The organism is Mycobacterium alsense (assembly GCF_002086635.1).
Classification (GTDB): Bacteria; Actinomycetota; Actinomycetes; order Mycobacteriales; family Mycobacteriaceae; genus Mycobacterium; species Mycobacterium alsense.
On the sequence record NZ_MVHD01000041.1, the window covers coordinates 1 to 53,738 of the forward strand.

Sequence of the window (53,738 nt, forward strand, 5' to 3'; positions counted from 1 at the left end):
CCCATGCCGGTGCCCACGACGATCACATCCCACACCACGCGCTCGGCCTCGCGCGCGCTCAGTTCGCCGTCAGCCAACCGAGTTCCTCAGCGAATGATGGTCCGATGCTTGCCGCCGGTTTCGATGATTCGGGATCGTCATGATTCGCCAACATACTCAATGTGTTGAACAGGTGTGTGATAACGGCTCGACCCGAAGTGCACGTCCTCTTTTCATGCGTGTGCGAGCGCGCGGTCGGCCAGCGCGCCAATTACCGGTGCCAGCTGTCGGGAGTATTCGAGCGTCAGGTGATTCGAATCGAGGTAGACCAGCGTATTGCCGACGATGACCGGGCAACGGCCGGTTGTGCAGAACAGTTCGGTCAGGTCGGCGTATTGTCCGTCACCGGCTTTCGTGGCGGCGGTTTCGGCTGCGATGCCGGTTTCGTTGACCGCCGTCGATCGTGATGGCGAGCAGGCCGTTGCGGCGTCGAGGTGGTTGGAGAGGCAAATCGGCACCACCGAGTGTGGATCCGGGGTCGGTCCCAGCACCAGCACCTGCGCGCCGGTACCTCGCAGTCGCTGCACGAGGCGGGTCAGGCCTGTGATCCACGCCGGGTCGTATGACGTCAAACCCGTGCCGGCGCCGTAGTCGTGCGCGATGCTGAGCACGACCAGCCGCGGGTGTTCGGCCTGTAAGCGGGCGGCGATTTGGCCGCGCCACTGCTCGCATTCGGTGTACTCCCGACGTAGTAGTGGGTTGAAGATGGGCAGATCCAGCAACGGGCAGGCCCCTTTGTTCAGCATTTCCAGCCGCCAATGTCGGGGTGTGGCGATTTGCTGGAATGCGGGGTTCCACATCGCGGCATGTGAATCGCCGACCACGGCCACCGTCGTGGTTGAGACGACATCGCCCGACGCGCACTCAGGCTGTGCAACCTCGAAAAGATTGCGCGCGCAGGCGTCGCGGCCCATGGTTTTCGCTTCGGCTTCCGCAGCGGCAAGGGGCGGGGCAAGGTTCGAGGGCACGGCCGTCAGCTCGGCGGATGCGGCGACCGCGGTCTGCACCTGGGCGACTGCATGCTGTACCGCCGCGTCGTAAGCATCCATGCTGGAGCCTGCGGGCGGTGTCGTCACAGTGACAGTTAGCGCCGTGGCCGGCGCGCCGCGCCCGCTAGGGGCGGGCACCCATACCAGCAACGCCACGCCCACACAGACCGCAACCGCCGTGGCGGCACCGCCGAGTGCGAGACTGCGGGCGGCCGACCCGCGTATCGAAGGGGCGAATCGCAGCGGGTTCTCGATGAAGCGCAGTGTCAGCACGGCCAGCCCGCCGGAAATGACGACCGTCGCCAGCCTGCCGCCCAGCCCCAGCGGGTGGCCCAGCAACGGCGCTGCGAGTACGAGTACCGGCCAGTGCCAGAGATACCACGAGTACGACACCCGCCCGACCGCGCGAATCGGCCACGACCCCAGAACGCGCCCGACTCCCCGAGCGGGCGCGGCGCAGCCGGCGCCGATCACCAGGGCCGTTCCGAGCACGGGCAGCGACGCAGCGGTACCGGGGTAGGGCGTGGTTGTGCCCAACCGCGTGCAGGTCAGCAGGATCACGCCCAGACCTGCCCATCCCGCGGTCGCGGTGAGCGGCGCCGGTAGTCGACGCCATTGGCTTGCCGTCAGGGCCACCACACCGCCCGCCGCCAACTGCCAGGCCCGAGTGGGCATGAGGAAGAAGGCGGCAGGCGGCCACACAAAGGTGAGTGCCAGGGAGATCGCAAACGACACCGCCGCGACCAAACACAGGATCGCGAGGTATGGCCGTACCGACGACCTCGGATGGGCCCGGGTGCGCCGACGCGCGGCCCGGATGAGCCACGCGGTGCCGATGATGATGGGTGGCCATACCAGGTAGAACTGCTCCTCGACCCCCAAAGACCAGTAGTGCTGGAACGCCGACGGGGTCTCCGGATGTGAAAAGTAATCGGCGTTCTGCAAAACGAACCACATGTTGCCGACGTACATCGCGCTGGCGATGCCGTCGTAAATCACGGTCCGGACTTGCAACGGCGATAGCAGCACCGCGGCGGCGATCATGGTGACGACCCCCACCGTGGCCGATGCCGGCAGCAGGCGGCGTGCCCGCGCCCCGTAGAAGCGGCGCAGCCCGACGGTTCCGGAGCTGCTCACCTCACGCCAGAGCAGACCCGTGATCAGAAAGCCCGAGATGACAAAGAACACGTCCACCCCGACGAACCCGCCGCCCACGCCCGGCACCTCTGCGTGAAACAGCACTACTGCCAGTACTGCGACAGCGCGCAACCCCTCGATGTCCCCGCGAAATCGCGTCGTTGCCGAGCGCCGACCCTGCAACCCTTCGGTAGGACTAACGCGGTCGCCCTGGAGCACTGTTGCCTACCTAGGTAAAGGACGCGTTCTTCGAGTTGACGCATTATCACACATGTGTTCAATGCGGATGGGGGAGTTGCGTCACGCGATTACGCTGGCAAAACCGCCAATTTGCGGTGATTCCATGACCGTCGCGGCCTAGGTGCGCGCGCCGCGCCGATCATCGCCGAGCCGGCTTCAGCGGGGCGATCTCGGGCGGGAGCGGACCATCGGTGAGCCAGCCGTCGACGGTGGACGCAAAGAGGTCCGGATGGTGCATAGGCCACGCATGGGACATGCCGATCGCGACCCTGTCGACTCCGTTGGGCATTTGGTGTGCGAGCGCCGCGGCCCAGCGTCGCATGATCGGCAGCTCCTTGCCGCCGGTGACGAACAATGTCGGCGGAGGGGATTTGTCGAGGCCCTCGGGGATCGTGAACCCGGCAGCCGCCATGGTCACATCGGCCAGCTGTCCGCTGGTGATGAGACGCACGTCCTCGTGATACTCCTCGATACGGGCCGCTGAGACCTTCGCCCGCCAGGCATTCCGGTACTGGCGAACGATCCAGCGATAGATCGAGCTCCGGGCCGGCAGTGCCGACAGGCGCCGGGTCAACCTCACGAACGGCAGCGTGTTGATGAACGTCCCGCACAGCACCGCCCGATCGACGTACTTCGGCTCGGCCGCCAGCAACTGCAGCCCCACCTGGGCCCCCAACGACCAGCCCACGACGTGCGCCCGGCCGGTGTCGACCCGGGAACGGATGAGTTCCGCCGCCGCAGCGGCGGCCCGGCCCACCTCGAACGGTCCCAGCGCGAAGCTCTTGCCGAAGTGGGGCAGATCGGGGACAAGGCAGCGATAGTTCTGCATGCGTTCGACCACCGGCTCCCAGGACCAGCCGCTCGTATACGCGCCATGAAGGAAGACGACGGCAGGCGCCCTCGCCGGACCGTATTCGCGCACGAACAGGTCCACGTCAGGGAACCTATCAGCCGCCCGCGCAGATCTTGCCTTTCTGCCGCGCGGGCGTGAACGAGTGGCATCGGTGCGCTCAGCCGAAACTCCGGGTTCTGGTGCCTATTGCACGGGTGTTGGATTAGACTCCGGACGGGTTAGCGGGGGCGGGAGGTCGCCGCTGTCAATACACAACGCGTACGGGGGACCGAAGGGCTGGGTTCCGCGATGGCTGAAGGCGTGTTCGGGCGCAGCGACGCTGAGATCGACCTCCTGGTGCGTGGCATGCGGTCGGGCATCGCGGTGGTGGGCTTCGGCTACATCGGCACCGTGATCGGCGCCGTGCTGGCCGACCGCGGTTGGCCCGTGACGGGGATCGACGTGCGACAAAGCGTCGTCGACGAGATCAACCTGGGCAAGACCACGGTGCCCGAGCCCGGGCTAGGTGAACTGGTCGCCAACAGCGCGCGAGTCGGTCGGCTTCGCGCCACGACCGACTTTGGTGCGCTCGCCGACAACGATTTCGTCATCGTCACCGTGGGAACGCCGCTGGGCCCGGACTTCGAGCCCATCGTCGACGACATCAAGGGGGCGGCGAAGGCCGTGGGGACGCACCTGCGTGCCGGCCACCTCGTCATCCTCAAGAGCACGGTGCCGCCCGACACCACCGAAAACCTCGTCCGGCCGATCCTCGAAGAGACCTCGGGGCTGCGGGCCGGCATCGACTTCGGGTTGGCGTTCTGCCCCGAGCGGCTGGCCGAGGGGCAAGCCATTCGCGAGCTGACGTCGATCCCCGTCGTGGTCGGTGCCGTCGATGAGCGCAGCGCCCGCGCCTGCTCCACACTCTGGCGACACGCCCTGGGAGTGGACTCGGTCGTCGTCGACGATCCGCGGACCGCCGAGATGGTCAAGCTGGCCGACAACCTCTGGGTCGACCTCAACGTCGCGCTGGCGAACGAGCTGGCCAAGGTGTGCGACCGGCTCGGAATGGACGCCCTTCAAGTCATCGAGGCGGCCAACACCATGCCCAAGGGCGGCCGCGACGCGAACATCTTGCGGCCGAGCATGGGCGTCGGCGGCTATTGCCTGACGAAGGATCCGTGGTTCGTCAACCATCTGGGGGAGTCCGTCGGGTTGGAGCTGGCGATCCCGCGGACGTCGAGGACCGTCAACGACACGATGCCGGCCTACACCTACGGGTTGCTCACCCAGCTTTTAGCCGAGCAGGGCAAGACGCTCGAGACCAGCAAGATCGCGGTGCTGGGCATCGCGTTCAAGAACAACACCGGCGACTGCCGGCTCACGCCTACCAAGTACGTCGTCGCGATGCTCGAGGAATCCGGCTGCCAGCTGTCGATCCACGATCCATGGGTGCCGGACGAGGAGGCCCACACGGTCACGAAGATCCCCTTGACCGCTGACATCGAGTCGGCGGTCAAGGATGCCGATGCCCTGGTGGTTCTTGCCGGGCACCGGGAGTTCCACCAGGTTCCGCTGGTGCGGCTCGCGGAACTGACGGCGGCCGGGTGTGTGTTCCTGGATGGGCGGAATAGCTTTGACCCGGCGGCGGTGCGCGCGGCAGGCTTCGTCTACAAGGGGATCGGCCGATAACGGTCGGCAGGCGAACGAAAACCCGCTACACGGAAACGAAAGAGCAAACATGTCCAATGTCGTCGTGACGGGCGGCTACGGCTTCATCGGATCACACTTGGTCTCGGCACTGCTGAACCGCGGCGACTCGGTCACGGTGTTCGACTTCGCCAAGAACACCCGCGACACCAGCATCGACTTCGACCGGCACCCCAATTTCCGCTTCGTGCGGGGAGACGTCACCGACATCGACGCCCTCGGGCGGGCTCTGACGCCGGAGGTCGACACGGTCTTCCACCTGGCCGCGGTCGTCGGCGTCAAGAACTATATGAAGGACCCGTTGCGGGTGCTCGACGTCAACGTCACCGGCACCCGCAACGTGCTGGAGCTTTCGCGGCGACACGGCACGCGCGTGCTGTTCTCCAGTACGTCGGAGGTGTTCGGGAAGAACCCCAACCCGCCGTTCGCGGAGGACGACGATCGCGTCGTCGGTTCGACGCGCACCGCGCGGTGGAGCTACAGCACCAGCAAGGCGATGGCCGAGCATCTGGTCTTCGCGATGCACAGCGCCTACGGGCTGCCGGCGACCGTGGTGCGCTACTTCAATGTGTACGGCCCGCGGCAGAACCCGATCTTCGTGATTTCGCAGAGCATCCACCGGATCCTCAACGGCCGCAAGCCGCTGCTGTTCGATTCGGGCGACCAGAGCCGGTGTTTCACCTTCGTCGACGACGCGATCGCCGGCACCTTGCTCGCGGCCGGCAGCGACGCGGCGATCGGCGAGGCCTACAACATCGGCAGCATGACCGAGACGACCGTCGGTGAGGCGATCGACCTGGCGATCAAGATCGCCGGCGTCGACGCGGTGTCGGGCGCCGAAACCGTGGACACCGCGGCGCGCTACGGGGGCCGCTACGAGGACATTCCCCGTCGTATCCCGGACTCGACCAAGGCGCAGCGGGAGTTGGGGTGGCGCCTTCGGGTCGACGTTGAGGAGGGGATCCGGCGCACGATCGAGTGGGCGCGGGCCAACCCGTGGTACCTCAGCGAGCCCGCTGGGGATGAGGCGTAAAGGCGTCCCACGCACCGCGGCGGGTCAACCACCGGCGAGTGCCCGGTCGGCAAGTATTCCCAGCACCGGTGCCAACTGCCGGGAGTATGCGGGCGTCAGGTGACTCTCATCGACGTAGACAAGGGCGTTGCCCACCATGACCGGGCAGCGGTCAGCCGTGCAGAACAGCTCAGTGAGGTCGGAGTATTGTCCGCCGCCGGTTTTGGTGGCGGCGGTTTCGGCGGCGATGCCGGTTCGGTTCACCGCCTTCGAGGTCGGTGGAGAGCAGGCCGTCGCGTCGTCGAGGTGGCCAGCGAGGCAGTCCGGCACTATCAACAACGGATTCGGAACCGGCCCGAGCACCCACACGTGTGCGCCGGTGCCGCGCAGCTGCTTTACCAGGCGGTTCAGGGCGTCGACCCACGCCGGGTCGTATGTCGTGATACCCGCTTGCGAATACGACCGCATCATGCTGAACACGACGAGCCGCGGGCGTTCGGCCTGCAGCCGGCTGGTGATCTGATTGCGCCACTGGTCGCATTCGGTGTAGGCCCGGTCGGCCGCGCGGTTGATGGTGGGCAGGTCAAGCATTGGGCAGGCGGCCTTGGTCATTGTCTCCAGCCGCCAGTGCCGCTGGGCAGCGATTTGTTCAAACGCCGGATACCACATCGCGGCATGCGAGTCACCGACCAGAGCCACGGTCGTGGTCGAGGTGGTATCGCCCGACGCGCACTCAGGCTGTCCGACCTCGAAAAAATTGCGAAGGCAGCCGTGCAAGTACAGGGATTTGAGTTCGGTGGTGATGCTGCCAAGCGGCGGGGTCAGGTTGGAAGGGACGGCTTTGAGCCCGACGGATGCCGCGACTGCTCCCTGCACCTGCGCGACCGCGTCCCGCACCGCCGCGTCGTAGGCGTCCATGCTCGAACCGGTGCCCAAGGACGCCGCAGTGACGGTCAGCGCCGGAGCCGCCGGACCACGACCGACCGGGACGGGGATCCATAGCAGCAGCGCCACGCCGACGCCGGCAGCGACCGCGGTGGCGGCACCGCCAACCGCGAGACTGCGGTTGGCCGACCGGCGCAGGGGAGCGGCGAAGCGCAGCGGGTTCTCGATGAAACGCAGGGTCAGGAAGGCCAGCCCGAGTGAGACCACGACCGCCGTCAGCCGTTGCCCCAGGGACTGGCCGGTCGTTGACGCGGGAACCACCAGAAGCAACGGCCAGTGCCACAGATACCACGAGTACGACACCCGGCCGATCGCGCGCATCGGCCGCACTGCCAGGACTCGCCCGACTCCCCGAGCGGGCGCGGCGCAGCCCGCCCCGATCACCAGCGCCGCGCCCAACACGGGCAACAGCGCGGCGGTACCCGGATAGGGCGTGGCGGGTCCCAATCGGATGCAAGCCAGGACGATCATCCCCAGTCCCGCGCATCCCGCGATCGCCGCGGCCAGTGCCGGGAGCCGCCGCCAGTGACCGGCGGTGAGGGCCACCAGGCCCCCGACGGCCAACTCCCAGGCCCGGGTGGGCAGGGAAAAAAACGCCACGGGGGGCATCGCGTGGGTGAACACGAGTGAGAGCGCGAACGATACCGCCGCGACCAGCGCCAGGACGACCAGATACGGGCGCTCCGAGGAGGCGGCCCGGGGTTTGTCGCCCCGCCGCGAATGCTTGATCAGCCACGCCGTCCCGATGATCAAGGCGGGCCACACCAAGTAGAACTGCTCCTCGACACCCAACGACCAGTAGTGCAGGAATGGCGACGGCAGCGCGTCGGCGAGGTAGTTGATGCCCTGGAGCATGAACCGGTAGTTGCTGACGTACAGCGCGCTGGCGATGCCGTCGTCGAAGACGCTCCGCAACCGCAAGACAGGTGACATGGCGGCCGCGCCGATCATGATGACGACACCGACCGTGGCCGACGCCGGTAACAGTCGGCGCGCCCGCGCCCCGTAGAACCGGCGCAGCCCGACGGTTCCGGTGCTGCTCACCTCGCGCCAGAGCAGCCCCGTGATCAGAAAGCCCGAGATGATGAAGAACACGTCCACGCCGACGAGCCCACCGCTCATGCCGGGCACGTGGGCGTGAAACAGCACAACGGCCACCACCGCGACGGCACGCAAGCCCTCGATGTCGGGACGAAATTCTTTGTTTGGCGGGCGCCGCGGCTGTACCTCTTCGGTAGGGGTAACGCTCTCGGCCTGGCGCACGGTCACCTACCTAACGAGAGGAAGCGTTCTTCAAGTCGAGGCATTATCACACACCTGTTCAATACTTCTCGGCCGAATCCTCAACTACTTGCACACCGTCGAGCCAGCGCATAAGACGCGTGCCAGGTGCGGTTGCCGATAATGCGGCGGTGAGGGCCTGCTGGCCCAGACTTTCCGGCTTACGGTTCGACGGCGCCGGTAGCGGGTTATGCTGCTGGGCGGCCGAGCCGGCTGCGAGGCGGCCGCTTCCCATTCCAGCGCGCGCACGCGAAGTGAAAGGCTAGGATCTCGCCGATGAAATTTGTGCTGGCAAACTGGGGAACTCGCGGCGAAGTCGAGCCCTACGTCACCGTCGGTCGTGAGTTGGTGCGCCGCGGTCACGAGGTGCACATGGCCGTCGCCCCCGAAATGGTCAGCTTCACGGAGGCGGCCGGGCCCAAGGCGGTCGCCTACGGCCCGGCTTTGAAGGCCATCCTCGACCCACACCGCGATTTCTGGGCGGGCCTGTTCACCACCCCCTGGAGGATCCGGGAGCTAGGCAGGTTGCTGGGCGAATATTCGGAGCCTCTCACCCAGTGTCGCGAGGAGGTCGGCGCGACGCTGGCGTCGTTGGCGGACGGCGCCGATCTGCTGCTCACCGGCATGAATTACGAGGACGACGCGGTCAATGTCGCCGAGCACTACGACATCCCGCTGGCCACCTTGCATATCTTCCCGCTGCGAATCAACGGCCAACTCGTGTCGTTCCTGCCGGCGCCGTTGGCCCGCTCCGCGATGACGGCGCTCGACTGGCTGGCTTGGCGCGGTGGGAAGAAGGTGGAGGACACGCAGCGCCGTGGACTCGGGTTGCCGTCGGCAACCCGCCCCTGGCCGCGTCGGATCACCGAACGCGGATCGCTGGAAATCCAGGCCTACGACGAGGTGTGCTACCCCGGGCTGGCAGCCGAATGGGCGAAATGGAATGCACAACGGCCACCCAGGAGGCCGTTCGTCGGCGCGCTGACGATGGAACTGCCGACGGATGCCGACGAGGAGGTCGCGTCGTGGATCGCCGCGGGAAAACCGCCGATCTGCTTCGGCTTTGGCAGCGTGGGCGTCGAATCTGCCGCCGACACGCTGGCCATGATCAGCTCCGCCTGCGCCCAGCTGGGCGAGCGGGCCTTGATCTGTGCCGCCGGATCCGATTACGGCAATGTGCCGCACTCCGACCACGTCAAGGTGGTCGGCGTGATGAACTACGCGGCGGCCTTGCCGGGCTGCCGCGCGTTCGTGCACCACGGCGGTGCGGGCACGACGAACGCGGGCCTGCGCGCGGGACTGCCGACGCTGATTCTGTGGACGTTGCCCGATCAGGGGCTCTGGTCAGCGCGGGTCAAACGATTGAAAGTCGGTACCGGGCGGCGCTTTTCGGCAACCACCGAGAAATCGTTGGTCGCGGACCTTCGCACCGTTCTGGACCCGCAATGCCTGACCCGGGCCCGCGAGCTGGCCGCTCAAATGACCAAAGCCTCCGACAGCGTCGCGACCGCCGCCGACCTGGTGGAAGATTTCGCCCGCCTGGGCCGGGTGGGCTAAGCGGTTCTACTGCAGCACCGCTCTCATCTGGGTGTGTTCGCTTGGTTTGACGGGTGATTCGGGTCGCTCGTCGATCCAGTCGAGCAGGGCGCGCAGACCGTCCCCGAGAGCCCATTTCGGGCGCCAGTCGAGTGCGTTCTTTGCCGGCCCGATGTCGCAGCTGGCGGCGCGCACGTCACCGTCGCGGAATTTCGCCACGACGACCGGTTCGGGGGCACCGCAGATGGCTGCGATCTTCAGGGCCAGCTCGTGAATCGTTGTCGGAACCCCCGACCCGATGTCGAGGCAGCGTGGCTGCGCCGCGGGTTTTTCTATCGCGGCGAACAGGGCATCGACGACATCGTCGATATAGACGAAGTCGCGCACGATGTGTCCGTCTTCGTAGACCTCCAGCGGGCGTTGCTCGCGTGCCAGTCGTGCGAAAAGAGCGACGATTCCGGTGTAGGAATTCGTCAGCGATTGTCCCGGTCCGTAGACGTTCTGCAGTCGCAGCACGCTGAGACGGGTGTCATGGGCGGCGGTCCAGGCGCCCAGGATGTGTTCCTGGGCGAGTTTGGTCGCGGCGTAGATGTTGGTGGGCCGGGGCTCGGTTCGGCCGGCGCGGCTCGGCAGCGGGACCGCGGGCTCGTCGGTGGGGCCTTGCGGATCCCAGAGTCCCGCCAGCAGTCGAGCGTGGTTGCGGGGCTCCGGGTAGAAGATCTGAGAGCCGCATCGCCACGCGCCCTCGCCGTAGACGGCCCGCGACGACGCCACGACGAGCTGGTCGGGCACGTGTGCGGAGCGGCTCAGGGCGTCCAGGAGTTGGGTGGTGCCCACCACGTTCACGGAGCCGTGGCGCGTCGCCTCCGACAGCGACTGCGCCGTCCCCGTCTCGGCCGCCAGGTGGACGACTTGGGACGGTCGGCACAACCGCAGCACGGCATCCCAGTCGGGGGCATGGGTGACATCGCCGGTGCACAGCCGCACCGACGGTGGCAGGTCGATCGCTGTGCCTTTGCCATGCACCTGCGGGTGCAAGACGTCCATCACCGCGACGTCGTAGCCGGCTTTGGCGAGCCGGCGCGCGAGCGTGGACCCGATGAATCCCGCCCCGCCGGTGATCAGCACCGACGTCGACACGGTCCGATGCCTTTCATGTCATGCATTGGCGAGCGCCCGCTCGACGACGGCGGCGATAACCGGCGCCAATAGCCGGCTGTATTCGGAAGTTACGTGCATCTCATCGCGGTATATCAGCGTGTTTTCGACGATTACCGGGCAGCGGTCCGCGGTGCAGAACAGGTCGGTGAGGTCGGCGTACTGTCCTCCGCCGGCTTTGGTGGCGGCCGCTTCGGCCGCGATACCGGCTTGGTTCACCGCCTTCGACGTGGGCGGTGAACAGGCGCTCGCGTCATCGAGGTGGAGCGACAGGCAGATGGGCACCACCGACTGCGGATCCGGGATCGCTCCGAGCACCAGCACCTGGGTGCCGATTTCGCGCAGCTGTTGTACCTGACGGGTCAGGCTGCCGATCCATGCCGGATCGTATGACGTGATACCTGGCTGCCTATACCGCCGCATCATGTCGAGCACGACCAGCCGAGGCTGTTCGGCCCGTAACCGGTCAAGGATGTGACCGCGCCACTGAGTGCACTCGGTGAATTCCCGGTGGAAAAGGGCGATCGTGACGGGTAGGTCTAGCCCGGGGCAGTAGCCTTTTGTCAGGGTTTCGAGCCGCCAGTGCCGCTGCGCGGCGACCTTCTCCAACGCCGGTGCCCACATCGCGGCATTCGAATCGCCGATCAGGGCCACCGTCGTCGACGACGCGGTGTCGCCCGAAGCGCACTGGGGATGATCAATTTGGAGGATGTCGCGCAGGCAGTCTTTGGGGCCGAGGGGTACTTTCATCGCGTCGGCGAGCGGCGGGGTCAGGTTCGCGGGGACGGCTTTGAGGTCGGCCGACGCCGCGACCAGGGCCTGCACCTGCGCGAACGCGTGCTTCATCGCGGTGTCATACGCGCCGGCGTCGGAGCCCGTCGGGGGAGGCGTCGCGGTGATGGTCAGCGCGGGTGCCGCCGGGCCATGCCCGACCGGTGAGGGCACCGCCACCAGCAGCGCGACGCCCACACAGACCGCTATGGCGGTTGCGGCACCGCCGACCCCGAGACTGCGGGCGGCCGACCGGCGCACGGGACCGGCAAACCGCAGCGGGTTCTCGACGAAACGCAGGGTGAGCGCGGCCAGCCCGAGGGAAAACAAGATGGCCACAGTTCCCAGCCCCAGCGGGTGCTTCGACCATGCCGGCGTAGACATCGCCACCAGCACCACCGGCCAGTGCCACAGGTACCACGAGTAGGACACCCGGCCGATCGCCCGCATCGGCCGCACCGCCAGGACGCGTCCGACTCCCCGGCGGGACAGGGCGCAGCCCGCGCCGATGACCAGCGCCGCACCCAGCACGGGCACCAGCGCGGCGGTGCCCGGATAGGGCGTGCTCCGGCTTAAGCGAAGGCAGGCCAACAGGATTAGCGCCAGACCCCCCCATCCGGCGATTGCGGCTGCCAGCGGCGGGAGCCGACGCCATTGTCCGGCGGTGAGAGCCACCAGGCCGCCGACGGCCAGCTCCCAGGCCCGGGTGGGCAGCGAAAAGAACGCCACCGGTGGCGCGAGGCGGGTGACCACCAGCGACAGCGCAAACGACACCGCCGCGACCAGCGCCAGGACGACCAGGTACGGACGCTCCGAAGAGGATGAGGCGGTCCCGGGGCGCCGCCGTGCGCGTCGGATCAGCCAGGCCGTCGCGATGATCAAGGCCGGCCACACCAGGTAGAACTGCTCTTCGACGCCCAACGACCAGTAGTGCTCGAATGGCGACGGCGGCAGGTTGGTGGCGAGGTATTCGACGCCTTGGAGCACGAACCGGTAGTTGCTGACGTACAGCGCGCTGGCTATGCCGTCACCGATGATCGGCCGGGACTGCAACGCGGGTAACAAGGCAGCCGAGCCAAGCATGATCACCAGGCCGACCGTGGCGGACGCCGGCAGCAGCCGGCGGGCCCGCGCCCCGTAGAAGCGCGCGAGCCGCACGGTGCCGGAGACGCTCGCCTCCCTCCACAGCAGCCCGGTGATCAGGAAGCCCGAGATGACGAAGAAGACGTCCACGCCGACGAATCCGCCACCCACGACGGGCATGTCCGCATGAAACAGGACAACCGCCACCACCGCGATGGCGCGCAGCCCCTCGATGTCGGGGCGAAATCCCGGTTTTTCCGAGCGCCGACTCGGTATCGCCTGGGTAGGGCTAACGCTGTCAACCGGGTGCAAGGTCACCTACCTGGGAAGAGGACGAGTCCGTCGGGTCGAGGCATTATCACACACATGCCAAACAGGGCTGGATCGATTGCACGATGTCAACCGTGGGCGAGCGCACGATCGGCCAGCGCCCCGATCACCGGCGCCAACGCTCGGGCGTATTCGAGTGTCATGTGATTGCCGTCGAAGTACACGAGCGTGTTGCCGACGATGGCCGGGCAGCGCTTGGTGCAGAACAGCTCGGTGAGGTCGGCGTAGTGCCCGCCGGCGGCCTGGGTGGCCGCGGACTCGGCGGCGATGCCGGATTCGTTGACCGCCGTCGATCTTGGCGATGAACAGGCGCTCGCTTCGTCGAGGTGCGAGGACAAGCAGATTGGCGCCGCCACGCGCAGGTTCGGGATCGGACCCAATACCAGCACCTGCGCGCCGGCCCGGCGAAGCTGCTGCACCAGGCGGGCCAGGCCGTCGTTCCACACCGGGTCGTAGGAGGTGAAGCCCGGCGTGTAGCCGTGCCCGAAGCCATACCCCCGGTACATGCTGACCACGACCAGCCGCGGGTGCTCGGCCTGCAACCGGTCGAGGACCTGAGCGCGCCACTGCTGGCACAAGGCGTTGGACACCGCGCGGCGGATGGTGTCGGTGATAGGCAAGTCCATCGGTGTGCAGGCGCCCTTTCCCAGGGTCTCCACCCGCCAGTGCCGCTGCGCGGCGATCTGCTGGAACGCCGGGCTCCACATCGTGGCATGCGAGTCGCCGAGCAGGGCCACGGTCGTCGTGGAGGTGGTATCGCCGGTTGCGCACTCGGGCTGTCCGGCTTCGAAAAGATTGCGCAGGCACCCATTCTGAAACACCGCCGCATGTTCGGCCGCCGCGTTCGCGAGCGGCGGGCTCAGGTTCGACGGGACGGCTTCGAGACCAACCGAAGCCGTGACCGCCGCCTGCACCTGCGCGAACGCCTGCTGAACCGCCGCGTCGAAGGCGTTGATGGTGGACCCGGCGGAAGGCGGCGTTGCGGTGATGGTCAGGGCCGCGGCCGCGGGGCCACGCCCCACCGGCACGGGAATCGATGCCAGCAGCGCCACACCCACGGCGACCGCCATCGCGGTGGCGGCGCCGCCGAGCGCGAGGCTGGCAAGGGCGGAGCGGCGTATCGGGGCGGCGAACCGCAGCGGGTTTTCGATGAAACGCAGGGTGAGCGCCGCCAGCCCACCGGAGACGAGGACCGCCGCCAACCTGCCGGCCAGCCCAAGGGGGTGGCCCAGCAACGGCGCCGCGAGCACGACCACCGGCCAGTGCCACAGATACCACGAGTACGACACCCGGCCCATCGCCCGCATCGGCCGCACCGCGAGCGCGCGGCCGCATCCCTGCGACGGCGCGGCGCAGCCGGCGCCGATCACCAGGGCCGCGCCCAGCACGGGCAACAGCGCGGCCAGACCCGGATACGGAGTGGCCGGGCCCAGCTGGGTGCAGGCCAGCAGGATCAGGATGAGCCCGGCCCATCCGGTCAGCGCGGCAGTCCTCGGGGTCAGTCGGCGCCACCGGCCGGCGGTCAGGGCCACCAGGCCGCCGGCGCCCAGCTGCCAGGCGCGGGTGGGCAGCGAAAAGAACGCCACGAAAGGCGCCACGAAGGTGATCGCCAGCGACAGCGCGAAGGACACGCCCGCGACCAGCGCCAGGACGACCAGATAGGGGCGTTTCGAGGAGGTCGCCTCGGCCCTGGTGCGCCGCCGCACCAGCCGGATGAGCAAGGCCGTGCCGAGGATCATGGCCGGCCACACCAGGTAGAACTGCTCCTCGACGCCCAACGACCAGTAGTGCTGGAAAGGCGAACCCGCCCTGGAGGCGGCGAAGTAGTCGACCTGCTGCTGAATGAACCAGTAGTTGCCGACATACAGCGCGCAGGCGATGCCGTCGACGATGACCTGTGGGGCCTGCAGCGGGGGCAGCAGCACGGCCGACGCGATCATGGTGATCACGCCGACTGTTGCCGATGCCGGCAGCAGCCGGCGGGCCCGCGCCCCGTAGAAGCGGCGCATCCGGATGGTGCCGCTGGTTTTCGCCTCGCGCCACAACAGCCCGGTGATCAGGAAGCCCGAGATGACGAAGAACACGTCGACGCCGACGAACCCGCCGCCCACGCCCGGCACGTCGGCGTGAAAGAGGACGACGGCGACCACCGCGACGGCGCGCAAGCCCTCGATGTCAGGGCGGAATCCCACCTTTGCCGAGGGTCGACTCGCTATTACTTCGGTAGGGCTAACACTGTCGGCCGGGTGCAACGTCACCTACCTGAGATGCAAACGGAGGTCGTCGAGTCGAGGCATTATCACACATGTGTTGAGCAGGCCGCGCCGGTTCAGCGAGCAAATCGGGAGCCAGCGCGCGGCCGGCGGTGCGGCCTGCGGCGCGATCAGGGGCAGATCCCCACCCACATCGGGTCGTTCACCAGCTGCGAGCAGTGGGTCACCAGACCCCGCACGGACTGCTCGGTGTTGATGGCGGCGACGATTTGCGATAGGGCAAAAAAGACGATCGCCGCCGCGAAGAAGACCCGGTTGCGTCTGGCGGCCGACCGGGCGGACTCGGGTTGACGGCTCGCGTAGAGCAGATAGACCACGCCCACATCGAAGGAGACTGCGATCCACCACCGGGTCCAGTCGGCAGAGGTTGCGAAAACCGGAAGCAACAATAGCGCCGCCAGGGTTACCCACGAAAGTCGTCCCTGCGCAGCCTGGCGGAACCGCGCAAAGGGCACGCCCGAAATGCGACTGATGACAACCATCGTCAGCGTGAGGATAACCATTCCCGCCACCGTCGACATGATCAAAGGGGCCCAGCCGATCTGGCTGGGTCCGATGAAAGGGGTCTGTCTTGTGGTGACGGTGATGAAGCGACAAGTCCAGTCGTGATAGTCCACGTAGGCGTGGTCGCCGCTCGGAGTGAGACCGGACGCCCAGCGAATGGCCCGGTGCGGCAACCGATCACAGTGCGACGACACGTCTTGCCTTCGCAGCAACGCTATCGCGAGCGCGACGGCCAGGCCCGGAGCCACCGCGAGTAGCGTGCTCAGACGCTGGTGTTTGGCCGAACTGTGGGCCAGAACCACAATCGCCAGGACCGCGCCGAGCGCCTGCAGAAACGGAACCGCCTCGTGGAGCAGCGTCAGCACCGCAATCGTCATGCCATAGATGGCGCTCGTGACGGGTAGCGCTCGGTGCCCCTTCGCCGAGGCGAGCACCACCGCGAACACCGCCAGCGCCGCCTCGCCGATGAGATCGGGAGTCGGCAGCACGACGGCGTGCACAAAGCCCAACGGCAGTATCGGCGTGAGCAGGGCCAGCATCAGCCGGCGTTCGGAGCGGCCGAATTTGACCGCCACCGTCCACGACACCGCCGCGATGCCGACGCCGAACAGCGCCGGCACGAGCCAGCGCAAAATCAACAGGTCGGTGAAGTAGAGGTCGGGGGGAAGGAGGTTCAGAATCTCGCCGCCGAGTCCCCGCCGGACCAGGCCTTGGCTGTAATCGACCGCGTAGTAAGGGAAGAACGGCAAGTTGGGTTGGTAAACGCTCGCGAAAACGACCCAAGACGCCAGGTAGAGCAGCACGAGAAGACCGACGATCGCGTAGGCGAAGCCGCGCCGCTTCGTCGGCTCATCGGGCCGCGAAGCCCTGGGCGGTTCTGCGGTTTGGACGGGCAGGGGGGCATCGAATCCCGCCCGCCTCGAGTGCGGCTCCAGCCGCTCCGCTTGAGGGCTCATGCCGAAGCCCTTGACAGTTGCGACCCCGCATGAAAGGTCACAAGCGGGGCCAGGCGAAACATCAAGGTTAGCAATCGATTTCCGCAATCAGATCGAATTCTGCGAACGTACTCGAGACCATCTCTCGCAGCTCATTTTGGGTGTTGTCCCGGCCGAGAACGTATGCGGAGATCCTGAAGAAGATCTTCCCTCGACTGCGCCCCGAACCCACGAACAGCTGTCCGCCGATGTGCTCGAGCGTGCTTTTCTTGATATCGGGCTCGACGGACCTCATGTACGCATAGTCGGCATCGGTGCCGTCGGGACGGTTCACCGCCGGGGGGAGGTCACCGACGTTGGAGACGGTAACCGGTTGGGTGGCGCCGCCCGCCGCCATCGCTGCGAGCCGCCGGTTCAACCGCCTCGGTACCAAGGGAGCCAGTGGGAATGTCGACAGATACTCCTCATCCGGGTTCTTCATCGCCGCGAGGATTTCTCGGGTGATCTTTTCGTGCATGTCGCCGAGGTCCGTCGTCGCGTGCGTGGGGTCGACTGCGACGTCGACCACGGTGAGCGCATTGCCACGGGTATCGTTTTCGGTCCGAAGCGTCACCGGAAATCGCAGGGTGACCGTTCCGTCGTCGTGGACGCGCCCCGCCCGCACCGCGAGTCTGCACGCGACCGCTGCGACAAGTGAGTTGCTGCTTGCGCCAAGGCGTTTCGCGCGGGAATCCCATTGCGTGAGGTCGACGTATGCGGTCACGCCGGGCACCTCTACCAGCTGATCGTCGCCGACGATTCGGGGGGCGGGTGGTGCCGCCTTGACCGACGAGGTGAACTGTTTGCGGTCGGGCCAGATCTTTCCGGCCGCGGCGGCGACGGCCTTCCTGATGGCGGGCAGTTCTTTGGCGGTTTGCCGCAAGTCCTCGCGCAAGGCCTCCCGGCGGGTGCGCGATCTGGCGGGGGGATAGCCGAAGTCGCGCACCCTGCCCTCGACGGCGTCGGCGATCGCCTGGCCGAGTCCGATCCCGTCGACGAGGGTGTGCGAAACCACCAGGCTTACCGCGGCACCGCCATCCTCGAATGGAAGCACCCCGAGACGCCAGCCGGGTCCCCACTCGGGATCGATGGGCAGGCGCGCCCGCTCGTCGAGCCAGGCGCTCACCTCGGCGCGCGGCCGCGGCGTCGTGGCGATGTCGATGTCCTCCGTCGCCGGAGCCAGGACCCAGTGATCACGCGCGAACGGTAGCGGGGATCGTTCGATCCTGCGTCCCAGCAACCCGCATCCCAGGTTGCGGTGAAAACGCCGCAACGCATCGACGTCGACGGCATGGTCATAGAGCCACGTGAACTGGGTCAGCGTGTCGTGCACGGCCCGCATCGCGAGGAATATCGCCTGGTCCACGTACGCGAGCCTGTTGTCTATGGGCTCATCGGTACGCGTGCCGATCTGAGCCGCCGGCACCGACTGTGCGGCGGTGTCGATGAGGAGATCGGCCAGGTGGGCGGCGAGCGTGGCCGGAGTCGGGTGGTCGAGGGCCACGGTTGCCGGCAGGGACAGGCCGGTGTGTTGGTTGAGGGTGTTGCGTAGTTCCAGGGCGGTCAGTGAGTCGATGCCCAGTTCTTTGAACGGACGGTCGGGATCGAGGGCCGCCGGGTCCGGGTGGGCCAGCACGGCGGCGGTCGTGGCGGTGACCATCGCGGTGAGAGCGTGGCGTTGCTGTTCGGGGGTTTGAGTGGCGAGCTGAGCGCGCAGGCTGCGGGCGCTGGCCGCGCTGGCGCGGGGGCGGCTGCTGACCAGGGTCGACAGGAGCGAGGGCAGGGCGTCGTGGCGTGCTTGGCGGGTCAGCGCGGCGACGTTCAAGGGGCTGGCCAGCAGGTTGGGTCGTTGCGTGCTGAGCGCGGAGTCGAACAGGGCCAGGCCGTGTTCGTTGGTGATGGGGGTCAGGCCGGTGCGGGCGAGGCGGGTCAGGTCGGCGGTGCCCAGGTGGCCGGTCATGCCGCTCGGGGTTTGCCAGTAGCCCCACGCGACGCTGGTGGCCTCGAGTTGGGTGTGGCGGCGGTGGCGGGCCAGCGCGTCCAGGAAGGCGTTGGCGGCCGCGTAGTTGGCCTGCCCGGGGCCGCCCAGGATGCCCGCGGCCGAGGAGAATACGACGAAGGCGTCCAGTTCGCGGTCGGCGGTGAGGCGATGCAGATTCCAGGCGGCGTCGGCCTTGGCGGCCAGGACCGCGTCGAGTTGATCGGCGGTCATGTCGGTCACCGCAGCGTCTTCCAGGAGCCCGGCGGCGTGGAGCACGGCGGTCAGCGGGTGCTGCGCGGGAATGCTGTCGAGCACCGCGGCCAGGTCGGCGGCGTTTGCGGTGTCGCAGGCGGTGACGGTCACGTGGGCGCCCAGCTGGCTCAGGCGCTGCTGAAGTTGCGCCGCACCGGAAGCGGCCGGGCCGCTGCGTGACACCAGCAGCAGATGCCGGACGCCGTAGCGGGTGACGAGGTGTTCGGCGAAGAGCGCGCCCAGCATCCCGGTGCCGCCGGTGATCAGCACCGTGCCCTCGGGGTCCAGCACCGGCTGCGGGATCAGAACGATTTTGCCGGTGTGCATTCCCTGGCTCATGTCGCGGAACGCTTGGGGCGCACTCACCAGGCCGTAGCTGGTGGCGGGCAGCGGCTTGAGCGCACCGGCGGTAAACAGCTCCATCAGCGCCGTCCAGGCCGGCTGTCCGGATTCCGTTGGCGCACTGGACAAGTCGTAGACCCGATAGTCGACCCCGGGATGGGCCGCGGCGATGTCGCCGGCCGCGCGGATGTCGGTCTTGCCGATTTCGACGAAAGTGCCCCCGCGGGGGAGCAATTGCAGCGTCGCGTCGACGAACTCGCCACTGAGGCTGTTGAGCACGACGTCCATGCCCTGCCCGTCGGTGGCCGCCTTGAAGGTGTCGACGAAATCCAGGGTTCGCGACGACGCGATGTGCGCCGCGTCGATCCCGAGTTCGCTGAGCACGTGCTGTTTGTCGGGGTGTGCCGTCGCGAAGATCTCGGCGCCGAGGTGGCGGGCGATCTGGATGGCGGCCTGACCCACGCCTCCGGCTCCGGCGTGGATGAGCACCCGCTGCCCGGCCGAGAGCCCGGCGATCTCGACGAGGGAGACGTAGGCGGTCAAATACACAATCGGCGCGGACGCGGCCTGGGTGAACGACCACCCGGCGGGGACGGGCACCACCATGTTCTCGTCGGTGACCGCGGTGGGTGCGAACGCGTTGTGCGGGAACAGGCCCATCACCGCGTCGCCGGGGCGCAGCGACGCATCGGGCCCCACGTCGAGGACGATCCCGGCGGCTTCGCTGCCCATGCCCTCGTCGGCGATGGCGCCCAAGGCCACGACCACGTCGCGGAAGTTCAGGCCGGCGGCGCGTATCTGAACCCGAATCTGCCCCGGCCCCAACGTATTCGGCGGGTCGGTGGGCAGCAGCGCCAGGTTGCTCAAGTCGCCCTTTCGGGTGGTGCCCAGCTGCCAGGCGGGGGCATCCGGTGGGGCCAGGATCGGGGTGCGGGCCAGGCGGGGGATGCGGGCAACACCGTTGCGCAGGGCCAGCTGCGGTTCGCCGGCCGGTCGTGCCGCGGCGACGGCCAGCAGGTTGTCCCGGCTGGCGGCGGTGTCGTCGGTGTCGAGCGCAATGATGCGGTCGGGGTGTTCGTTCTGGGCGGTGTGGATCAGCGCCCAGACCGCGGCGTGCGCCAGGTCTGGGACACCGTCAAAAGCGCTGACGCTGACCGCATTTCGGGTGACCACCACCAGGCGGGTCTGGGCGGTGTCGGGCCGGGCCAGCCAACCCTGCAGCTGGGCCAACGCGTCGCGGGTCAAACTGTGCACCTGCCGCACCGGATCGGCCGTGGCTTCGGCTTCGGGGGCGTCGGGCAGGAGCCAGATCGCCAACTCGGGACAGGGGGACACCGTCGCCAGGTCGGCGTGGATCGGGCCGTTTGTCAGGCCGGCGGGAAGTCGATCGGGTGAGCCGGTGACGACCGCCCACTCCGGGGCCGTGGCCGCCGGGGAGATGTCGTCGAGCAAAGGCGGCCAGCTGAGTTGGAACAGGCTGTCGCGGAGTCCGGCGACGGTGCTCACCTGCCCGCCGATGTCGGGCAGCTCACGCAACGTGATCGTCCGGATGGTGATGACCGGGGCGCCGGTGGGGTCGGTGGCGCGCAGCTCCCAGATGTCCTCGGCGGCGCGGCTCAGCTGGACGTGCAGCCGGGTTGCGGCGGTGGCATACAGGGCGATCCCGGCGAACGCGTACGGAAGCCGCAACGTCGCCGGGTCGGCCTCACCGGTGCGGTCCAACACGGATGCGATCGCGTGCAGCGCGGCGTCGAGGAGGGCGGGGTGGATCTGGTATCCGGCGACGTCGGTGCCGGCGGGCAGTTCCACCTCGGCGTGGACGACGTCGGGCCGCGCCGGGTCGGTGCCGATGCCGTGTAGCGAGCGGAACACGCCGCCGTAGCCGTAGCCCAGCTGGGCCAGCCGTTCGTAGAAGTCGTCCCGGTCGACGGCCTCGACACCCGGCGCCGGCATGAGCGGGGGGGCGGCCGGCTGGTAGGGGCTCAGCTCACCGCTGGCGTGCAGCGTCCACACGCCGGACTGGCCGCCGGTGCGCGAGTGCACGCTGAACGCGCGCCTCCCGCTGTCGTCGGCCGAATGCACGGCGACCTGCACATCGGCGGGCGCATTGCCCGACAGCCGCATGGGACTGTGCAGGACCAGCTCGTCGATCACCGGGCAGCCGCCGTTCTCGCCGGCCTGCAACACCAGATCGATGAACCCGGTCGCGGGGAACAGCACCGTGTCTCGGACTTGGTGGCCGGCCAGCCAGCCCTGCGTGGCCGTCGACAACCGACCGGTCAACACGACCTGGTCCTGGTCGGCGAGGTCGACCACCGCCCCCAACAGGGGGTGCTCGGCCCGGTCCTGGCCGAGCCCGGAAGCGTCGCCCGCCGCGGTGGGGATCAGCCAGTAGCGGTGGTGCTCGAAGGGGTAGGTGGGCAGCTCGACGGTGCGGGCGTGCGGGTACAGGGTCGACCACGACGGGCCGTGGCCGTGGTTGTGCAGCTGGGCCAGCGCGGTGGCCAGGTTGTCCTGGTCGGGATGGTCGCGGTGCAGCGTGGTGACCACCCCGGACTGGGTGCGCTGGGTCCGTCCCGTGGCCTCGGCCAGGGTGTCGATGATTGCCGGGGCCAGCACCGGGTGCGGGGACAGCTCCACGAACGTGCATTCGCCGGCGGCCAGGCGCTCCACGACGCGGTCGTGGAACCGGACCGGCTCGCGCAGGTTGCGATACCAGTAGTCGGCGTCCATGGTGGTGGTGTCCAGCGGGTCGGCCGAAAGCGCTTGCCCCACGGTGGAATACAGCGGAATGCTGGAGGGCATGGGGGTCAGGTCGTCCAGCTCGGCCAGCAGCCGCTCGCGCACCGCCTCGACCTGGGCCGAGTGTGACGCGTAGTCGACGGCGATCGACCGCACGTGGATTCCGTCGCGCTCGCAGGCCGCGCTGAACTCCTCGATCGCGGCGGGTTCGCCGCTGATGATGGTGTGGGTGGGGCCGTTGATCGCGGCGACGCTCAACGTCTCGCCCCAGGGCTGCAGGCGTGGCCTCAGTTGCTCGGCGGCCAGCAGGACCGAGGCCATCGTCCCGGTGCCGCGCAGGTCGCTCAGCGCCCGGCTGCGCAGCGCCACCACCTTGGCGGCCTCGGGCAACGACAGCACCCCGGCGATGTACGCCGCGGCGATCTCGCCCTGCGAGTGGCCGATCACCGCGTCGGGAACGATGCCGTAGTGGCCCAGCACCTCGGCCAGCGACACCATCATCGTGAACAGCACCGGCTGCACCACGTCGACGCGGTCCACCACCGGGGCGCCCGGCTCCTGGCACAGCACTTCGCGCACCGACCAGCCCGTGAACGGGCGCAGCGCCTCGTCGCAGGCGTCGACGGTGTCGGCGAACACGCGGTGGTGTTCGTAAAGCTCTCGACCCATGCCCGGGTATTGGCCGCCCTGGCCGGGCAGGACGAACACCGTCTTGCCGCGCACGTGGGCCTGGTAGTGGTGCTGGGTCAGCTGGGGGTGGGGTTGGCCGGCGCGCAGCGCATCGAGGGCGTCCAAAAGTTCCTTGCGCGGATCGGCGGCCGCGACCGGCGCGGTGATCACCGCCCGATGCGGGTGGTGGGCGCGAGTGGTGGCCAGGCTGTAGGCCACGTCGATCAGGTCCAGGTCGGGCTGGCTCCCGAGAAAGTGGTGTAGCCGGTCGGCCTGCGCCCGCAGCGCCGCGGGGCCGCGCGCCGAGACCGGCCACATCAGTGCGCCGAAATCGGCGACGTGCCGGGCTTCTTCGGCCGGGGGTTCGGCGGGTTGGTTCGGCGGGGCGGGGGCCTGTTGCAGGATCAGGTGGGCGTTGGTGCCGCTGATGCCGAACGACGACACGGCCGCGGTGCGCGGATGATCGGTGTCCGGCCACGCCACCGCCTCGGTGAGCAGCCGCACGGTGCCGGCCGACCAGTCGACGTGCGGGCTGGGCCGATCGACGTTGAGCGTGGGGGGCAGGATGTCGTGGTTGAGGGCCTCGATCATCTTGATCATCCCGGCGACCCCGGCGGCGGCCTGGGTGTGGCCGATGTTGGATTTGATCGAGCCCAGCCACAACGGGCGCTCGGCGCTGCGCGCGGTGCCGTAGGTGGCGATCAGCGCGCCCGCCTCGATCGGGTCACCCAGGGTGGTGCCGGTGCCATGGGCCTCGACCACGTCCACTTCGTCGAGGTTGATGCCGGCGTTGGCCGCGGCCTGGGCGATGACGCGCTGTTGGGCGGCCCCGCTGGGGGCGGTCAAGCCGTTGGAGGCGCCGTCCTGGTTGATCGCCGAGCCGGCGATGACCGCCAGCACCGGATGGTTGTTGCGCTGGGCGTCGCTGAGCCGTTCCAGGACCAGCACCGCGGCGCCCTCGCCCCAGCCGGTGCCATCGGCGTTGGCGGAGAACGCTTTACACCGCCCGTCGGCCGCCAGCCCGCGTTGCCGGGCGAACTCGGTGAAGATCGCCGGTGTGGTCATCACCGTCACGCCGCCGGTCAGCGCCAGGCTGGATTCGCCCTTGAGCAAAGACTCGCACGCCCAGTGCGCGGCCACCAGCGACGACGAGCACGCGGTGTCGACGGTGATAGCCGGGCCCTGCAACCCCAACGCGTAGGCGACACGACCGGAGACCACGCTGGTGGACGAACCGGTCAGGCCGTAGCCCTCCGCGCCGTCGGAGCCGCCCGCGCCGTATTGCTGTGACCACGCCCCGACGAATACCCCGGTCGGTGAACCCACCAGCGCGGAGGGGTCAATTCGGGCGGTTTCCAACGCTTCCCAGCACACCTCGAGCAGCAACCGCTGCTGGGGGTCCATGGTTTGGGCCTCGCGCGCCGAGATCCCGAAGAACTCCGCGTCGAAGCCGGCCGCGTCCGCCACAAAACCGCCGGCGCGGGTGTAGGTCTTGCCGACGGCGTCGGGGTCGGGGTCGAACAGGTCCGCCAGGTTCCAGCCGCGATCGGCCGGGAACGGCCCCATCGCGTCGGTGCCGCCGGCCACCAGATCCCACAGCGCCGCAGGCGAATCCACCCCGCCGGGGAACCGGCACGCCATGCCCACCACGGCGATCGGCTCGTCCACCCGGACGTGGGTGCCCGCCGCTGCGGCGGCGGCCGGCCCTGCCAGCAACTGACCCAGGTGGGTGGCCAACTCCCCGGGGCTGGGGTAGTCGAAGGCCAGGGTGGGGGGCAGTTCGAGTTCGGTGACCGTTTTGAGCCGGTCGAGCAGCTCGACGACCTTCACCGAGTCGAATCCCAGGTCCCGGAACGTGAGTTCGGGGTCGATGTGCTGGGCGCCGGGGTGGGCCAACACCGTTGCCGCCTGCGAGCACACCTCCGCCAGCAGCAGGTCATGCTGCTGGCGGCGCAGCGTGCGCAGTCGTTGGGCCAGTCCCGCGTCGGCGGGGGCGCTTCCGTCGGCGTCATCAACTGTGTGCCGCTGCGGCGCGCGAATCGGCTCGTCGATGCGGGTGAATTCGCCGTGCAGGTACAGCTGTACGCAGTCCCGTCGCCGGACCTTGCCGCTGGTGGTGAGGGGAATCGAACCGGGTTGCACCAGAACGAGATCCGCCACACTCAAACCGTGCGCCTTCGATATCGCCGCGGTGACGTCACGCCTGACGGCGGCGATCCTCTGCGCGGCTGCCTCCTCGGGCTCGTCCCGCTTCTTGAGTTCGATGATGGTGACCAGTTTGTCGGCGCCGTCATCGCCGGGAACCGCGATGGCCACGCAGCGGCCACGGGTGGTCTCCTGGATCGTCGCCTCGATGTCGTCGGGAGAGTGGTTGCGCCCGTAGACGATCAGGATGTCCTTGATCCGGCCCTTGATGAACAGCTCGCCGTCGGAGAAGAAGCCCAAATCTCCGGTTCTCAGCCACGGCCCTTCGGGTGTGCCGGGCGACGGGGCGACAAGCGTTGCGCCGAAGGTGCGTTCGGTCTCCTCGGGTTTCTGCCAATAGGCGGTGGCGACGTTGTCGCCGTGCACCCAGAGCTCGCCAACCGTTCCGGCCGGGCACTCGACCCTCGTCTCGGGGTCGACGATGCGCACCGCCGGCCACCGGGGCGTGCCGTAACCGACCAGCGGCATACCTTCCCCGCTCGCGCACTGCTTGGCATGGCCGGCGGTCAGTTCCTCGGAGTCGAAACACACGATTTCTGGCGGATGACCCGATTCGCGGGTCGCCACGAAGACCACGGCTTCCGCGAGCCCATACGAAGGCCGCAACGCCTCGGGGTGAAGGTTGAAGGGGGCGAATCGCTCGGCGAAGCGCCGCAGCGTCGCGGGTTGTACGCGTTCGGCACCGTTGAGGATGTGGCGCACGTCGCCGAGGTCAACCCCGGCCAGGTCTTCGTCCGATGTCTTGATCGCCGCCAGCTCGAAAGCGACATTGGGCCCCGCCGAAAACGCGCGAGTGTGGCTTCCCATCAGCTGCATCCAGCGCGCCGGCCGCTGCAGGAACGACGCCGGGCTGGTGACCACGGAGCGCAGTCCCGCCAGGACGGGCAGGACGATTCCCACGATCAGACCCATGTCGTGAAAGAACGGCAACCACGAAACGACCGTGGCGTCCAGCGGAGGGGGCCCGCCGTAATAGGCGGAAATGATCTGGTCGTAGTTGGCCCGGATGTTCTTGTGCGAGACCACGACCCCGGCCGGCGTGCGCGTCGACCCGGAGGTGTATTGCAGATACGCGATGTCCGGCAGGCTTTCCGGCTCGGGGAGGGGGCCGTGCTCAGCGTCCAGGTCCAGCAGGTCGAGCTCGATGATCGACGGCCGGGATTCGATGGGCTGCGCCGAGACGTACCCGGCGATGCTCCCCGCGAGAGCGGACGACGTCAGAACGGCGGAAGGCGACGCGTCGGCCAGGACCGCACCCACCCGTTCGTCGGTCGCGCCGCCCAGCGGCTCAGACAGCGGGACGGCGATCTGACCGGCCTGCAGTGCGCCCAGAAACGCGGCGACGTAGTCGAGTCCCTGCGGCGCCGATATGACAACGCGGTCACCGCTGGACCCGCACGACCTGAGCTCCCGCGCGACATTCAGCGTGCGCCGATACAGCTGCGACCACGTCAGGCTTTCCGTGACGCCGTCCCAGTCCTGCTGGTAATCAACAAAGGTGAACGCCGTCTCGCTGGGCCGCGCACTGGCGTGCTGCTGCAGCACCGCCGGAATGGAGGACTCAATCACGGCGTGACGGCAAGGGGTAGACGGATCGGCCGTCGGCGGCGTCGGCACAGCTCGGACGCGGTTCGCAGAGATGCCGCGGCCGCAGCACGCGCGTGTGGGCGTGATCGGGCCGGGGCCGGCTGCGCCCAGCACGGCCCGGAACCGCGCGCCGACCCGTCAGGCCTTCGATCGGGCCAGCGCTGCCGGTGTGCTGCAAGATCACCAACCTTGGATGAAGAGAACGGGTTCTTCGAGTCCGGGGGATTATTGCACACCTGTCCAACCCATTGGGTATGTTGGCGAATCATCCCGTCATCGCCGTCGGCCCGGGAGCCCTTGGCTGGTCGGGCCGTCAAAAGAGCCGACGGAAGGCGGCCCGGAGTGAGGGTGGAAAACCTGGACATCGCGCAGTACTTCCCCGCCCACGCGGAGGTGTGCGAGATCGCGGGGCCGCGTCAAACCGAGCACCCGGAGGTGAACCGGTGAGCGTAGTCGACAGTCCGACGGTGGACAGTCCGGTCGCAGTGGATCGGACGACGCTTCACGATCTGTGGAAAGCGATCCTCGTCGGCATCGCGATCGTCGTGGCTGGGGCGTGTTACTTCGCGCCGGTGCTACTCGTCGCGCTCGGCGCGCTCGTTCTGCTGCTCCTCGGTGCGCGCGTGGTTTACCGGGGCCGCGACCGCTACATTCCCAACCTCTACGCCCGCGACGTCCGGGTGTACGACGACGCGTACCGCTCGTTCATCGCCCGCTCGCTGTCGAGCCTGCGCAAGTGCAGGATTCGAGGCCACACGTTGTTGTGGGAAGCGTCGCGCCTTCCGAAGCCGAGCCGCCAGGATGCCGACGAGCTGTCGCTGGATTTGGGCGTCTGGCTCGGCTGGTCGACGAGGCTGATCGCCGATGCCACCGGCCGTCGCGTCTTCGGCTTCGACACCTTCGAGGGCCTCGTCGAAGACTGGCAGGTCGACGACCAGGTCGTGTTCAAGCGTGGGACCTTCGCACTATCGGAACCGCTCGCGCAGCGTTCCATGCGCGACACCGGCGTGAGCCTGCACGACGGGTTGCCGGCGGCGCTCGGCCGCGATGTCCAATTCATCAAGGGAAGCACCTACGAGACGCTCGCCCCGTTCCTGGCCGAGCGACCGGAAGCCAAGATCCGGCTTTTCCACATGGATTTGGATACGTATGAGAGTTGCCTGCATGCGCTGGAAACCTGCAAGGACCGCTTTGTCGAAGGATCCATCCTCGTCTTCGACGAATACCTCGTCACCAACGCCGAGATGCGGGCGTTCTTCGAGTTTCAGGACAAGTACGGGCTGGAATGGCGATACCGGGCCTGGGGTCTCGAAGTCATGGAGATGAACCTCGAGATGGTCGTCTCGCGCTGGAAGCGCTTGACGTACTACCTGCTCTGGATCGCCGCGTACTGGTTGGCGGGCGACGGCAGCTATGTCTGGAAGTTCTACCAAAAACGGTTTTGGCGGTTTTGGCTTGGCGCACCGATCGGCGACATCTTCTTCATGCTCGGCGCCGCCGGGCAACGAAAGTCCGTCAGCCTGGAAATCACCGGTCTGGGCAAGTTGAGCGGCGCCCGCCCGTGCGAGCAGAACAACGGATGACGAGCGGCCGGCCCGCGATGAAATTTGTGCTGGCGAGCTGGGGCAGTCGCGGCGACGTCGAACCGAACCTCGCCGTCGGCCGCGAGCTCGCGCGACGCGGGCACGAGGTGTGCATGGCCGTCCCGCCCGACCTGGTCGCATTCACGGAGTCGGCCGGGGTCGCGGCCGTCGGCTTCGGCCCCGAGGCGCGGTCCATTCTCGCCGCGCACCGAGAATTCTGGACCTGCTTCTTCAGCCGCCCCTGGAGGGTCCGCGACCTGATCACGTCGCGCCTGGAAATTTCGGGTCCCCTGCTGCGGGCCTGGCAGGAGATGAGCACGACGCTGGTCTCGCTGGCGGAGGGGGCCGACCTCCTATTCACCGGCATCAATTTCGAGGACGCCGCCGCCAACGTCGCGGAGTATCACGACATTCCGCTGGCCACGCTGCACCACTTCCCGCTGCGGCCCAACGGCGTGACCCTGGCGACCCTGCCGGCGCCGATGGCCCGCGCGGCGGTCACGGCGTTTTGGTGGGCGTCCTGGCGTGCGACGAAGAAGGTCGAGGACGCGCAGCGCCGCGAACTGGGTCTGCCGAAGGCCAACGGGGCGGCGCCGCGGCGGATCACCGAACGCGGATCCCTGGAAATCCAGGGCTACGACGAGGCGCTCTTTCCGGGGCTGGCGGCCGAATGGGCGCAACATGAGCGTCAACGTCCCTTCGTCGGCGCGCTGACGCTCGGGTTGGCGACCGATGCCGACGAAGAGGTCGCGTCGTGGATCGCGGCGGGAACACCTCCCATTTACTTCGGGTTCGGCAGCACCCCGGTCAGATCTCCGGCTGACACGATCGCCATGATCGGCGGGGCCTGCGCGCGGTTGGGCGAGCGCGCGTTGGTCGGCGGCGCCGGCACCGACTTCGGCGCGGTCGCACATTCCGACCACGTCAAGGTGGTGCGCGCGGTGAATTTCTCGACCGTCTTTCCCGCCTGCCGCGCGGTCGTGCATCACGGCGGCTCGGGCACCACGGCCATCGGCCTGCGCGCCGGGGTCCCCACGTTGATCCTTCCGACGGACATCGATCAGACGCTCTCGGGATCCCGCGTCAAGCGGCTCGGGGTGGGCACTTCCCGGCGCTTTTCGACCGCGACCGAGGATTCGCTGGTTGCCGATTTGCGCACCATTCTCGCCCCGGAATGCGTGGCGCGCGCCCGCGAACTCGCGACCCGCATGACCGAGCCCGCCAAGAGCGTCGCCGCCGCCGCCGATCTCCTCGAGGATTTCGCCCGCCCGCGGTGAACCCCGTCGCCTTGCGGGGCCCCCGGTGGCCCCAACGCGGAAGCCGCGAGGTGCGGCCCATCGCCGCAGGTCACCGCGCATAGCGTCGCCGGTACGGGGCACCGCGGAGCAATTAGCCATTCGGATGACACGCGTCTGGCCCACAAAGTATGGTTTAGAGCTTGTTACACCCATGTCGAGTAAATGGACTGGAGACACCGTTGAGCATGAACCGGTTCGATGATCGCAGTGGCAGCCCCTTCGTCTTGGTCAGCGACGAGGGGCAACCCCGGACGATGGGCAATCGGAAATGACCGATCACCAGAGTCAGGCCCTGCCGACCAACGGGTCGCCCGTCCGGCGGGGGACGGCTGAGAGCTTTGCGATCATCGGCTACGCGGCGCGCTTCCCGGGTGCCCCCGACGCGGACGCGTTCTGGGACGTGCTGCAGCACGAACGCGACGCCGTATCGGAGGTGCCGCCGGACCGATGGGACGTCGACGAGTTCTTCGACCCGGATCCCGACGCGCCCGGCAAGATCGTCAGCCGCCGGGCCGGGTTCATCGATGACGTGACGGGATTCGACGCGCCGTTCTTCGGGTTGTCGAACCGGGAAACCATGCTGATCGACCCGCAGCATCGGATCCTGCTCGAGACGGCGTGGCAGGCGGTGGAGCATTCGGGCACCGCGCCGTCCTCGTTGGCGAACACCAAGACCGGCGTGTTCATGGGTTTGGGCACCCACGACTACCTGGGACTGATCTCCGAACAGCTGAGTTACGAGGAAATCGAGGCATACGTAGCCATCGGGACGTCGTCCGCGGCGGGCGCCGGCCGCATCAGTTATGGGTTGGGGCTGCAGGGTCCGGCGGTGTCGGTCGACACGGCGTGCAGCTCGTCGCTGGTGGCGGTCCATCAGGCGTGCCAGTCGCTGCGTTTCGGTGAGTGCGACCTCGCCCTGGCCGGCGGCGTGAACGTCCTGCTCAGCGCGAAGACCGCGATGACCTTCTCGCACGCGCACATGCTGGCCCCGGACGGCCGGTGCAAGACGTTCGACGCGGCCGCCGACGGTTACGTGCGCGGCGAGGGCTGCGGCGTCATCGTCGTGAAGCGTCTCGAGGACGCGATCCGCGACGGTGACCGGATCCGGGCCGTGATCCGGGGCAGCGCGGTCAACCAGGACGGCGCGTCGGGCGGCCTGACGGTCCCCAACGGCGTCGCCCAGCAGCGCGTGATCGCCGAGGCGCTGCAGTGCGCGGGTGTCGCGCCCGCCGACGTGGGTTATCTGGAGGCGCACGGGACCGGCACGTCGCTGGGTGACCCGATCGAGGTCCAGGCCGCCGGTGCGGCATTGGGCAAGGGGCGCGACGCCGACCGGCCGCTGCTGATCGGGTCGGTGAAGACGAACATCGGGCACCTGGAGGCCGCGGCCGGCATCGCGGGCGTCATCAAGGTCGTCCTGGCCCTCGAGCACGGGGTGCTGCCGAAGCACCTGAACTTCAGCAAACCGTCGCCGCACATTCCGTGGGACCGGCTGCCGGTGCGCGTGGTGGACGAGGCCCTCCCCTGGGCGCGCGGCGAGCGGCCCCGCATCGCCGGGATCAGTTCGTTCGGATTCTCGGGAACCAACTCGCACGTCATCCTCGAAGAAGCTCCAGTAGCACCCGAGGTAGGCGAGGTCGCCGCCGCGCCGGTGACGCCGACGGACGACCGGCGGTTCAGCCTGTTGCCGCTCTCGGCGCGCAGCGCCGCCGCCTTGACGGAGCTTGCCAAGCTATACCGCGATTGGCTGGCCGCCCACCCGGACGCCTCGCTGGCCGACGTGTGCTTCACCGCCGGGGCAGCGCGATCGCACCTCGAGCACCGGGCCGCCCTGGTGATCAATTCGACCGAGTCCGCGCGTGAGCAACTCGCCGCGCTGGCCGACGATCGGCCGGCTCCGGGCTTGCTGCGCGGTGAGTGCGCGGACCGGCCGAGGACGGCGTGGTTGTTCACGGGCCAGGGCAGCCAGTACGCCGGCATGGCACGCGAGCTCTTCGAGACCGAGCCCGTGTTCGCCGAGACGATGACCCAGTGCGCGGCGGCGGTCGCCGACGTGCTCGAAAAGCCCTTGCTCGACGTCATTTTCGATCCCGACGGTGACGACACCTTGCGGCAAACCAGTTACGCCCAGCCCGCCCTGTTCGCGGTGGAGATGGGCCTGGCCCGCCTGTGGCAGTCGTGGGGCTTCGAGCCGGACGTGGTGATCGGCCACAGCGTCGGCCAATACACCGCGGCCTGCGTCGCCGGCGTGGTCAGCCTCGAGGACGGGGCGTTGCTGCTGGCCGAGCGCGGCCGCCTGTTCGGCAGCCTGCCCGACGGCGGCCGGATGGTCGCGGTCTTCGCCGCCGCGGAGCGGGTCGAAAGCATGACCGACGAGTTCCCGAGCCTGTCCGTGGCCGCCTACAACGGCGCCAACACCGTGCTGTCGGGACCCGTGCAGGATCTCGACCAGGCCGTGGCGGCCTTGGAAGCCGACGGTGTGCGCTGTGACTGGCTGGACACCAGCCACGCCTTCCATTCGGCGCTGCTCGATCCGGTCCTCGACGAATTCGAGTCGTACGCCAACCGGTTCGAGTTCAGGGCGCCACAAAAGACGTTGGTGTGCAACCGCACCGGCGCGGCCCTGGGCAGGAGCGCGAAACTGGACGGCGCCTATTGGCGCCGCCACGCGCGGCAGCCGGTCGAGTTCGCCAAGAGCGTGCGCACCCTGGCCGAACTGCACTGCACGATGCTGCTGGAGATCGGCCCGCAGCCGGTCCTGACGGCCGCGGCCCTGCGGGCCTGGCCGGACCCGGCCACCGCGCCGCGGGCGATCGCGTCGATGCGCAAGAACGTCGCCGATCACCGGCAGATCACCGAAGCCCTCGCCAACGCGTACATCGTGGGCCACCGCCCCGACTTCGGCGCGCTCCAGCCGCCAGCCGCGCGCAAGGTCGACCTGCCCACCTATCCGTTCCAGCACCGCCAGTACTGGTTCCGCGAGGAGCGGGTCCGGCCGACCCAGTCCTTTGACGAGAGCCAAGCCATGCGCACCGAAACCGTGCGGCTTCTCGAGGACGGGCGGATCGAGGAACTCGCCGCGCTGCTCGACGGCGCGGAAGGCAATCAACAGGCCGTCGATCTGCTCAAACAGCTTGCCGCACAACACAACCAACAGCGCAAAGCCCAATCCATCACGGACTCCCGCTACGAGATTCGCTGGGAGAAGTCCGCCGCTGGCACGCCAGCCGGCGAAGGATCTGCCTGGGTCCTGATCACCGACGATGCCGAGGCGGTTCGGCCGCTGGTCGACGCGCTGACCGCACGCGGGCACCGGCACCGGATCGTCGGGCTGCCGGTTTCGGACGCCGACCAGGAGCGGCTCGCCGCGACGTTACGCGCCGCGGTGGAGGAGGAACCGACGACCCGCGTCCTGCATCTGGCGGCCGTCGATGCCGACACCGCACCGTCGATGCGATCGCTGTTGCGGATGCAACACGACGTCCTGAGCGGAACCCGGCGAGTGTTCTGCGCCGCGGCCGCGGCCGACCTCCGCGTACCCATCTGGCTGATAACCCGTGGCGCACAGCGTGTTACCGATGCGGACACCGTGTCACCGACCCAGTCCTGCCTGTGGGGATTCGGTCGCGCCGCCTCGCTGGAACATCCACGCCTGTGGGGCGGACTGGCGGACCTGCCGCCGGGCGGCGCCATGGACGAGGCGGTGTGGACCCGGCTGGTCGACGAGCTGGTGGCGGCGCCCGCCGGTGAAGACCAAATCGCGCTGCGCGACCAAGCGGTTTACGTTCCCCGGCTGACGCGGCGTGCGGGGCAGCCGAGCGCCACACCGGTGGCACTACGAGAAGACGCAACGTACCTGGTGACCGGTGGGCTGGGTGCGATCGGCCTCGAAGTCGCCGGATACCTGGCCGCGCACGGCGCCCGGCACCTGGTATTGACCAGCCGACGCGCCCCCAGTGAGGCCGCGCAACAGCGCATCGGTGCGATAAGCGAAGAGTCCGGCTGCGAAGTCCGGGTCATCGCGGCCGATGTCTCCAACCCGCACGACGTCGCTCGCGTCCTGGCCACCGTGCGGGCCGAACTGCCGCCGCTGGCCGGCGTCGTGCACGCCGCGGGCGAGATCAGCACCACCCCGATGCAGGCCTCCGACGCCGAAGCGCATCAAGCAGAAGTGGACCGGGTGTTCGCGGGGAAGGTTTGGGGCGCTTGGAATCTCAGCGAGGCCACCGCGGGCCTGCGGCTGGACTTTTTCCTCAGCACCTCCTCGATTGCCGGGGTGTGGGGCGCGGGCGGCCAGACCGCTTACAGCGCGGCCAACGCCTTCCTCGACGGGTTGGCGTGGCGGCTGCGTGAGCAGGGTGTTCCGGGGATCAGCGTCAATTTCGGTCCGTGGTTGAACGCGGGCATGGCCGACGAGTCCGCCCGCGCGGAACTGGACAAGCGCGGCGTCAAGCCGCTGTCACCCGCCGACGCGTTGGCGGGGATGGCCGAACTCCTGGCGGCGTCGGGCAAGGGCTCGGGCAAGGGCGCGGCGAAGGGCGCATCGCACGGGGTGGTGGCCCGCATCGATTGGGCCGGCTTCCTGCCGCTCTACCAGGTGGGCGGGAAGCGAGCGTTCTTCGCGCAGTTGCAGCGCGAGGTGCCCGACACGGCGCCGGCATCGACGGCGTCCGGCGACACCCAACTGGTCGAGCGGCTCACCCTCGCTCCGGCGCAGCAGCGGAAGAAACTCGTCGTGGACTACCTGCGCGACGTCGTCGCGCAGGTGACCCGGATCGACCCGGCGGAGATTCGCGACGAGGCCGGCTTCTTCGACGTCGGCATGGATTCGCTGATGGCCGTGGAACTTCGGCGCCGGGTCGAGCAGGCCGTGGGCAAGGAGTTGCCGTCGACCCTCGCGATGGACTATCCGCGGCTGGTCGACGTGGCCGACTTCCTGCTCGGCGACGTGCTGAGCATCGGCACCCCGGCGCCGAGCGCGCCGGCGCCGGCCAAGCCGGCCGCGGCGGCACCGACGCGCTCCGATGAGCCGATCGCGATCGTGGCCGTCGCCTGCCGTTTCCCCGGCGCCCGCGATCCCGAGGCGTATTGGGATCTGTTGTCCGGCGGTGTCGATGCGATCCGGGAGATTCCGGAAGACCGCTTCGACGTCGACGAGTACTACGACCCCGATCCGGAGGCACGGGGCAAGATCTACACCCGTTACGGCGGGTACCTGGAAAGCATCGACGGATTCGACCCGGAGTTCTTCGGCATCTCCCCGCGCGAGGCCGTGTGGATGGATCCGCAGCAGCGGTTGATGCTGGAGATCGCGTGGGAGGGCCTCGAACGTGCCGGGTATGCGCCCGCGGCGTTGCGCGGCAGTCGAACCGGTGTGTTCGTGGGCGTGGCCGCCAACGAGTATTCGCAGCTGCTGAACGCCAACTCGGTCGAGACCATCGAGGCGCACTTCATCACCGGGAACGCGCTCAACGTCATCGCGGGCCGGGTGGCGTTCGCGCTCGGGCTGGAAGGGCCGGCGATGGCGGTGGACACCGCGTGCAGTGCCTCGCTGGTGGCCGTCCATCAGGCCTGCCAGGCCCTGCATTCCGGTGACTGCGACATGGCGCTGGCCGGTGGGGTGAACGTCTTGGTGAGCCCGGCGTCCATCGTCGCCACCTCGCGCGCCCGAATGCTGGCCGCCGACGGCCGGTGCAAAACCTTCGACGCCTCCGCGAACGGCTACGCGCGCAGCGAAGGCTGCGGGATCCTGGTGCTCAAGAGGCTGAGCGACGCGGAGCGTGACGGCGATCAGATCTGCGCGGTCATCCGGGGCAGCGCGGTCAACCAGGACGGTGCCTCCAGCGGTTTGACGGTGCCCAATGGTGGTGCGCAGCAACGGCTTATCGCCGCGACGCTGGCCCGTGCCGGCGTCGAGGGCCGGGACGTCGATTACCTCGAGGCGCACGGCACGGGCACCTCGCTGGGTGACCCGATCGAGGTCCAGGCCGCCGCGGCCGTCTACGGTGCCGGCCGCGACTCGAACCGGCCGCTGTTGATCGGATCGGTGAAGACCAACATCGGCCACCTCGAGTCGGCGGCGGGGATCGCCGGCCTGATCAAGGTCGTGTTGTCGCTGCAGCACGAAGTCCTGCCGCAGAACCTGCACTTCGAGAACCCGTCGCCGAACATTCCCTGGGACTCCTTGCCGGTGCGGGTCGTGGACCGGGCGATCCCGTGGCACGCCGACGGCCGGCCGCGTCGTGCCGGAACAAGCTCCTTCGGGTTCTCGGGCACCAACGCGCACGTCCTGATCGAGGAGGCGCCGGCGAAATCCGCGGTGGCCGACGGAACCTCGGCGGGCGACGCGGTTGCCGACGCCACCGGGGCACCGGAAGCGGGCGCCGGCGACGAATTGGTCGGCGTGCTGCCGCTGTCCGCGCGCTCATCGCAGGCGCTGGTGGCGTTGGCGCAGCGATACGGTTCCTGGCTCGACGACCACCCGGACGCCGACATCGCCGATGTGTGCTTCACCGCCGGTGCCGGGCGTTCGCATTTCGAACACCGGGCCGCGCTCGTCGTGGATTCGGTTGCCGGTGCCCGTGAGCTGCTGACCGGGTTGGCCGAAAACCGGCTGGGGCCGGGTGCGTTGCGCGGCGAGTGCGGCGACCCGCCCAAGACCGCGTGGTTGTTCACCGGCCAGGGCAGCCAGTACCCGGGGATGGCGCGCGAGCTGTTCGACAGCGAACCGGTGTTCGCGGACACCGTGAAGCGATGCGCGGAAGCGGTCGACGGGATGTTGCCGCGCCCGTTGCTCGAGGTGCTGTTCGAGGCGGCCGGCAACCCCGGCGATGACGCCGGAAAGGGGCTGGGCCACACGTCTTATGCCCAGCCGGCGCTGTTTGCCGTCGAGATGGGCCTGGCGCGGCTGTGGCAGTCGTGGGGTATCGAGCCCGACGTGGTGCTGGGACACAGCGTGGGCCAGTACGCCGCGGCGTGCGTGGCCGGAGTGTTCAGCATGGAGGACGGGGCACGCCTGATCGCCGAACGCGGCCGGCTGTTCGGCAGCCTGCCCGCCGGCGGGCGCATGGTGGCCGTGTTCGCCGATCCCCAGCAGGTGGAGAGCGCCGCCGAGGAGTTCCCACACATCTCGGTCGCCGCCTACAACGGCCCCAACACGGTGCTATCGGGTCCCGGCGCGGACCTGGAACAGATCGTCGCCAAGTTGAGCGGTGACGGTGTGCGCTGCACGTGGCTGGACACCAGTCATGCGTTCCATTCCGAGCTGCTGGACCCGGTGCTCGACGAATTCGAGTCGTACGCAAAAGGATTCGAGTTCGCGGTTCCGACCCTTCCCCTGGTGTGCAACCGGACGGGCGCGGTCCTCGCCCCGGAAACCGCGCTGGACGCTCCGTACTGGCGGCGGCACTCCCGCCAGCCGGTGCAGTTCGCCGAAAGCGTCCAGACCGTGGCTGCGCTCGGCTGCTCGGTGCTGATGGAAATCGGCCCGCAACCGGTTCTCACCGGTGCCGCGCTGCAGGCCTGGCCGGATTCCTCGGCCGCTCCGCGTGCGATCGCATCCCTGCGCAAGGACACCGACGCCCGGCGCCAGATCGCAGAGGCGCTGGCCGCGGCCTACGTCAGCGGCCATCGGCCCGAATTCGCCGCGCTGCAGCATCGGCCGCGGCGCAGGCTCGACCTGCCCACCTATCCGTTCCAGCGGCGCCGCTTCTGGCCCAAGAATGCCGACATCCGCGGCATCGACGGACACGGCTCCGCCGGATCCGGAATCCTGGGTAGCGCAAAAGATCTCGCCTCCGGGGATTCCGTGTTCACCAGCCGATGGTCCGTCAACACGCAGCCATGGCTGTCGCATCACGTCATCTATGGCACCGTCGTCGTTCCCGGCGCAACGTACGCGGCGATGGCCCTGGCCGCGGTCGGGGCGCCGGCGCAGGTGCGCGACGTCTTCTTCTACGAACCGATCATCCTGGCCGACAAGGCCTCTCGAGAGGTGCAGCTGACGCTGCATCCGGTCGACGAGGATTGGACCTTCCAGGTCCACAGCCGCCCCTACGGCGATCGCGACGCTGACTGGTCGCTGAACGCCGACGGCCGGATCGCCTCCGGCGCCGATGACGAGTTGGCGCCGGCGTCGGCGGAATCCATCGACGCCGTGTGCGAGCGGTTGGACCGCATGCGCCCGCAGCAGCTGTTCGACACCTTCGCCGATATGGAGCTGACCTGGGGTCCGACCTGGTCCACGTCGCTCAAGTCGTTGTGGTCCGGTGATGGTGAGGCGGTCGGCGATGTCGCCATCGGCGACGAGCTCGCCGAACAGCTCGGCAGCGAGCCCGTCCACCCGGTGCTGCTGGACCTGTGCACGGGGGTCGCCTTCCCGGCGTTCCCGGCGGTTCTCGCGGCCGCCGACGGCGGCGAGGTAGGGGAGCTGTTCCTGCCCCTGCGGTATGGCCAGGTGGTGTTGCGGGACAAGTTGCCGAAGCGCTTCTATTGCCGCGCGCGGTGGCAGAGTGGCGGTCCGGACAGCGAGACCCAGGTGTTCGACCTCGACTTCGTGGATCGGGAGGGTCGCCAGCTGGGCGAAATACGCGAATTCACGGTGAAACGCGCGCCCCGGGAAGCGTTGCTGCGGGGACTGGGCGGCGACGCGACGCGGAACCTGTACACCCTCGGCTGGGAGGAGGTGCCGGCGCCGGAGCCGGGCAGCGCCCAGAAGGGCGATGGCACCTGGCTGATTGCCGGCTTCGACGAGCTGGCCGCCGAAGTGCCGGGTGCCGTCGCACTGGACCGCAGTACGGACGTCGACGCCTGGAAACAGCAACTCGCACAGGCGCAGGAGCGCGGCGCCCCGGTCTCGGGAATCGTCTGGCGCACCGCAAAGCGGCCGGGCGTCGAAGAGTCGAGCGGCGAATTCGCCGCGCGGGTGGAAGTCGAGATCGACCAGCTGCTCGCGGTCGTGCGCGCGCTGTTGGCGCAGCAGGATCTCAAACTGACCGGCGGGCTGTGGATCATCACCGAACGCGCGGTGGCGACTGAGCCCGGCGAGCCCGTCGACCCGGTGCAGTCCGCGGTGTGGGGCCTGGGCCGCACGATCATCACCGAGCAGCCGAGCCTGCGTTGCCGGCTGGTCGACCACGACGGGTTCGAGGATGCCGTGCACTCGCTGGCCGGCCTGCTCGGCACACCCGTCGACGAGCCCGAACTTGCTTTGCGGCAAGGGAAGTACTGGGTGCCGCGGCTGGTGCCCTGGGCGCGCGGCGGCCATCTCCCGGTACCGCGGGCCGGCGATTACTTCCTGGCTCCCACCGAACGCGGCGCGATCGACAACCTGCGTCTCAACGAGACGGTGGTGCCGTCGCCGGGTGCGGGCGAGGTGCAGATCCGGGTCGAAGCCGCGGGTCTGAACTTCCGGGACGTGCTCAACGTGCTCGGCCTCTACCCCGGTGATCCGGGGCAGATCGGCGGCGGTGACCTCGCCGGCGTCGTCACCGAGCTGGGGGACGGCGTCACGAAGTTCGAGGTAGGCCAACGGGTCTTCGGGTTCATGCCGGGGTCGTTCGCGACCCGGGTCAATGCGCCCGCCCAGTTCCTGACGGCGGTGCCGAACGGAATCAGCGCGGTAGGCGCGGCGACCATACCCGCCGGCGCGCTGACGACCCGACTGGCGTTCGACTGGGCCGAGGTGGGCCCCGGTGACCGGGTGCTCATCCACGCCGCCAGCGGGGGCGTCGGTCTGGCGGCCATCCAGATCGCGAAGCAGCGCGGGGCGACCGTGTTCGCCACCGCGAGCACCTACAAACGCGCCACGCTGCGCGACATGGGCGTGGAATACGTCTACGACTCGCGCAGTACGGATTTCGCCGACCAGATCCTGGCGGACACCGGCGGCTCGGGCGTCGATGTGGTGCTCAACAGCCTGACCAACGAGGGGTTCATCGAAGCGACGGTGCGGGCCACCGCCAAGGGCGGCCGCTTCGCCGAAATCGCGAAGCGGGACATCTGGACTCGCGAGCAGATGGCGGCGGCCCGTCCCGACATCAAGTACGAGATCATCGCGCTGGACGCGTGCATCGAGCACGAACCCGAGCGGGTGGGCAACTTGCTGGCCGAGGTGGCCGAGAGCATGGCCAACGGCGAGTTGGCGCCGATCGCGGCCGAGGTCTACCCGGTGACGGAGGCCAAGACCGCGTTCCGCCGCATGCAGCAGGCGCGCCACATCGGCAAGATCGTGCTGCAGATGGCGCAACCGCTACAGCCGCGCGCCGATCGGAGCTATCTGATCACCGGCGGGCTCGGCGCGCTGGGCCTGTTCACCGCGGCCTATCTGGCCCAACTCGGGGCCGGTGACATCGTGTTGACCAGCCGGCGCGCGCCCAACGCCGAGGCCCAGCGGGCGATCGACGACATCACGGAGCGCCACCGGTGCCGCATCCACACGGTGACGGCCGACGTCGGTGACGAGGCGCAGGTCGAACAGCTGCTGGCGCGGATCCGGGCCGAGTTGCCGCCGCTCGCGGGGGTGGCACACCTGGCCGGCGTGCTCGACGACGCGCTGCTGTCGCAGCAGAGCGTGGAGCATTTCCGGACGACGTTGGCGCCCAAGGCGTTCGGTGCCCGCTACCTGGACCGGTTGACGAAGGACGACGAGCTCGACTTCTTCATCCTGTACTCCTCGGCGGCCAGCGTGCTCGGCTCCCCGGGCCAGGCCAACTACACCGCCGCCAACGCGCTGCTGGACGGGCTCGTTGCCGAGCGCCGGGCGCACGGCCTACCCGCAACCGGCATCAACTGGGGCCCGTGGGCGAAGGGCGGCATGGCCACGTCGCACGCCGCGCGCGCGAATCTCAGCGCCCAAGGCCTGATTCCGCTGGAACCCGGGGCCGCCCTCAACGCGCTCGCGGAGGTAATCGGCACCGGAACCGGGCAGGCGACCGTCATCAAGGCCAACTGGCAGCGCGCCGCGAAGGGGCTGGGCGCCTCTCGTCCGTCGCTGCTCGCCCACGTGCTGCCCAGTGCCGCCACGGCGACCCGCGGCGACAGCGAGCTGCTCCGGCAACTGCACGAGGTGCCCGAGGCGGAACGCGGCAGCTTCCTCACCGACTACCTGCGGCGCGAAGTGCAGAACTTCCTGCGGCTCGCTCAGCCGCCGGCCGCGACCAGCCGGTTCCTGGAATTGGGCACCGACTCGCTCATGGCGGTCGAATTCAGCAACCGGTTGCTGCCGCAGTTCGGTGGGGCGGTCACGATCAGCGCCACCGCGGTATTCGACTACCCGACGATCGGGTCGCTCGCCGAATACCTCGCCGCTCAGGTGCCGGTGTCCGACGCGGCGGACTCGGTGGGCGCGGCCGAGCCCACGTAGCGAGGGGGCTCGGCTCTCGCTGAGCCACCCACGCAACCAGCCGGGGCCGCGACGCTGCCGGGCGGGGCCCTACGCGGCGCCCGCCTGCAGTTGCGACCTCAGAATCCGGTACTCCAGCAGGCCGGCCCGCATCTGCTCGTAGATCGCCGACCCCGGCAGCGCGAGGAAGTTGGCGACGCGGGCATTTGCGTCGCCATAAACCTCGGCCCAGGTATCGGTCGCCTGATCGCGCGACGCCAACACGTTTCCGGTGATATCGCGATCGCTTTTGGTGACGAACCCTGACCGCTTTAAGCGCATGCGCACCTGGTCCCAGTCCTCAGGGCTCAGGAAGTCCGTGTGCAGGAACCATCCGCCGGGCCGACAAATCCTGGCCACCTCGGTGAGGAATTTCGGCAGATTGCCATACGAGTGCGACGACTCCACATTGACGATCGCATCGCACGAATCGTCCGCGAGGGGAATGTCCAGGGCATTGCCGACCCTGAAGTCGATCGGATTCTTGGTGTGCGTTTTGCTGCAGAACGCGATTGCCTCCGAGGACATATCGATGCCGATCACTTGGGCGCTGAACTTTTCGGCCACCACGGCGGTGTTGCCGCCGCGCCCGCACCCGATGTCGACGATGGTGCGGTCATTCAGGTCGAGCGACCCGATGACCTCGAGCACCAGCCTGACCGAGTTGGCGTTGAAGGTTCCTTCCCGAATGTCAAACGCCGCTTCGTTGTTCGAGTCCGTCGGAAGGTACCCATAGTTGAGAAAGAACGACACATTGGCCAAACCGACGGTCTCCAGGCGTTGGCTCAGTTGATTGTAAAAGTTGCGCCATCCGTCCGCAGTCGTGGCGAGCAGGTCGTCGGCGAGGTGCGCCGACATTGCCACCTGTGAGCCTTCTTGCGATTGAACCTGCGCCGTACTTTCGCTGTGGCTGTCCATTTATGTCGCCTACCAAATCGTGCTCTTGCACCATGATTTCTAGCACGGTGCCGGTTTATGGATATTCGTGCGCACGGGAGCCTCGCGTCAGGTACGGCTCACCTTCCGTGCCCTGGGCAATAGTATCCAGGTACCTCCGATTCCGATGGCGAATCCATTTTCGAAAGCGTTCTACATTGTCCGCGGCCGTTCGGCGCGACCAAATTGCGCCGTGCCCACCCTAGTATGGACGCCGCCCGTTGAGAACCGGCCATGAACTCAACGGGTTCTCGACTCCGCACCGGTGGCCGCCCGCCGCCCGGCCCAGACGCGAACCCGGCCGCGTGGGCCGTCGGCGTCGGCCACGACCGCCGGACGGTGCACGCGCCCGTCGCCGGAGGAGCGTCCATGCCCACGGAGTCTGCGGGAACCGCCGGGCGACCTCGCCCGGCCACGCGCGTCCGACCGCGCCTTCGGCAACACCCGGTGACGCCGCCGCGACACCGGCTCGCCCCCGCCGCCGACGCTACGTGCTACGGGCCGTAGTACGGCTTCATTCGCGTACCTAACGATCGGGAAGCGGCGTGCGGCGCAGTGCGCGGTCTTCAAACTGTGGGTTACCCCTCCAAATTCGAAAAGTGCGAGACAATTTCGGTGAGCTCCAGTATGGTCTAGAACTTGTTATACCCATGTTGAGTAGACGGACTGGAGACGCGGTGAGCATCAATCCGTTCGACGACGACAATGGCAGTTTTCTCGTCTTGGTCAACGACGAGGAGCAACACAGCCTGTGGCCGGCCTTCGCCGACGTTCCGGCCGGCTGGCGTGCGGTGTTCGGGGAAGCCGACCGCGCGGCGTGCCTTGACTACATCGAACAGAACTGGACCGATATACGGCCCAAGAGTCTACGCGACAGGTTGGCAGCTTCTTAAGCCCGCGCTACAGGGCACTGAGTGGGTAACCGGATGGAACTCGACGACCGGGCGTTTCCGCTGACGCGGGGACAGCTTGACATTTGGCTTGCGCAGGAAACGGGCCACTCCGGCACGGACTGGCAGCTGGGCATTCTGGTGCGCTTCGACGGCACGGTGGAGCGCTCGGCCCTGGAGCGGGCGATTCGTCACGTGATGATGGAGGCCGAACCGGCCAGGGCGGCCATCTTCGAGGTGGACGGCGAGATCGTGCAGAAGGCGATCGATTGCTCGGGCCTGGAGGTGGCCTTCCACGACCTGAGCGAATCGCCCCGGCCCGTGCAGAAAGCCCGGGAAATGGCGCTGACAATTCAACGCACGCCAATGCCTTCGGATGGCCCGCTATTCAACTTCACTTTATTCCAGACTTGGGCCGATGAATTTTATTTGTTCGGTTGCTTCCATCACATAATCATCGACGGGTTCGGAATTACGCTTCTCGCCAACCGGATTGCAACCGTCTACGCCGCGATTATTTCTAACGCGCCAATTCCCCCCGCCTTCTTCGGCTCGCTGCAGGACCTGGTTCGCTGCGAGTCGGAATACGAAGCGTCCACCGACTATTCGGAAGACCAGTCCTATTGGACCAGCAATCTTCCACCGGAAAGCGGGCTCGACCGTCGGTCGGCCGAGGACCCGGACGAAGGGGGTTCGCGGGAGCCTTCCGCGCCGGTGCGCCTGGATCCCGCGGTCCTGCAGCGGATTCAGGAGTTGGCCGACGAGTGGAAAATGCCTCGATCGTCGGTCATCACCGCTGCGTGCGCCCTTTTGGTGCGCGGATGGTGCGCGGAGGGCTCGCAGGTGGTACTCGACTTCCCGGTCAGCAGGCGCGTGCGTCTGGAGTCGAAGACGCTTCCCGGGATGGTCTCGGGGGCGGTGCCGCTCGTGGTGGCGCTCGCGCCTACGTCGACCGTCGCCGATTTCTGTCAACACGTTGACATGCAAATTCGGGAAGCGCTGCAGCATCAGCGGTTTCCGGTGCACGCGCTTGAACGCAAAGGCCACGCCCGGGGCACGGGGCAGCCGGCCGGCCGGGTGAGCGTCAATTTCATGCCGTCGAAGATGACGATGGATTTCGCCGGTGTAGGGGCCTCGGCGTCGTTTACCAATCCGGTTCAGGTGGGCAGCTTTGGATTGATCTTCTCCGGCGGCGGTGACCAGCTTTTCCTCAGCACGGTGGGCGGCGGTGGGGCGTTTTCGAATTTCGACGTCTCGGAATTGGAGAAACGGCTGAGCCGGGTGATGGTGGCGATGACCGCCGATCCGGGGCGGCGGCTTTCGTCGATGGATCTGCTCGACGCCGCCGACCTGACCGGGCTGGACGCGTGGAGCAACCGGGCGGTGTTGAGCGGGCCGGCACCGACCCCGGCGTCGATCCCGGCGGTGTTCGCTGCGCAGGTCGCCCGCGCCCCGGAGGCGACCGCGATCACGTGCGGCGAGGGTTCGTGGACCTATCTCGAGGTCGACCAGGCCGCCAACCGGTTGGCGCACCGGTTGGCCCGCCAGGGGGTGGGTCCAGGGCAACGCGTGGCACTGCTGTTGCCGCGTTCGGCCGAGGCGATCATCGCGATCCTGGCGGTGCTCAAAACCGGGGCGGCGTATGTGCCGATCGACCCGGCGGTGCCGGCGGCCCGGATCGCGTTCATGCTCGACGACGCCGCGCCGATCGCGGCGATCACCACCAGCGGGCTGGCCGAGCGGCTGGACGGGCGCGACCTGCTGGTCACCAAGGTCGACGATCTCCAAGATCCCGTCGACACCGAATCCGGCACCGCGCTGCCAACGCCGGACCCCGACAACATCGCCTACCTCATCTACACGTCGGGGACGACCGGCGTCCCCAAGGGGGTGGCCATCAGCCACCACAACGTGATCGGGTTGCTGCACTCGCTGGATGCCGAGTTGTCGCCCGGGCAGGTGTGGTCGCAGTGGCATTCGCTGGCCTTCGACGTGTCGGTGTGCGAGATCTGGGGTGCGCTGTTGTCCGGCGGACGCCTGGTGGTGGTCCCGGAATCGGTGGCGCGCTCGCCCGAGGACTTCCATGCGCTGCTGGCCAAGGAAGAGGTCAACGTCCTCAGCCAGACCCCGACGGCGTTTTACGCGCTGCAAACCGCGGACGCGCTCGCACCCGAGCTCGGGCGCCAGCTCAAGCTCGAAGCGGTGATATTTGCCGGGGAAGCGCTTGAGCCCCAGCGTCTTTCGCTCTGGCTGGACAACCACCCGGGTTTGCCGCGGCTGCTCAACCTGTATGGCACCACCGAGACGACCGTGCATGCCTCGTTCCGGGAGATCTCGGCCGCCGACGCGGACAGCGCGGTCAGCCCCATCGGGGTGCCGATGGCGCACCTGGCCTTCTTCGTGCTCGACGCCTGGTTGCAGCCCGTGCCGCCGGGGGTGGTGGGGGAGCTGTATGTGGCCGGCTCGAGCGTGGGGTGCGGGTATTGGCGCCGTTCGGGGTTGTCGGCGACGCGGTTTGTGGCGTGTCCGTTTGGTGCGCCGGGGCAGCGGATGTATCGCACCGGTGATTTGGTGTGGTGGGGTGCCGATGGGCAGTTGCGGTATGTGGGGCGCGCCGATGAGCAGGTGAAGATCCGCGGGTATCGCATCGAGTTGGGTGAGGTGCAGGCGGCGCTGGCGGGGCTGGACGGGGTCGAGCAGGCGGCGGCGATCGTCCGGGAGGACCGTCCCGGTGACAAGCGGCTGGTGGGGTATGTGACCGGGACGGCGGGTCCGGCCGAGGTGCGTGCGGCGCTGGGTGAGCGGTTGCCGTCCTACATGGTGCCCGCGGCGGTGGTGGTCATCGACGCGCTGCCGCTGACGGTCAACGGCAAGCTCGACAAGCGGGCCCTGCCGGCGCCCGAGTATCAGGATGTCGACCACTATCGCGCCCCCACCAACGCGGTCGAGGAGATCCTCGCCGACATCTATGCGCAGGTGCTCGGGCTGGAGCGGGTCGGGGTCGACGAGTCGTTCTTCGAGTTGGGCGGGGACAGCATCTTGTCGATGCAGGTGGTGGCGCGGGCGCGCGCCGCCGGCGTGGTGTGCCGGCCGCGCGACATCTTCGTCGAGCAGACCGTGGCCCGGCTCGCCCGGGTGGCCGGCGTCGCCGACGACGACGCCCACGTGATCGACGAGGGCGTGGGCCCGGTGGTGGCCACCCCGATCATGTGCTGGCTGTACGGCGTCGAGGGACCGGTCGACCAGTTCAACCAGACGGTGCTGCTGCAGGCCCCCGCCGGAGCCGACGAGGACCATGTCGTGGCCCTGCTGCAGGCCCTGCTGGATCGGCACGCCATGCTGCGCCTGCGCGTCGACGAGGACGCCGGGGGCTGGTCGTTGACGGTGCCCGAGGCGGGGGCGATCGACGCCCGTCACTGCCTGCGCGCGGTGGAGGCGCTGTCCGACGCCGCGGTGATCGAGGCGCGGTCGCGGTTGAACCCGGCGGCCGGGGTGATGCTGAGCGCGCTGTGGGTGCCCTCCACGGCCCAGCTGCTACTGATCGTCCACCATCTGGCCGTCGACGGGGTGTCGTGGCGGATTCTGCTGGAAGACCTCAACCTGGCTTGGGCGCAGCTTCGTGCCGGCCAGCAGGTGGCGTTGCCGGCGCCGCGGACCTCGTTTGCGCGGTGGGCGTCGTTGCTGGCCGAGCACGCGTGCCGCCCGGAAGTGGTGGAGCACGCGCGGGCGTGGCGGCAGATCGCCGCGACCCCCGTGGCGCTGCCGGCGGTGCGCCCCGAGGCGGACACCTTCCTCACCGCCGGAAACCTGTCGGTGGAGCTGGACACCGAGACCACCCGCATGCTGCTCGGCGAGGTGCCGGCGGCGTTTCACACCGGGATCCACGACATCCTGTTGATCGCCTTCGCCCTGGCGGTGGCGGAATTCCTTGGCGGCGGCGCGCCGGTCGGCATCGACGTGGAGGGGCACGGGCGCCAGGAGGAATTGGCCGCCTCGAAGGAACACGTGGACCTGTCCCGCACCGTGGGCTGGTTCACCACGAAATACCCGGTGGCCTTGGCCGTCGGCGGGCTGGACTGGGCGCAGGTCACCGCGGGCGAGACGGCCCTGGGCCTGGTGATCAAGGACGCCAAGGAGCAGCTTCGGGCGCTGCCCGATGGCCTGACCTACGGCGTATTGCGCTACCTGAACTCCGAGGTCGACGTGGCCGGGTCCGACCCGCCCTTCGGGTTCAACTATCTGGGGCGCCTGGGCGCGGCGGCCGACGCCTCCAGTGAGGAGTGGCGGATCTGCCCGGACGGCGGCTCGGTGGCCCGGGTGGCCGCCGCGACCCCGATGCCGCTGATGCACACCGTCGAACTCAACGCCGGCACCGTGGACGACGCCGACGCCGGTCCCCAGTTGCGCGCCGCCTGGACGTGGGCGCCCTCCGCCGTCGATCACGCGCAGGTCAGCCGGCTGAGCCGGTTGTGGTTCGAGGCTCTGGCCGGCATCTGTGCGCACGTGCGAAGCGGGGGCGGCGGGTTGACGCCGTCCGACATCTGGCCCGCCCACCTGAGTCAGCAGCAGATCGACGAACTCGGCCGACACCACCAGCGCATCGGCGACGTGTTGCCGTTGACCCCCCTGCAGCAGGGTCTGGCGTTCCACGCCAACGCCTCGCGGGGATTCGACGACGTGTATGCGGTGCAGCTGGATATCGCCCTGAGCGGTCGGCTCGATCAGCACCGCCTGCGCGAAGCCGTGCACACCGTCGTCAACCGGCACCCCAACCTGGCGGCCCGGTTCTGCTCGCAGTTCGACGAGCCGGTGCAGGTCATCCCGGCCGATCCCGTCGTGCCCTGGCACTACGTCGTCGTCGACGGCGCGGACGGCGACGTCGAGGAGCGGATCCAGGAGGTGTGCGCGGCCGAGCGCGCCGCGGTCTACGACTTTGCCAACCAACCGGCCCTTCGGGTGGCCTTGATCCGCACCGCGGCGGATCGGCACCGATTCGTGCTGACGAATCACCACATCGTGCTGGATGGCTGGTCGCTGCCGATCCTTCTGGGGGAGGTGTTCGCCAGCTACTACGGGCAGTGGCTGCCCACGGCGGTTCCGTATCGCAGGTTCGTCACCTGGCTGACCGCACGGGACCGGGTCGCCGCCCGCGCGGTCTGGCGTGAGGTGTTCGCGGGATTCGACACCCCCACGCTCGTCGACCCGGCCGATCGGTTCGGGCTGGGGCGGCGCGGCGTCGCGACGTTCCGCGTGCCCGAGCCGACGACCCAGGCCGTCAACGAGCTGGCACGCTCCTGTCACACCACGGTGAGCACCGTGCTGCAGGCCGCGTGGGCGCAGCTGCTGACGTGGCTGACCGGTCAGCGCGACGTCTCGTTCGGCGCCGTCGTCTCGGGGCGGCCCGCCGAGGTGCCCGGAGCGGACTCGATGGTGGGTCTGTTGATCAACACGGTGCCCGTGCGGGCAAGTATCACGCCGGCCACCTCCACCACCGACCTGCTCGACCAACTGCAAAGCGCGTACAACCGCACATTCGAGCACCAGCACCTGGGACTCAGCGAGATCCATCGCGCCACCGGTCACGACCGGCTCTTCGACACCGTGTTCGTCTACGAGAACTACCCGACCGACGCCGCCGAGCTCTCGGGCAGCGACGGGCTGGCCATCACCGCGATCGCCAACCGCGACCACTACCACTACCCGCTTACCGTCCAGGCCCTGCCCGGCAGCGAACTGGAACTTCACCTCCAATATCGAGCGGACGTGTTCGACGCGGCCGACATCGAAGCGCTGATCGAACGGTTCCATCGGGCGCTGGTGGCCATGACCGCCGACCCCGCGCGGCCGTTGCCCATGGACGCGCGGGAGGGGGGCAGGCACGCGCGGGCGAACGGGAACCGGATGACGGCCACCCAACCGGCGCCGTCGGCTGTCGAATATCAGCGCACCGGTGGTGCCAATGGCGCCCCTGCCAATCTGGTCGAACAGATCCTGGCCAGCATTTACGCCCAAGTGCTCGGGTTGGACCGCGTTCCGGTGGACGAGTCGTTTTTCGACCTGGGCGGGGATTCCGTTTCCGCGATGCGCGCGATCGCCGCGATCAACATGGCCCTGGACACCCACCTGCCGGTGCGGACGCTCTTCGACGCGCCGTCGGTGCGAAGCTTCGGCCGCAAGTTGTGCGGACGTGCCTGGTCGGAGGCGGAAGTTCCCGCGGCGAGCCCGGTCCGCGATCTGTAGACCCGAACCGCCGGCGCGGCCGATATCGAGGTCGATCGAAACCCCTGGCGCCGAGCGCCAATTGGGCGCCCTACCAGACGGACGGCACCAAGCGATAGCGAACCTGCTGCGAGTACTCGCGGTACCCGTCCAACTCCCTTTGCAGCAGCTTCTCCTCGTCGCGGATGCGCCACGCGAGCACCATCACTCCGGGTGCGACGAAGACGAGCCCCCAGTAGGAACCGAGGGCAAGGGGGATGCCGATCATCATGATCACGTTGCCGGTGTACATGGGGTGCCGCACCAGCCCGTACAGGCCCGTGGAGACGACCCGCTGGCCTTCCTTGACCCGGACGGTCGCCGCCGCATAGCTGTTCTGAATGATGACCAGCGCCACCACACCCAGTCCCGTGGCCACCAAAACGTCACCGGCCAAACAGATTTCCGCCGGTACGGGCGACCAGCCGAAGCGATGGTCAAGGGCGCTGACCACGACCATTGCCGCCAGCGACAGGTACAAACCGGCAATGACGATCTTCTGCGCCAGCCGCGTCTCCGCCGCCGGCCCGCCACGCATCCGCGCTTGCAGCGCATCGGGATTCGTACGCAGCAGGTAAATGCTGGGAATCCACGCCGGAACGGCAACCACCACGAGAAACACCCATGCTTGCCAGTAATTGAACGTGCCCGCGGGGACAAACAGCATCGAGCCGAACACGACAAACTCGACAAGAGCGAATAGCAACAGCTTGGGAATGGCTTTCACCGATCCTCCTTCGTCGTCCCGCACCGGCCGGCATCGCGGTGCCGGGAAGTCGCGACTCGCGGCGTATGGGGTGGCGCATAGGGCCGCACCGATCGCCGGCAGCCGCAATGCGGTGCACGACTGAAACTACCGTCGCCTACCCCGAGGACGTGGGCGAATCTGTCATTCGCCGCGCGGAAGCCGCGCGGGCATCCGGCTGGGCCGGCGCCGTCGCGGGCGCTTTCGCGGCCGGCCCCTGCCCGGCCCGGCGGCGCTCACCGGCGCTCACCAGCTGTTCTGGCAGCCGCAGGGTCTGAGGGCGGCTATCGCCGCAAGCACTTGGTTACCGACCGACCGTTGGTATTCGCGAAGGTATTTCACCCGGCGCGGGTCATCCTCTTCTAAGTGATGCGTGAGGGGATGCTCCGTTTTCCACACCGCGTCCTGCGCCGCCTCGCCGACGGCTACCGCAAAGTCCTCGTCCTTATTCATCCATTCCCCCATACGCGCGACCAAGGGTCAGCGCCAATTTTAAGATACGAACCTGATTTCACAGCGAATCGTTCAGCGTGTGTCAGATATAAATTGCATTTTCGGCCGGGCGTCCGGGTGTCTGGTGTGTGTGAGCTAGAGATATGATGCGTTGAGCCGCAAAGGATTTGGTTGTCGGTAAGCGAAGTTGTGTTCGCCATTCCGAGCGTTAACGGTGGCCGGTATTCGGGGCGTGGACACCGAAAATTGCGATTCTCGTCAAGGAATTGGAATTCGCCGGGATGGCCCCCGGGTCGGCATAGAAAGCCCGCAACCGCCGCATCAGCAATCATCGGTTTTAGCGCAGCCCATTTCGCGTTTCCGGGCGCCCCGCGCCGCCGGCCATGTTTCCGCACGCCGGCCGACGTCGGTCGCGGCATCCCCGTGGTGGTGCCCGGCGTCGAATGCGTGTGGTTCGTTCACGGCGCGCTTTCTTACTCGTGGGTAGGTAAGAAGTTACTCGCTGGTAGGCGCAATGTCACTCAGGCTGCGCAACGTTTCGTGGGCGCCCGGCGGCGTGGCTGGCGTCGTTCGCTCCGGCTGGCGTCCAAGACATTTCGCGTACGGGGGCCGATGTCCGGCCGCCCGGTCCGGACGTCGCCGCCCGGCGTCCTGGCTCTCTTACGAGGCCATGCGGGGGCTGAGCGTCTCTATCGCCGCCAGCACTTGGCGGCCGACCGCCTGTTGGTACTCGCGCAGGTACTGCTCCCGGCGCGGGTCATCGTCCGACAAGTGCAGGGTGAGCGGGTGCTCCGTCTTCCACACCGCGTCCTGAGCCGCCTCGCCCACGGCCACCAGGAACTCTCTCTCGTTCATGGTTCCCCCAATCGCGCGCATCCCGCGCAGCGGATACCCAGCAGCTCGCGACGCGAAACGGCCGGAGGAGACCGACGAAAATCTGCTAAAACGCAGATATACAGGTGTGCAACAAGATAGTTTTTAGCCACTCGCAAGCGTGACCGTGGTGCGGGCTGCCCGCGTGCGACGGTCTTCGGAGGTCAGCAATGTCGTATGTGTTCGTCGTGCCGGACGTGGTGTCGACGGCGGCGGCGAATGTGGCGGCAATCGGCTCGTCGCTCAACGCCGCGCATGCGGCGGCGGCGGCCTCGACCACCGCGGTGTCGGCCGCCGCCGGTGATGAGGTGTCCGCGGCGATCGCGTCGTTGTTCTCCCGCGCCGGCCAGGAGTTTCACGCGCTCAGCAACCAGGCGGCGGCGCTGCAGGCCCAGTTCGTGCAGGCCCTGACCGGCTCGGGGGGCGCGTACACGGCCGCCGAGGCAACTAACGTGTCGCCGTTGAGCGGGGCGTCACGCTCGTTGGCCGCCGCCGCGGCTGTTCCATCGCCGATGCAGATCCTCGCCCACGCGGTGGCGGAGGCCTCGGGGGCGTCGCCGCCGCCGCGGACGGAACCGCTCGCGACGGTGATGTATGAGCTGAACCAGACCGGCCGGACATTCTTCGGAGCGCCCTTTTTCTTCAACGGCGCCGATGGGACGCAGGCCAGCCCGAATGGCCAAAACGGTGGCTTGTTGATGGGCAACGGCGGCAACGGCTGGAACTCGACGGTCGCCGGGGTCAATGGCGGGAACGGCGGCCAGGCCGGGCTCATCGGCAACGGCGGCAACGGCGGGTCCGGTGGCCAGGGTGCGATCGGTGGCAGCGGTGGGTCCGCGGTGTGGGTCGGGGCCGGCGGGGCCGGCGGGGCCGGCTTCAACTCCACCCTTTCCGGCGTGAATGGCGGTAATGGCGGTAACGGCGGGTCCGGCGGATTGTTCTGGGGCACCGGCGGTGTCGGCGGGGCCGGCGGCAGTGCAACCGACGCGACCGGCGGCAACGGCGGGGCCGGCGGCTACACGGGCTTCCTCGGTAGCGCGGATCTGGGCTTCAGCGTTCCGACCGGCGCCACCGGCGGGGCCGGCGGCGACAGCATCACCGGCCAGGGCGGCACCGGTGGGGCCGGCGGGGCCGGCTTCGGGCTCGGCGGTACCGGCGGGGCCGGCGGCAACGGCGCCACCGGGGGCGACGGCGGTCAGGGCGGTCTCGCGTTCAACCTGGGGTGGGGGACCGTCACCGGCGGGACCGGCGGAGTCGGCGGCATCGGGACGGTCGGCGCCGGCGGGGACGGGGGCCACGGCGGCGCCGCGATCATCGGGCCCTTCAACATTGCCGTGGACAATTTCGACGGGCTGCTGACGTATCTCCCCGTCGACTGGGGTACCGCCTACGGCGGTGTCGGTGGCGCGGGCGGCGTCGGGGCCACCGTGGGCGGTACCGGCGGGACGGGCGGGACCGCGTACAACTTCCTGAGCAGTGGTGCCTCCTTCGGCGGCGCGGGGGGCACCGGCGGCACCGGCCCCACCGGTGGCAACGGCGGCACGGGCGGCAACGTCTTCTCGATCACCCCGGGCAATGCCACCGTCGGAGGCGGCGGCGCGGCCGGCGGCCCCGGCGGAACCGCCGGCGGCCCGGGCCAGGTCATCACGCCCTAGCGAGCCGCCCGGCAGCGAGCGGCGGTTGCTCTGCGTTTTCTCTGAAACACAGCTCTACAGGTGTGCAACAAGATAGGTTTATAGTGCCCGTAGCTATGACCGTGGTGGGGGCGTAGACCTCTGCGGTCTTCGGAGGTCAGCAATGTCGTATGTGGTCGTCACGCCGGATGCGCTGACGGCCGCGGCCGCGAACGTGGGGACGATCAACTCCTCACTGAGCGCGGCGAATGCCGCGGCGGACCTTCCCTTCATCTTTGTGCCGGGGTCCGCCGGCGATCAGGTGTCGAAGGCAATCGCGACGCTGTTCACCGAGGTCGGCGAGGAGTTTCAGAAGCTCCTCAAGGAGGCCACCGCGGTTGCCGCCCAGATCGAGCAGGCCTTGAACCAGGCGGGGGAGGCGTTCAGGGCCGCCGAGGTGCTTTCCATCCAGGTGCTCACCCCGTCGTTGTGGCCGGCCGCGGTCGCCGATGCCTCGGGGCCGGCGCCGCCGCCGAGGACGGACCCGTTGGGGACCGTGATGTATGAGCTCAACCAGACCGGCCGGACCCTGTTCGGGGCCCCGCTGTTCTACAACGGCGCCAACGGGACGCAGGCCAGCCCGAACGGCGAAAACGGCGGCCTGTTGATGGGCAACGGCGGCAACGGGTGGGACTCGACGGTCGCCGGGGTCAATGGCGGTAACGGCGGGCTGGCCGGGCTCCTCGGCAACGGCGGGAACGGCGGGTCCGGCGGCCAGGGTGCGACCGGTGGCAACGGCGGGTCCGCGGTGTGGGCGGGCAACGGCGGTACGGGCGGGGCCGGGTGGAACTCCACCGTCTCCGGCGTGAATGGCGGCAACGGTGGGGCCGGCGGCAATGGCGGATTCTATTGGGGTACGGGCGGCGCCGGAGGGGCCGGTGGCAGCGCAACCGACGCGACCGGCGGCAGCGGCGGGGCCGGCGGCAACGTCGGCCTTCTCGGGGGCGCCAACTTCGGCTTCGGCGTCCCGGCCGGCGGCACCGGCGGGGCCGGCGGTGACAGCATCACCGGCCAGGGCGGCACCGGGGGGACCGGCGGGGCCGGCTTTGCGCTCGGC

Annotated in this window: 22 protein-coding genes; 10 read left to right on the forward strand and 12 right to left on the reverse strand. The window is 68.5% G+C overall.

All coding sequences use genetic code 11. The annotated features are described in order from the left end of the window. Positions 1–212: 212 nt before the first annotated feature. Entirely contained in the window at positions 213–2,348 is a 2,136-nt protein-coding gene (locus BST11_RS19680; RefSeq protein WP_244897717.1) for an acyltransferase family protein, read from the reverse strand. Positions 2,349–2,544: 196 nt separating this feature from the next. Beyond that, positions 2,545–3,339: an alpha/beta fold hydrolase gene (locus BST11_RS19685; RefSeq protein WP_083139586.1), complete on the reverse strand. Its 795-nt coding sequence runs from the start codon at positions 3,337–3,339 to the stop codon at positions 2,545–2,547. 207 nt (positions 3,340–3,546) lie between these two features. Here BST11_RS19685 and BST11_RS19690 point away from each other — a divergent pair, with 207 nt between their 5' ends. After that, the gene (locus BST11_RS19690) at positions 3,547–4,929 is read left to right on the forward strand and encodes a nucleotide sugar dehydrogenase (RefSeq protein ID WP_083139587.1); all 1,383 of its coding nucleotides are present in this window, start codon (positions 3,547–3,549) and stop codon (positions 4,927–4,929) included. A 49-nt stretch (positions 4,930–4,978) separates the two neighbouring features. Further along, positions 4,979–5,980, forward strand: coding sequence for an NAD-dependent epimerase/dehydratase family protein (locus tag BST11_RS19695; protein WP_083139588.1), 1,002 nt, complete (start codon positions 4,979–4,981; stop codon positions 5,978–5,980). 24 nt (positions 5,981–6,004) lie between these two features. Here the strand turns inward: BST11_RS19695 and BST11_RS19700 are convergent, their stop codons facing one another. Continuing rightward, positions 6,005–8,173: an acyltransferase family protein gene (locus tag BST11_RS19700; RefSeq protein ID WP_083139590.1), complete on the reverse strand. Its 2,169-nt coding sequence runs from the start codon at positions 8,171–8,173 to the stop codon at positions 6,005–6,007. 288 nt (positions 8,174–8,461) lie between these two features. Between BST11_RS19700 and BST11_RS19705 the strand changes: the two genes are divergently transcribed. After that, entirely contained in the window at positions 8,462–9,742 is a 1,281-nt protein-coding gene (locus tag BST11_RS19705) for a glycosyltransferase (RefSeq protein ID WP_083139591.1), read from the forward strand. A 6-nt stretch (positions 9,743–9,748) separates the two neighbouring features. Here the strand turns inward: BST11_RS19705 and BST11_RS19710 are convergent, their stop codons facing one another. The 5 genes from BST11_RS19710 to BST11_RS19730 form a co-directional block, all read right to left on the reverse strand. Then, the gene (locus BST11_RS19710; RefSeq protein WP_083139618.1) at positions 9,749–10,849 is read right to left on the reverse strand and encodes an NAD-dependent epimerase/dehydratase family protein; all 1,101 of its coding nucleotides are present in this window, start codon (positions 10,847–10,849) and stop codon (positions 9,749–9,751) included. 30 nt (positions 10,850–10,879) lie between these two features. Then, positions 10,880–13,009 carry an acyltransferase family protein gene (locus BST11_RS19715; protein WP_264010228.1) on the reverse strand — a complete coding sequence of 710 codons (2,130 nt, stop codon included), beginning with the start codon at positions 13,007–13,009 and terminating at the stop codon, positions 10,880–10,882. Between the two features lie 122 nt (positions 13,010–13,131). Beyond that, positions 13,132–15,321 carry an acyltransferase family protein gene (locus BST11_RS19720; RefSeq protein WP_372509596.1) on the reverse strand — a complete coding sequence of 730 codons (2,190 nt, stop codon included), beginning with the start codon at positions 15,319–15,321 and terminating at the stop codon, positions 13,132–13,134. A 125-nt stretch (positions 15,322–15,446) separates the two neighbouring features. Continuing rightward, complete coding sequence (locus tag BST11_RS19725) at positions 15,447–16,796, reverse strand: hypothetical protein (RefSeq protein ID WP_142276451.1); 1,350 nt, start codon at positions 16,794–16,796, stop codon at positions 15,447–15,449. Positions 16,797–16,863: 67 nt separating this feature from the next. Next, positions 16,864–26,574, reverse strand: coding sequence for a type I polyketide synthase (locus BST11_RS19730; RefSeq protein WP_083139597.1), 9,711 nt, complete (start codon positions 26,572–26,574; stop codon positions 16,864–16,866). 461 nt (positions 26,575–27,035) lie between these two features. On the opposite strand from BST11_RS19730, the gene BST11_RS19735 reads away from it, so the two are divergent. From BST11_RS19735 to BST11_RS19745, 3 genes are all read left to right on the forward strand, one after another. After that, complete coding sequence (locus BST11_RS19735; RefSeq protein WP_244897716.1) at positions 27,036–28,175, forward strand: class I SAM-dependent methyltransferase; 1,140 nt, start codon at positions 27,036–27,038, stop codon at positions 28,173–28,175. A 17-nt stretch (positions 28,176–28,192) separates the two neighbouring features. Next, a complete protein-coding gene (locus BST11_RS19740; protein WP_083139619.1) occupies positions 28,193–29,452 on the forward strand; it encodes a glycosyltransferase in 1,260 nt (419 codons plus the stop codon). 289 nt (positions 29,453–29,741) lie between these two features. Continuing rightward, positions 29,742–40,835 (forward strand): type I polyketide synthase, encoded by an 11,094-nt coding sequence (locus BST11_RS19745; RefSeq protein ID WP_083139600.1) that lies wholly within the window; start codon positions 29,742–29,744, stop codon positions 40,833–40,835. A gap of 69 nt (positions 40,836–40,904) precedes the next feature. On the opposite strand, the gene BST11_RS19750 is transcribed toward BST11_RS19745, so the two are convergent. Continuing rightward, positions 40,905–41,771, reverse strand: a complete 867-nt coding sequence (locus BST11_RS19750) for a class I SAM-dependent methyltransferase (RefSeq protein ID WP_083139607.1) — start codon at positions 41,769–41,771, stop codon at positions 40,905–40,907. Between the two features lie 695 nt (positions 41,772–42,466). Here BST11_RS19750 and BST11_RS19755 point away from each other — a divergent pair. Then, positions 42,467–42,682: an MbtH family protein gene (locus tag BST11_RS19755; RefSeq protein ID WP_067320520.1), complete on the forward strand. Its 216-nt coding sequence runs from the start codon at positions 42,467–42,469 to the stop codon at positions 42,680–42,682. A gap of 33 nt (positions 42,683–42,715) precedes the next feature. Continuing rightward, positions 42,716–48,919, forward strand: coding sequence for a non-ribosomal peptide synthetase (locus tag BST11_RS19760; protein ID WP_083139609.1), 6,204 nt, complete (start codon positions 42,716–42,718; stop codon positions 48,917–48,919). 70 nt (positions 48,920–48,989) lie between these two features. On the opposite strand, the gene BST11_RS19765 is transcribed toward BST11_RS19760, so the two are convergent. From BST11_RS19765 to BST11_RS19775, 3 genes are all read right to left on the reverse strand, one after another. Next, a complete protein-coding gene (locus BST11_RS19765; protein ID WP_083139610.1) occupies positions 48,990–49,664 on the reverse strand; it encodes a methyltransferase family protein in 675 nt (224 codons plus the stop codon). A gap of 264 nt (positions 49,665–49,928) precedes the next feature. Then, a complete protein-coding gene (locus BST11_RS19770; protein WP_142276452.1) occupies positions 49,929–50,135 on the reverse strand; it encodes a hypothetical protein in 207 nt (68 codons plus the stop codon). Positions 50,136–50,795: 660 nt separating this feature from the next. After that, positions 50,796–50,990: a hypothetical protein gene (locus tag BST11_RS19775; protein ID WP_142276453.1), complete on the reverse strand. Its 195-nt coding sequence runs from the start codon at positions 50,988–50,990 to the stop codon at positions 50,796–50,798. A 188-nt stretch (positions 50,991–51,178) separates the two neighbouring features. Between BST11_RS19775 and BST11_RS28190 the strand changes: the two genes are divergently transcribed. Continuing rightward, the gene (locus tag BST11_RS28190; protein ID WP_083139615.1) at positions 51,179–52,663 is read left to right on the forward strand and encodes a PE family protein; all 1,485 of its coding nucleotides are present in this window, start codon (positions 51,179–51,181) and stop codon (positions 52,661–52,663) included. A 142-nt stretch (positions 52,664–52,805) separates the two neighbouring features. After that, positions 52,806–53,738 (forward strand): PE family protein (locus BST11_RS27650; protein WP_158086806.1); only part of this gene is annotated, 933 nt, incomplete at its 3' end.

Excerpts from the sequence above, each read along its gene's own strand:
- BST11_RS19705 (WP_083139591.1), top strand. The coding sequence starts at position 8,462 with ATGAAATTTGTGCTGGCAAACTGGGGAACTCGCGGCGAAGTCGAGCCC.
- BST11_RS19760 (WP_083139609.1), top strand. The coding sequence starts at position 42,716 with ATGGAACTCGACGACCGGGCGTTTCCGCTGACGCGGGGACAGCTTGAC.
- BST11_RS19770 (WP_142276452.1), bottom strand. The coding sequence starts at position 50,135 with ATGAATAAGGACGAGGACTTTGCGGTAGCCGTCGGCGAGGCGGCGCAG.
- BST11_RS28190 (WP_083139615.1), top strand. The coding sequence starts at position 51,179 with ATGTCGTATGTGTTCGTCGTGCCGGACGTGGTGTCGACGGCGGCGGCG.
- BST11_RS19775 (WP_142276453.1), bottom strand. The coding sequence starts at position 50,990 with ATGAACGAGAGAGAGTTCCTGGTGGCCGTGGGCGAGGCGGCTCAGGAC.
- BST11_RS19750 (WP_083139607.1), bottom strand. The coding sequence starts at position 41,771 with ATGGACAGCCACAGCGAAAGTACGGCGCAGGTTCAATCGCAAGAAGGC.
- BST11_RS19690 (WP_083139587.1), top strand. The coding sequence starts at position 3,547 with ATGGCTGAAGGCGTGTTCGGGCGCAGCGACGCTGAGATCGACCTCCTG.
- BST11_RS19695 (WP_083139588.1), top strand. The coding sequence starts at position 4,979 with ATGTCCAATGTCGTCGTGACGGGCGGCTACGGCTTCATCGGATCACAC.
- BST11_RS19745 (WP_083139600.1), top strand. The coding sequence starts at position 29,742 with ATGACCGATCACCAGAGTCAGGCCCTGCCGACCAACGGGTCGCCCGTC.
- BST11_RS19725 (WP_142276451.1), bottom strand. The coding sequence starts at position 16,796 with ATGAGCCCTCAAGCGGAGCGGCTGGAGCCGCACTCGAGGCGGGCGGGA.
- BST11_RS19740 (WP_083139619.1), top strand. The coding sequence starts at position 28,193 with ATGAAATTTGTGCTGGCGAGCTGGGGCAGTCGCGGCGACGTCGAACCG.